Origin of the sequence: Streptomyces sp. NPDC008121 (assembly GCF_042957155.1) — a bacterium.
GTDB lineage: Bacteria > Actinomycetota > Actinomycetes > Streptomycetales > Streptomycetaceae > Streptomyces.
The window spans coordinates 372,401-427,869 of record NZ_JBIBHT010000001.1 but is presented as its reverse complement, the minus strand read 5'-3'; the positions used below and the strand labels follow the sequence as shown (position 1 = coordinate 427,869).

Here is a 55,469-nt window from a genome sequence, read left to right as displayed (position 1 = left end):
CCTCTCCGTCGGCTCGGTCAGCGGCCTGTGTGCCGCGCTGTTCGCCGTCCTCAACGTCCTCAACGGCATGAACGAGTGGCTGGCGCTCCTCGTCGCCGTGGCGGGCGGAGCCGCCGTCGGCCTGATCCAGGGCTTCTTCTTCGCGAAGGTCGGTGTACCCGCGTTCGTCGTCACTCTGGCGGGCAACCTCGCCTGGAACGGGCTGATGCTGCAGGTGCTCGGCACCAGCGGCACCGTCAACATCCCCGCCGAGAGCATCGTCACCCGGCTCTACTCGACCATCTTCCACAGCCCGGCCGCCGCCTACATCACCGCGGCCGTGGGCGTCGGCCTCTTCCTGGCCGCCTCCCTGCTGGACGCCAACCGCCGCAGGGCTGCCCAGGTGCCGTTCCGGCCGGTCGCGGAGATCGCGCTGCGTACGGTCGTCCTCGCGGCGATCGCCTTCGCCACCGCTTACATCCTCAACCAGTACCAGGGTCTCCCGCTCGCCCTGCTGATCTTCCTGATCCTGCTGGTGGTGCTCGACTTCGTGCTGCGCCGTACGACCTACGGGCGGCGCGTCTTCGCCGTGGGCGGCAACATCGAGGGCGCGCGACGGGCCGGCATCAGCGTCGCGTTCGTGCGGATGAGCGTCTTCTCGATCTCCGGCGCAATGGCGGCGGTCGGGGGCCTCTTCCTCGCCGGGCAGATCCAGTCCGCGAGCCAGACCTCCGGCGGCGGCAACCTGCTGATGAACGTCATCGCCGCGGCCGTCATCGGCGGCACCAGTCTCTTCGGCGGCCGCGGTTCGGTCTGGTCCGCGTTGCTCGGAGCTCTGGTGATCGGCTCCATCCAGTCCGGGATGAACATCATGGGCGTCAGCAACGCCGTCCAGTTCATGATCACCGGATCGGTGCTGCTGGCCGCCGTGGTCGTCGACTCGCTCTCCCGGCGGAGCCAGAAGGCCGCGGGCCGCGCCTGAGGTCGCCCGCCCGAGATCCGCCTTCTCACCTAGGTCCTTCGACCGCCCCGCTCGCCGGGGCGGTCCCTCATGTGCCCGTAAGGGCGTACGGGCCCGTCCTCGCCCCCGCCTTCGGCCTCCTCATGCCGCGCCGTCCGACCGGAACCTGACGCTCCGTCGCATCGGTCGCAGACGCGTGCCCCGTGACAGGAACCAACGCGGCGCGTTGGCACTCATGCTCCATGAGTCCCGTGAACGGCGCGCCGTGCTCGCTCCGCCCGGGACCCGACGGCACACCCGACCCGTGTGCCGGAGCCATGAGCCGAGGAAGAAGCCGAGGAAGTCACGTGCCCCTGTCGCCGCGCCGACGTCTTGCCCTGAGCGCCACCCTGATCGCCGCGATCGTCGGCGGTCTCGCCCCCGCCACAGCCGCCTCCGCGGCACCGGCGGCCCCCACCACCCCTGCCGCCCCTGCCGTCCCCGCGACTCCCGCTCCCGACATGGACGGCGTGTCCGCGGCCCTGACCGCCGCCATGGCCAACGGCGCCCCCGGCGCGATGGCCCGCTTCACCGGTCCCGACGGCGTCCGCACGCGGACGGCCGGGGTCCGCGACCGCGTCTCCGGCGCGCCGATGGACACCCGGGCGCGCTTCCGGATCGGCAGCGTCAGCAAGACCTTCTCCAGCGTCGTCCTGCTCCAACTGGTCGACGAGGGCAGACTGGAGCTCGACGCGCCGGTCAACCGCTACCTCCCCGGACTGCTGCCCGACGACCGCATCACCGTCCGTCACCTGCTGACCCACCGCAGCGGCCTGGCCGACTACACCGACGCGATGTTCGCCAAGACCGTGCCCGGCTTCGAAGCCGTACGCAACCGCGTCTTCACGTACCAGGAGCTGGTCGACCTCTCGCTCGCCGAGCCCCGCACGACCGAACCGGGCGTGTCGTACAAGTACTCCAACGCCAACTTCGTCGTCGTCGGCATGCTCATCGAGGACGCCACGGGCACCTCGGTCGCCAAGCAGTACGATCGCCGTATCATCAAGCCGCTGAAGCTGCGCCACACCTCCTACGTCCACCCCGAGACGCGCATCAAGGGTCCGCACGTCCGCGGTTACCTCCACCCCGACGAGGAGGGCGGGCCGCTCGTCGACTCCACGGAACAGACGGTCTCCTGGGCCCAGTCGGCCGGCGCCGTCATCTCCGACCCGGCGGACCTGAACACCTTCACGACCGCGCTGATGCGGGGCAGGCTGCTCTCGCCCCGGATGCTGGACGCGATGACCACGGTCACCCCGACCGACGCCACCAACGCCCGCTTCTACGGACTCGGCCTGCGCCGCTACGACCTGTCCTGCGGCACCCAGGTGTACGGCCACACCGGCACCGTGCAGGGCTTTTACACCTACGCCTTCGCCACCCGCGACGGCCGGCGCGCGCTCTCCGCGATGGCGAACACGTCGAACCGGGGCTCGGCCAACACGGCGCTCGGCGGAACGCTGGAGGCCGCCTTCTGCGGCAAGAAGGCCCCGGCGGCGACGTCGAAGGCGCGGCGCTCTCTCTCCTCGCTCCCGGCTGAGGCCGACCTCTTCGAACGCCGCTGACCCCGGCCTCGGCCCGAGCCCGCGACGGCCGGCAGGCGGGTCGGCGGGCCGGATGCCATGGGGGCGGTGACACCCCCCAGACATTCGGCCCTGTCTGATCGAATGACCGGGCCGGGACGGGGTAGAACGGGTGCCGGGCGCCCTCTCTTCGGGGAGGGCCCCCGCTATTCGACCCGGCCGGGACCCCCGGCAAGATCTGAAGGAACGCAGTATGGCCAGCGGCACCGTGAAGTGGTTCAACGCCGAGAAGGGCTTCGGTTTCATCGCCCAGGACGGCGGAGGACCGGACGTCTTCGCCCACTACTCCAACATCTCCGGCAACGGCTACCGGGAGCTCGTCGAGGGCGAGACGGTCACCTTCGACATCACCCAGGGCCAGAAGGGCCCGCAGGCCGAGAACATCGTCCGCGGCTGACCCGCGACCGACCCGCGGAAATGCTCAGCGCCCCGCCGGTGCCACCGAGTACGCCGGTGTCACCGACGCGGGGTGGAGCAGCTAGGTAGCTCGCTGGGCTCATAACCCAGAGGTCGCGCGGTTCGAATCCCGCCCCCGCTACGAGCAGACAGGGGCCCGGCACCAGCCGGGCCCCTGTCGCATTCCTCCACGTTGTGCCGCCGCCGTACCGATGCCCCTTCGACATCCGCCCGGTACGCGGCTCGTCCCTTCCCGCACCGGCACACAGGTCAAGGCGCCGCCAGCGTCAGGAACCGGCGCGCCCGCGGCGCCGATGCAGTGCGTAGCCGAGGCCCGCCGCGGACATGACGGCGAGACCGAGGCCGACAGCGGTCTCGGCATCGGTAGGGCCGTAGGTTCCGCCCACACCGCCCTGAGCGCCCCGTGAGGGCATCACCGTCGGCCGGGCAGATGTCGGAAGGGGCACCGGTACGGCAGCGGTACTCCTGCGTGGAAGCACTTCGCAGGCGATCCCGTCGTCGGTGCCCCGGTCCTCGTCGAGCCGGTGCGGATCGCTCGGGTCCCGATTGAACTCGGCTTGGGCATCCTCCTGAAACGCGAAGTCCCTGCAATCCAGGTCCTGGGCGTGCGCGATCCCTGCCGTCGGGACGAGCGTCCCGACGGCCAAGGCGATGCCGGCGACAGCGGAGCGTCGGTTCATCCTGGCCTCCTCGCGATCGGTCGACCGTCGATTCGACGCTACGAGCGCCGCTATCCCACGGCGCGCCGGGTTAGGCCGAACTGTGTCGTACGGGCCCACTGGCCACGGCCTGAACGCCTGGGAGGTGGCGCCGGTTCTAGGCGGGCGCCTGGGCCTCTCGACACCTGCTCGTCCTCCCGTGCCACGGGCTTGACCGGGCGGTGCGGAGGCTCTCCCACCCGCTTCCGAGAGGCGCGGATCGGGTGGTCCTCCGAAGGTGCACCGTCAGGAGCCCTCGGGGGTGCGGCCGTTGGCCTCGCGCAGGCGGTCGGTGTGGCGGGTGATGGTGTCCACGCGGGCGGCGAGGTCAGGGTGGGCCGCTTCGAGGTGGCGGTGGGTGTCGATCAGGGGGCGGACCAAGGCGGCCGCGTCGTCGTCGCCGAGGGCTTCGGAGAGACGGGCGACCGGCGCGTCCGAGGCGGCCGGGAGGTCGCCGAGCGTCGTGATCTGGCCGGCGAGACGCCGCAGATCGGCGGCGTTGCCCCGTGCCCAGGCGGTCACCGACCGGTCCGCGGCGCGGCGGTCGCGGGTCGCCTGGACGCGCTGCTCGCCCGTCGTCCCCTCCGCGCCGGGGCGCACCCGGAGATAGCGGCGCTCGGCCGCCTGGCGGCTGGCGACACCGAGGGGGTGAGCCAGTTCGGCCCAGCTGGCGCCCGCCTCGCGGGCCGCCTCGATCAGGGTCGGCTCCCAGCCGGCGAGCCGTTCCCGCAGCTCGCGCAGGAGCAGGAGGGCGGCCAGTGCCTCCTCGGCGGAGCTGCCCTGGCCCGCCTCCGGGGTCTCCGCCGGCCCCGCGGCCCCGGTCGAGCGGACGGCCTCGTCGATCGCGGAGAGGGCGGCCGAGGCGGCGAGGAAGGACGGGTCGGCGGGGCCGGCCCGTCGAGGCCGGTCGGCTGCGGTCATGGGATCAGACTCCTTCGTCCGGTGTCACCCTTTCGATGACATCGTAGTTGTCATCGTTCCGATGACATGTTACAACGGTGTCAGGTGAAGCGCATTGGCAGTTTCTGCCCGAACCAACTGGAGGTGTTTCGCGATGTTGATGCGCACCGACCCGTTCCGCGAGCTCGACCGGCTCACCCAGCAGCTTCTGGGCGCGACCGGCACCTGGTCCAAGCCCTCGCCCATGCCGATGGACGCGTATCGCGAAGGGGACGAGTACGTCATCGCCCTGGACCTGCCCGGGGTGTCGAGCGACGCGATCGACGTCGACGTCGAACGGAACATGCTGACCGTGAAGGCCGAGCGCCGGCCGGTCACGCGCGCCGACGACGTGCAGATGGAGCTCTCCGAGCGGCCCCTCGGTGTCTTCTCCCGCCAGCTGATGCTGGCCGACACCCTGGACACGGAGCGGATCACCGCCGACTACGAGGCGGGCGTGCTGACCCTGCGGATCCCGATCGCCGAGCGCGCCAAGACGCGCAGGATCACCGTCGGCGCCGGAACCGACCGCAAGCAGATCAGCAGCTGAACTGCCCCCCTCGCGCGGAGGACGGACGACCGCGATTCCTCCCCTTCGCGGGCCGTCCCCCGGCCCGCTCCCGTCCTCCGCGCGCCCCGGGCCGGGCAAGCCACCGCCCGGCCCCGCACACGCGTCCACCACGATGAGAAAGGCACCCCTCCTTCCATGCTGACCCTGTCGGAACAGACCCCGCAGCGCCCGGCCGCGCCTGCCATGACGTTCGACCGGATGCTGGAACGCGTGCGCTACGAAGGCGCCTACCCCACCCGGGAGCGGGCCGAGGAGACCGTGCGCGCGGTCCTGGCCGCCCTCGGTCGGCAGATCACGGGCGACGAACGCGTCGACCTCGCGGCCCGCCTGCCCCTGGAGGCCGCCCGCGCCTTCACCTGCCAGATCCCCACGACCGACCCCCTCACCGGCTGGGGCTTCGTCAAGGACCTCGCCGAGCGCGTCGGCGGCACGCCCGCCACCGCACGATGGGACACCGGCGCCGTCCTCAACGTGGTCGCCGACCTCGCCGGCCGTGACCTCCTCGACCGCGTCCTCGCCCAGCTCCCGCCGGGGTACGGCCTGCTCTTCGGCCGCGCCGAACTGACCCAGGCCGCCTGAGCCGCCCGCGGCCTCCTGTACCGGCCCCCCGCGTCACGCCATGGGCAGCGCCAGGACCGCGACGGGCGCGGAGGTCGGCCGGGGCGAACCGCCCGCGGGCTCCAGCGTGAGGCCGACGGCCGTGGCGCGGTCCACCACGCCGGTGAGCAGCGTGGCCGAGGCAGCGGACCCCGAGGGCAGCAGGCCCGCCGGACGCATCACCCCCCGGTCGTCGAACCAGAGCTGGTACACCTTCCCGTCCGGAGGCTCCGGCAGGTCCGCGGCGGCGAACACGGCACGGTTCGCCGACGGCGCGTACACCACCGTCCCCACCGCGCCGCCCCGCAGGCGCGCCGTGGTGACCCGCGCGTCCGGCGCCGCCAGGACGGCGGCCACGCCCGCCGTCTCCGCCCGGGCCTGGTGCGCCGCCCGCCGGGCGTCCTCGGCCCGCTCGTACTGCAGGGCCGCCACACCCCCGAGGGCGACCGCCCCGACGAGGGACGCGGCGAGGGCCCAGCCCGGCAGTCGCCGCAGGCCGCGCAGGGCCCAGGCGGTACGGGCGGAGGGCTCCGTCGCGGGCGGGAACTGACGCACGGTGGTGATCCGGCGCAACACGTCCGCGCGCAGCTCCGGGCCGACCGGCTCGGCGACGGCGAGCCCCAGCCGCGCGGCCGTCTCGGACAGCTCGCGGACCTCGTGGGCGCAGGACGCGCAATGCGCCAGGTGCCGCTCGACGGCCTCGCGCTCCTCGTCCGTGTCGAGCGCGTCGAGGACATAGGCCCCGGTCATCGTGTGGAGGTCGGCGGCGTTCACGCGGCGACCCCCAGGCAGTCGCGCAGCCGGATCAGCCCGTCCCGCATCCGCGTCTTGACGGTGCCGAGCGGCAGCCCCATCAGCTCCGCGACCTCGCGATAGGTCAGACCCCGGTAGTAGGCGAGGGTCACCGACTGACGTTGGCGTTCGGTGAGACCGCGCAGGCAGCGCCGTACGCGCTCCCGGTCGAGCCGGTTCTCCACCTCCTCGGCCACCTCGTCGTAGGCCGGGGTGTGCTCGAGGAGCGCGACCCTCCGGGCGCGGTCCGTGGCCGCCTGTTCGGACCGCACCCGGTCGACCGCCCGCCGGTGCGCCAGGGTGAGCGCCCAGTTCAGCACCGACCCCCGGTCGGGCCGGTAGCGGGCCGCCGTGCGCCAGACGTCGACCATGACCTCCTGCGTGACCTCCTCCGACTGGGCGGGATCGCGCAGCACCGCACGCACCACACCGAGGACGGGCCCGGAGACGGCGTCGAAGACACCGGCGAACGCCTCCTGGTCCCCGCGGGCGACGCGCGCCATGAGCTCTCGCAGGTCCGCGCGCGGCGGCCCCGGCTCCGGACGGGGAGCGGGGCCGCCGCCCACGCGCGCGTTCTCTCTCACCGGGCGATCCTCCTTCACGTACGCGGGTACCGGGGCTCATTCGCCGCCGCCGCCCTCGCGGATTGGTCCGGTACCGGTTCCGCTCCGGCACGGGCCGCCCCCCGGCTCCGTACCGGCCACGCGTTCGGCCTAGAGAAGCGGCTCGCCGCGTCCGTCGGCGCCCCGAGCGGAGAACAATCGACGTAGTGCCCGCGCGACACGGGCGACATCCGTCGCGACAGTGTCCTCCCCGGCCGGAACGGAGCCCCCCTCGTATGGCGACGCACCCCACCACCGCACCCGACGGCCTGCGATGCCTGGTCACCGGAGCCGGCGGCTACATCGGCGGCCGCCTCGTTCCCGAACTGCTCGACGCCGGCCACCAGGTCCGCTGTCTCGCCCGTACGCCCGCCAACCTCCGCGACCACCCCTGGGCCGGCCGGGCGGAGGTGGTACGCGGTGACGTCACCGACGCCGAGAGCCTGCGCCCCGCCCTGCGGGACGTGGACGTGGCCTACTACCTGGTGCACTCCATGAGCTCCGGACGGGACTTCGAGGCGACCGACCGCCGCGCGGCGCACACCTTCGCCCAGGAGGCCCGCGCCGCCGGCGTCCGCCGCATCGTCTACCTCGGCGGCCTCACCCCGCGGGACATCCCCGACCCGGAGCTCTCGCCCCACCTGCGGTCGCGGGCCGAGGTGGGCCGGATCCTCCTGGAGTCGGGCGTGCCCACCACCGTGCTGCGCGCCGCCGTCGTCATCGGCTCCGGTTCGGCCTCCTTCGAGATGCTCCGCTACCTCACCGAACGGCTCCCCGTGATGGTGACACCCAGCTGGGTGGCGAGCCGCGTCCAGCCCATCGCCGTCCGCGACGTCCTGCGCTACCTCGTCGGCAGCGCCCGCATGCCGGACGACGTCAACCGCGCCTTCGACATCGGCGGCCCCGACATCCTCACGTACCGCGAGATGATGTTCCGCTACGCGCAGGTCGCGGGCCTGCGGCAGCGGCTCATCCTGCCCGTCCCCATGCTCACCCCCGGCCTGTCCAGCCAGTGGATCGGGCTCGTCACCCCCGTCCCCGCCGCCCTCGCCCGCCCGCTCGCGGAATCGCTGCGGTACGAGGTCGTCTGCGCCGAACACGACATCACCGCCCACGTCCCCGACCCGCCCGGGACCCCGATCTCCTTCGACCGCGCGCTCTCCCTCGCCCTCCAGCGCGTCCGGGACGCCCAGGTCACCACCCGCTGGTCCTCCGCCTCCCTCCCCGGCGCGCCCAGCGACCCGCTGCCCACCGACCCCGACTGGGCGGGCGGCAGCCTGTACACCGACGAACGCGAACGGACGGTCGCGGCGGACCCGCAGTCGCTCTGGCGGGTCATCGAGGGTGTGGGCGGCGAGAACGGCTGGTACTCCTTCCCGCTCGCCTGGGCGGTACGCGGCTGGTTCGACCGGCTCCTCGGCGGTGTCGGCCTGCGCCGCGGCCGCCGGGACGCCGAACGGCTCAGGGTCGGCGACGCGCTCGACTTCTGGCGGGTCGAGGAGATCGAGCGGGGCAGCCTGCTCCGGCTGCGGGCGGAGATGCGGCTCCCCGGCCTCGCCTGGCTGGAGATGTACGCCGAGCAGGACGACGCCGGCCGCACCCGCTACCGCCAGCGGGCCCTCTTCCACCCCCGCGGACTGGCCGGCCAGCTCTACTGGTGGAGCGTGGCACCCTTCCACGCCGTCGTCTTCGGCGGAATGGCCCGCAGCATCACCCGTACGGCGGAGAAGGGCGGCCCCGGAACGCGCGCGGCGAAGGATCCCGCCGCCACCCCGGAGCCCGCGACCACGCCCGGGACCGCCTCCGGGCCCTCGTCCGCGCGACGGCCGTCGGGAGGGACCTCGTGAACGTCTCCGTCGTCGTCTTCACCTCCGACCTCCGGCTCCACGACCACCCCCCGCTGCGGGCCGCCCTGGACAGGTCGGACGAGATCGTCCCGCTGTTCGTCCGCGACCCGGCCGTGGACCGGGCCGGCTTCGCCGCGCCCAACCGGCTCGCCTTCCTCGCCGACTGCCTGGCCGACCTCGACGCCGGTCTGCGGGAGCGGGGCGGTCGCCTCGTGGTGCGCTCCGGCGACACCGTGGACCAGGTCCTCGCCGTGGCCCGGGAGGCCGACGCGGACGAGGTCCACCTGGCGGCCGGGTGCAGCGGCTTCGCCCACCACCGGGAGGAGCGGCTGCGGCGGGCCCTGGAGGCCGACGGACGCCGTCTGCGCGTCCACGCGGGGGTGATCACGGCGCTGCCGCCCGGTGCGGTGACCCCGCTCGGCTCGGAGCACTTCGCCGTTTTCACCCCGTACTACCGCCGCTGGGCGGCGGAACGGCTGCGCACCCCGCTCACGGCCCCCCGCTCGGTCCGCGTGCCGGACGCGGTGCGCTCCGACGGGCTGCCCGAGCGCTCCGCCGTGCCGTCCGTCTCCGAGGGGCTGGTCACCGGCGGCGAGCGGGAGGGCCGCCGACGGATGACGGCCTGGCTCGCTCGTCACTCCGACGCGTACGAAGCACGCCACGACGACCTCGCGGGGGACGCGACCTCGCGCCTCTCGCCCTACCTGCACTTCGGCGCCGTGTCGGCGACGGAGGCGCTGCACCGGGCCCGCGCGAGGGGAGGAGCGGGCGCCGAGGCGTTCGTACGACAGCTGTGCTGGCGCGACTTCCACTATCAGGTGCTGTCCGCGCGGCCGGAGGTCGCCACCGAGGACTACCGGACCCGGCACGACCGCTGGCGGCGCGGCGCGGACGCCGAGGAGGACCTGCGGGCGTGGCGCGAGGGCCGGACCGGCTATCCGGTGGTGGACGCCGCCATGCGGCAGCTCGCCCACGAGGGCTGGATGCACAACCGGGCCCGACTGCTCGCCGCGTCCTTCCTGACGAAGACGCTCTACGTCGACTGGCGGGCGGGAGCGCGGCACTTCCTCGACCTCCTCGTCGACGGCGACCTCGCCAACAACCAGCTGAACTGGCAGTGGGCCGCGGGCACCGGCACGGACACCCGGCCCAACCGGATCCTCAACCCGGTCCTGCAGGCCAGGAGGTACGACCCCGCGGGGGCCTACGTCCGCCGGTGGGTGCCCGAACTCGCCGATCTGGAGACCCGGTTCGTCCACGAACCGTGGAAGCTCCCGCATCCGGAACGATCGGCCCTCGACTACCCCGAACCCCTGGTGAGCCTCGGCGACGCGCTCGCCCGCTTCCGCCACGCGCGGGACCTGGACTGACCGCCCCCGCGGGCCCCGCGCTCACGCGCCGACCGCCGATGCGGATCCGGACCCATCCGTCACGCCGTCGGCTCCGAAACACCTCCGACAACAGAGCCGCGGCAGCGGAGGGGACGAGCACGAGCCCCCGCGCACCGCGGCCGGAGCGCATCGCCACGTCCGGCCGGGGTGGTCGTGCCGCTCCCTCACCGCGCCACCACCCAGAGGGGTTCGACCCATGCACGCTCTCCGTCTCCGCCGTACCGCCGTCGCCGTCGCCGCGGCGGCTCTCCTCCCCTTCTCCCTGGCCGCCTGCACCGACTCCGGCACGGACACCGCGTCCGAGGCGGGCCCCGAGGCCTCGTCCGCGGCGCCCGGAACGCCCTCCATCGAAGCCGGCACGGCCGCCGCCGGGCCCTTCGGTCCGGCGTGCGCCTCGGTTCCCGCGGACGGCGCGGGTTCGTTCGACGGCATGGCCAAGGACCCGGTGGCCACCGCCGCCTCCCACAACCCGGCCCTGTCCACCCTGGTCTCCGCGGTCAAGCAGGCAGGCCTGGTCGACACCCTGAACAACGCCCAGGACATCACCGTGTTCGCACCCACGAACGACGCCTTCGCCAAGATCCCCAAGGCCGACCTCGACAAGGTCCTCGCCGACAAGGACATGCTGACGAAGATCCTCACTTACCACGTCGTCGGACGGAAGCTGACCCCCCAGCAGCTCGAGAACGGCTCCTTCGAGACCCTTCAGACGGGCACGCTCACCACCAAGGGCTCCGGCGAGGACTACACCGTCAACGACACCTCCCAGGTCGTCTGCGGCAACGTCCCCACCGCGAACGCCACCGTCTACATCGTCGACACGGTCCTCATGCCCAAGTAACCGGGCGGGCAGGGCGGCTCCCCGTCAATATCCGGCCGCTCCTTCCCTATTTGAAGGATTCGCCAGGGAATCGCGCACCCGGTCGTGGAGGAGTGAAGAGGAAAACCGCAGCATGGGGTGATCCTTTTCCTTCTCCACGATCCCGAGGTGTGTTCATGCGTTCTTCTTCCGGTGCCGTAGATTTTCCGCCTATCTACTGTCCACTCGAATCGGCCGTCCATCCCCGGGTCCGGGCGATCGAGGAACAGGCCGAGCGGTGGGTCCGCGACAGCGGCATGTGCGCCACGGACCAGGAGGCGGACTGGGTCGTGGCGTCCCACAGCACCGATTTCTTCGCGCGCTTCGCGCCCGTCTGTGACGACGAGCGGCTGCTCGCCACCTCGCTGTGGGTCTACTTCGGCTTCGGCTTCGACGACGCGCGCTGCGACAACGGGCCGTTGAGCTCCCGCCCGGCCGAGTTCAACGCCCTCGCCGGCCGGGTGCAGCGGGCGGCCGAGGCGCCGTCGGCCCCGGCCGGCGGGGAGCGGTTCATCAAGCCGCTGCAGCACATCATCGGCCTCTTCCGGTCGTTCGGGACGGCGGGCCAGGTGCGCCGCTTCCTCGACGCCCACCGGGCGTGGCTCTCCGGCGTCTGCTGGCAGATCGGGAACCAGGCGTCCGGCAGAATGCCGGAACTCGACGAGTACATCGCGATGCGCCTGCTCGCGTCGGGCGGCGAACCCACCTTCGCCATGCTGGAGTTGGCCACCGGAATGGAGATTCCGGACACGGAACTGCACGCCCCCGCCGTCCGCGCCCTCACCGAGATGGCGATCCTCGTCGCGGCGCTCGACAACGACCGGCACTCACTGCGCAAGGAGATGAGCCGCGGCCACACCGACCAGAACATCTACAGCGTCCTGACCCACCACCGGATGCTGCCCCTGGCCGAGGCGGTCGAGCAGGGGACGGGCATCCGCGACCGTGTCCTCACCCGCTTCATGGCGCTGCACGACCGGCTCCGGCCCCGTGCCGGCGCCGAGTTGGCGAGCTACCTCCAGGGCCTGCGGCACGGCATCCGGGGCAACGCCGAGTGGGGCCTGCACGTGCCCCGCTACGTCAGCCTGGGACGCGTCCCCGACCCGATGGAGGAGACCCCGCTGGAGTGGGCGCAGGGGCCTTCGGACGCCATCGCCGCTCCGGTGGAAGGCGCGCCCTCGATCGCCTGGTGGTGGGACGCCGACCTCGCCTGACGGAAATGCGAAAAGCCGGGTGCGGTTCTTCATAGGGTCATTCCGGGGAGCCCCCTTCGAGGGAATGCGAGCGGTTTTCGCCGGGAGTGGTCATGCGCCATTGGTACGGTTATGGCGATCGGTGTTTCCCCTGAAGTCAGAGGAGTTGCAATGTCGTTTCTTCGTCGCGCTGCGGCAGTTTCCGTACTGTCCGTCGCGGTCGCCGTGGCCGGTGTCGCGCCTTCCGCGTTCGCCGCGAGCGCCGCTCCGGTCGCGGCCCCCTTCGACGGCCCGTTCGGCGGCGGACACGGAGAGCGGCCGCTGACCTTCGGCCCGTTCGAGATTCCGCGCAACGGCCAGATCGGATTCGTCTGGGGCACGTCGAACCGCTGACCGTCCGACGCGAAAAGCCCTGGGGATGCGGTGACACCGTATCCCCAGGGCTTTTCCGCTTTTCCCTTCCGCCGGTTCCTGCCGGGCGGACGCCCTACCTTTTGAGCGTGGCCGCGCTGGCGACCAGGACACCGATGACGCACAGCAGAATGAGAAAGGCGTCACGGACGAAAAGGCCCGTCACCCCTTCGTGCGTGGCGGCCTCCGTGGCCGCCTGCACGGCGTACGTCATCGGCATGACCTGGGCCATGGCGTCCAGGACGCCGTGCATCTCCTCCCGGGGGACGAAGAGACCGCAGACGAGGAACTGGGGGAGGACGCCCGCCGGCAGGAACTGGACGGCCTGGAACTCGTTGCGCGCGAAGGCGCTCACGAGGAGGCCCAGCGCCAGGCCGAGCAGGGCCCCCAGCATGGCGATGATCATGAGGAGATAGGCAGGGCCCTTGATGTCCAGACCGAGCGGGCCGACCGAGAGCAGCGTCGACAGGACGGCCTGCAGCAAGGCCAGGAACGCGAAGGCCAGGCTGTAGCCGAAGACGATGTCCAGCCGCTGGACCGGCAGGGTCAGCAGCCGCTCGGCGGTCCCGGTGGTGCGCTCGCGCAGGGTGGAGACGGACGCGACGAGGTACATCACGATGACGGGGAAGATGCCGAAGACCTGCGGGCCGATCCGCTCGAACGACGCCTCGGCGTCGTGGAACATCAGCTTGAGCAGGACCATGAGCATGCACGGGATGGCCAGCATGAGGGCGGCGCTGCCCCGGTCCCGGGAGATCTGCTGGAGGACCCGCTGCGCCGTGGCGGTGGTGATGCTCGAAGTGAAGGGCAGCTGCCGTCCGAGGGGGCGCGGGCCCGGGGTGACGTCCCCGACGCCCCTCACCTTCGGTGCTCCGCCGCGAAGAAGGGCAGGTCCGGGTCGGGCAGGGTGTCGTCGGCCAGCAGCGGCCCGGGCACCCGCTCCGTCCCGTACGCCGGATCCTCCTCCAGGGTCCGGGACGACTGCACCAGGTGCATGAAGGCCTCCTCCACGCTGCCGCAGCCGGTGTGCAGGAGCAGGTCGTCACGGCTCGCCGACGCCAGCAGCCGGCCGTCGCGCATCAGCAGCAGCCGGTCACAGCGGTCGGCCTCGTCCATGACGTGGCTGGACACGAGCAAGGTGGTGCCCTCCTTGGCGAGGCGTTTGAAGACCAGCCACAGCTCCCGCCGCACCATGGGGTCCAGTCCGACGGTGGGCTCGTCCATCACGAGCAGGTCCGGGGTGCCCAGCAGGGCGACGGCGAGCGAGACCCGGGAGTACTGACCGCCCGAGAGCCGGGCGACCGGCTTGTCGGCGTACTCGGCCAGGTCGACCTCCTTGACCACCCGGACGACGGCGTTCTCCCGCCGCCAGCCCCGCAGCCCCAGCGCGGCCGAGAAGTACCGCAGGTTCTCCAGCACCGTCAGGTCCTGGTACACCGACGGGGCCTGGGTGACGTACCCCACCCGCGAGCTCAGGGCGCGCGACCCGGCGGGCAGCCCCAGCACCTGCGCGTGACCGGCCGTCGCGGGCTGGATTCCCACGACGGAACGCAGAAGCGTCGTCTTTCCGCACCCGCTGGGTCCCAGAAGCCCCACGATCGAACCGCGGGGAACGGTGAAACTGATGTCCTCCAACAGTGTGTGGCTGCCGCGAGCGACGTGCAGACCGTACACACTCACCGCCGGCGGACCGGAATTGCGCCGACTCCTCATGTGACTATCGCTCTGCTTCAAGGAACCACTGTCTTCGGCTCGTTACACCACTTCAGCGGCCGCGCTTTTCACGGCTACCGGAAGGGAAACCTGCGAAAGGCGCCGTAGGTTACGGAAAGTCGGCGTCCCGGACGGCCCGATTTTCCGCCCGGCGTGAAAAGCGCCGGAGGACACCGGGAAAATCCGGAACACCGGGCGGGTGACCCCTCAATGGTCGCGGTGCGTCAGCGTCATCGCGACCTGGTGGAGGCGCTGGTACGCCTCCGGTTCCGGCCGGGCGCGGGAGAGCGCCCGGAAGGCCTCGGTGAGCTGACGCCTCGCCTCCAGCTCGGTCCGCTCCCGACCCCCGGCCTCCTCGATCAGCCGGGCGGCGAGCGCGATGTCCGACTCGCCCAGCGGCTCGGTCCCGGCATAGAGCGCGGCCAGCCGCTCCGCGGCCTCCCCGCCGGCCGACAGCGCCGCCACCACCGGCAGGGACTTCTTCCGCGCCGCGAGATCCGCCCCCACGGGCTTCCCGCTGCGCTCGCTCACGCCCCAGATGCCCAACAGGTCGTCCGCACACTGGAACGCGACCCCCAGCCGACGCCCGAAGTCCCGCAGTCCGGCGACCCGTTCCGGGCCCGCCCCGGCCAGCACCCCGCCCAGCGCGCAGGCCGCGCCCATCAGGGCGCCGGTCTTGCCCTCCGCCATGACCAGGTACTCCCGAGCCACCACCGTCACGGCCTTCTCGAAGGCCACGTCCTCGCTCTGGCCGCGCATCAGATCCGCCAACGCCTCCACCACCTCCTTCGACGCGGCACCGCCCCGGGGCGCCGGCACGTCGGAGAGCGTGCGCAACGCGCACACCAGCAGCGCGTCACCGGCGAGGACCGCGGCCGGCGTGCCGTAGACCGCCCACGCGGCGGGGCGGTGCCGGCGCAGCGCGTCCCCGTCGATCACGTCGTCGTGCAACAAGGAGAAGTCGTGGACCAGTTCCACCGCGACGGCGCCCGGCACCGCGCACTCGGCGGAACCGCCCACCGCCTGCGCCGCCAGGAAGGCCAGCGCCGGACGCACCGCCTTGCCGCCCTCGTCCGCGACCTCCGTCGGGCGGCTGCCGTCGGCCTCGTGCCAGCCACGGTGGTAGCCGACGATCAGCCGCTCCGGCGGCGGGAGTTCGGCGACGGCGGCGCGCAGGGCCGGGGAGACCAGATCGCGCGCCCAGCGCATCGGAGAGGAAGGAGAGACGGTCGTTTCCCATTTCAGAGTCGTCAGACTCGACATGACACCTCCACGGCGCGCGTGAGGTGCGGACGTTCGTGAACCATGACCTCAGCCAAGTGCACCCGGACATGCAGAAACGTTCCGGACGTCCCCGGCCAAACGAAGATCACCTCCGTGGCCTAAGCGCGGGTCACGGGGGTGCGCGGGGTACGCGAAGGGCCGGCGGCCCCCGAAGGGACCGCCGGCCCGAAGTGCCCGCGAGCATTGGTGCGTCGAGCGCCGGAGCCACGAGGTCCGCCGGGCCCTGCGCGGTTCCGGCGCCGCCGGTGCGGCGGGGCCGGGCTTGTCGCGTTAGAAGACGCTCACGCCGTACGCGCCGAGGGCCTCGGTCACCGGCTGGAAGAACGTGGTCCCGCCGCTGGAGCAGTTGCCGCTGCCGCCGGAGGTGAGCCCGAGGGCGGTGCTGCCGGAGAACAGGGCGCCGCCGCTGTCGCCGGGCTCGGCGCAGACGTTGGTCTGGATCATGCCGTAGACGATGTCGCCGTTGCCGTAGTTGACGGTGGCGTTGAGGCCCGTGACCGTACCGCTCCGCAGGCCGGTGGTGCTGCCGCTGCGCTGCACGGACTGGCCCACGTAGGCGTTGCCCGCGCCGGTGATGTCGCGGTAGCTGCCGTTGTAGAGGTAGACCCGGCCGTCCGCCGCCGAGGCGTTGGAGTGCCGGATGATGCCGTAGTCGTTGGTCGGGAAGCTGGAGCCCGTCCGGGTGCCGAGGACGGTGGTGTTGGCCGAGTTGGTGTACCAGGTGCTGCCGATGTTGGTGCAGTGGCCGGCCGTCAGGGCGTAGTACGTCGAGCCGCTGCGGACGTTGAAGCCGAGCGAGCAGCGCCCGCCGCCCGCGTAGATGGCCTGGCCGCCGGCGATCAGCTTGTTCAGGGTGCCCGGCGTGCGCTTGATCTCCAGGGAGCCGGCGCGCTCGCCGGCCGCCTGCCGGAGCTTCGCGATCTCCGCGGCGGAGACGGTGGAGTCGGCGGTGAGGACGACCTTCCCGGTCGCCTGGTCGGTGTACCAGGCGGTGCCGGGCACGTCGGCCCCGCGCACGGCGGCGCCGACGGCGGTGAGTTCGGCGGTGGTGGCCCGGGTCTCCCCGGTCGTCGCCGCGGATGAGCTGGGCATGGCAAGCGCTGATGCGGCCAGGAGCGCGGAGGTCACGGCGATCAGCCGTGCGCCCTTCGCGACGCCGCCGAGGGGGGACAGGCGCTTGAGGTTCACTGCATCCTCCGGTGGGGGAGTGGGGGGCCCGCTGGGTGGGCGGGACCGTAGGGCGGGATCGGTGGCCCGGTGACGGAGGTGACCGCCATGGACCTGTCAATCTCGACGAGAGGAATCCTCGAATCCGGGTGGTCTCCGGGGCAAGGATGCGATTCGGCCGATCTACGCGCGTTCACGTGGTCCAGGAATCACGGAGCGCCATGGCGGCACGACGGGGCGGCCGTCCGGTCGGGCCGGGCGGGGGTGTGCAAACGCTTGCGGACGTTTTCTGACGCCTTCTCAGGAGGGTGCCTGGCGGTCCGCGTCGACGGCTCTCCTCCCGCACCAGGAAGCGGAGCGCGAGCTACCGTTTCGCCAGCTCAGCCGTCCCGCCGTTCCCTCCTCCCGGCCGGCGTCCCCGCCCCGCGCACGGCCGCGCCGGAGTCCCTGCCCGGCGCTCGGTGGGGGTAGCAGGCGCACAGATCGGCCGGCGCCCGGTGCCGGGGGCGGGAGCGGCAGCGGTCCGCCCCGGCCGGGAGGGAGGCGGACGCAGGGGCCAGTGGTACAGGTACCGCGGCCACCCCCATGTCGCGATCGTGCCGTTCGCCCGTACGGCCCGGCGCGGCCCGGTGTCCGGTTCCCGCCACCGGACCGCGTCATGGGCGACGCGTCCGGCGCCAGCGGAGGGGGCGTACCCGTGCCCTACGTGCTGCTGACCCCGCTGCGGGCCAGCGCGAACACGCCGAACACGATCAGGGCGACCCCCATGAGCTGGGGCACCAGCCACCAGCCCGCCCGGACGTGCTCCTCGTACAGCAGGATCCCCAGCATCAGGCTGATGGTCGCGTCCCCGAGGGTCAGCGCGGGCTGGGAGGCGACCAGCGGTCCGCCCTGCATGGCGTGTTCGAGGAGGAGGAGCGCGGCGATGCCGGTCACGCAGAAGGCGTAGGTCTGCCAGGTCGTCAGGAAGGCGGAGATGCCGCCCTCGTCGAGGATGTGCATCGACGCCTTCATCAGGGCCGCGGTCAGGGCGTAGCAGATCGCCGTCGCCGCCCCGAGGCAGCCGGCGCGGGCCCGCCCGGGGGGCCTGCGCAGACCGGCGGCGGCCAGCACCACCACCGCGGCGGCGCAGACCGCGAGCGCCGGCACCCACCGGTCGAGCTCCACATGCGTGCGGTTCCCGGAGGGCGAGGCGGCCACGAGCATCACCGCCAGCCCCCCGACGACCCCCGCCACCGCGAACCACAGTGCCTTGGGAAGCCGCTCCCGGGTCATCAGCGAGGCGATGAGCAGGGCGAGCGGCAGCTCCAGGACGAACAGCGGCTGTACGAGGGTCAGCGGCCCGGTCGCCAGCGCGGCGGCCTGGCCGATGCCGGCGGCGATCACCGCGAGGATGCCCGCCAGCCAGACCGGGCGCCGCAGCAGATCGAGGATCAGCCCGAACCGGAACCCCTCGGACTGCGGGACCTGAAGCGCGGCGCGGCGCTGCAGCACCGTGGCGAGCGCGTTGCTGAACGCCGCGAAGACCGACAACACGATCGGCAGGATGACACCCATCCCCCGATCGTCACCGCCACCGGCGGGCGGCCCGGTGGCGACACCGGTGTTCGACGGGGGTTCCTGCGGCATTCGCCCGTCCGGACGCAGCCGAGGTGTGGGCGGGGGAATGTGGGGGCGGGGGCGTGGCCCGGCGGCCTCTCGGTGGTACGTCGTCCGTCATGCAGCCAGGCACACCCTCGCCGGTGGTCCCCTTCCTCCGCACCGCCGCCGCCTACGCGTGGCGCGTGCTCGTCGTCGGGGCGCTCGTGTACGGCCTGTTCGCCGTGCTCGGGCGCTTCCACGAGATCGGCGTGGCCCTCTTCCTCGGCCTGGTGATCACCGCCATGCTGCTCCCGGTCGTCCGGCTGCTCGACCGCCGGCTGCCGCGCGCGCTGGCGGTCGCCGTCACCCTCATCGGCAGCATCGTGGTCGTCCTCGGTGTCCTCGCGCTGGTCGGCGAGGCCGTCGCGGGGGAGCGGACGACGCTTGTGCGCGAGTTCCGGGACGGCGTCGGCCGGATCGAGCACTGGCTGGAGCAGCCGCCCTTCCGGCTGAACCCGAACGCGCTGTCGGACGTACAGGCCCGGATCGAGCAGTTCCTGTCGAGCCACCGCTCGACGCTGGTCAGCAAGGCGCTGAGCGGGGCGACCCGACTGGTGGAGGTCTTCACGGCGCTGGCCCTCGCGCTGTTCAGTTCGGTGTTCTTCCTCCATTCGGGGGGCCGGCAGTGGGCGTGGTTCCAGGGACAGTTGCCCCGGTCCGTCCGCGCCAGGACCGACACCGGGGGCCGTGCCGCCTGGCGGACCTTCACCGGGTACACGCACGGCATCGTCCTCGTCGCCGCGACGAACGCCGTTCTCGTCGGCATCGCGCTCTGGCTCCTCGGGGTGCCGCTGGCCGTTCCGCTGGCGCTGCTCGAGTTCATGGCGGCCTTCGTCCCGCTGATCGGCTCGCCCGTCGCCCTCGCGATCGCCGCCGTCGTGGCCCTGGCCTCGAAGGGTCCGCTGGTGGCGGGCATCGTGATCGCGCTGATCGTCGTCATCGGGCAGATCGAGGGACACCTGCTGCACCCGCTCGTGATGAGCTGGGCCGTGCGGCTGCACCCGCTGGTGGTGGCGATCTCGGTGATCGCCGGCTCGATCGCCGCCGGCATCGTGGGGGCCGTGGTGGCGGTACCGCTCGTGTCGGTGGTCTGGTCGGTCTACACGGCGCTGCGTCCCGACGCCGGCGGCGGAGGAGCCGGCGCGGCGGGCAAGGACGGGCCGGGAGGGCCGGGCGGACGGGGCGGTACGCGCGGCAAGGGCGGCTCGGGAGGCACCGGCGGCGCGGGCGACAGGAACGGGGCCGGCGGTTCGGGCGGCGCCGAGGGGAGGGGCGGTTCGGGCGGCACCGGCCGTACGGGCGGTTCGGACGGGCGGCCTGACGGTACGACGGGTACGGACCTCGCCGAGGTCACCGCCGAGAGCTCGCAGCGGTGACCTCGGCGTCCGTCCGTGCCTTCGGGGCCCGGACGCCCGCCGTCACGAGGAGGGCGAGGGGGACGTCGACTTGTCCGGGGCCACCGGCGTCGGCAGGTTGTACACGTTGTCCGGAGAGACGATCTCGGTGATCGCCTTCCCGAAGAGCGTGCTGGGTTCCGCCCCGTCGTGGCCGATGTCGGTGTTCAGCATGACGACCAGGGTCGCCTGCACGTCGGGCAGGTAGATCGTCAGGGACTCGTAGCCCGGCAGCGAGCCGTTGTGCCCGATCCAGCCCTGCACGTTGAAGATGCCCAGTCCGTAGGCGGCGCCCGGGATGGTCGTGGGCAGGGTCTTCAGCCGTTCCGCCTGGGTGGCGGGCGTCAGCAGCGTGCCGGTCGCGACGACCTTCGCCCAGGTCCGGAGGTCGCGGAGCTGGGAGATCATCGCTCCGGCGGCCCAGCCCCAGGAGGGGTTCCAGTTCGCGGAGTCCTCGACCTTCCCGGACGCCGTCTGGTCGGTGTAGCCCTGGGCGTGCGGTTCGGGGAACGCGGCGTCGGTCGGGAAGACGGTGTGCCGCAGACCGGCCGGCCCGATGACGTTCTTCTGGAGGAACTCGTTCAGGGGGAGCCCGCCGACCTTCTCCACGACCAGGCCCAGCAGGATCAGATTGGTGTTGGAGTACTCGAACTGCGTGCCCGGGGCGAAGTTCACCGGGTGCTTGAAGGAGTAGTCGAGCAACTGCTGGGGTGTGAAGGGGCGGTCCGGGTCGGACGTCAGGGCCTTGAAGAAGGCGTCGTCCATGGAGTAGTTGAACAACCCGCTGCGCATGCCCGCCAGTTGCCGCAGGGTGATCCTGTCCCCGTTGGGAACGCCCTTGATGTAGTCGCCGATCGGGTCGTCCAGGCCCAGCTTGCCCTGGTCGACGAGTTCCAGCAGCGCGGTCACGGTGAAGGTCTTCGTCTCGCTGCCGATCCGCAGGTAGAGGTCGGGGCGCATCGGCTCGCCGCTGGACTTGTCGGCGACGCCGAAGGCCCGTTCGTAGTTCCCCTTGCCGGGCGCCGAGACGCTGACGAGGACTCCGGGCACGTCCGCCTCGCGCATGACCTGCTTGATCGCGTCGTCCAGTCGCTGGGCGACCGCCGGGGACAGTTCGGCGAACTCGGTGTCGGAGGGCGACGGCGGGGGAGAGGGCGCCGTGAGGGCGGTCGGGGAGGCCGCCGGCGCGGTGCCGCCGTAGGCGGCTCCGGCGGAGACCGGGACCGCCAAGGTCCCGGCCAGGGTCAGACCTACACAGAGCTTGCGCCAGTGGGCTGGTGAATACCTCATGGCAGATCCTCCCTGTCAGCCGAGGACGGAACCTTCTTCAGGCTAGGCCGGGCACCCCACCCCCGCACGGCGGGAGCGCGGAGCCCGGCCGCCGCCTCAGCTACGGAACACCGTTGCCAGGTGGGCGGCGAGCGCGTCCTCGGCCGGGAGGGGAAGCCGCGCCCCGAGGTATCCGTCGGGCCGCACCAGGAAGACGGTCGGGGCCCGGACGCCATAGCGGTCGGCGAACTCGCCCCGGGCGTCCCGGTACACGGGGAGCCCGGCCTCGGCGGCGGGCGCACCGTCCCCGGCGAGCAGGGCGCACGCCTCGACCCGGCCGCCCGTCGACTCCCTTGCTGTGTCGGCGAGTCGGCGCAGGCCGGCGACGGCCTCGCCGTCGCCGTAGAGCAGCAGGACGTGGCCGCGGTCGCGCAGCAGGTCGTACAGCCGCAGCGGGTAGGTGGCGATCCGGCCGGCGAGGCCGCCGCAGTCCGGCGCGCGGTCCCCGGCGCGCGGCCCCGCCGTCTTGTCCTCCCGCCCCGCCCCGCCGTCCTGCCCGTGCTCGGGGGCGCCGGTGGTCCGCGGCGCGGCCGCCGCTCCGTCCACGATCGGGCTGCCCCGGTAACCGACGAGGAGTTGGGCCTCGCGGAGCAACAGCGTCGCGGGGTCCTCCGGGTCCGCTTGCACGCCCTCGGCGGCGTGCCGGACGGTCCGCCCGACGACCTCCTCGCCCACCGGCCGGCGCTCGGCGTCGTAGCTGGCGAGCAGACGCGGGTGGGCGGCGGCGTCGAGGGCGAGGGCGAGCTTCCAGGCCAGGTTGTAGGCGTCCTGGATACCGGTGTTCATGCCCTGCGCCCCGGTGGGCGGATGGATGTGTGCGGCGTCCCCCGCGACGAAGACGCGCCCCTCGCCGTACCGGTCCACCAGCCGGTGGCTGATCCGGAACACCGACGACCAGCGCAGTCCGTACGCGGTGACGGGCTGGGGTGACAGCCGGTCGAGGACCGGCTGGATGTCGGAGAGGGCGGGCCCTTGGGCGCCGTCGAGGCCGTGCGCCACGCCGTCGGGGTCACCGGCGGTGCCGTGCGCGCGCCGGGCGGCGGAGAGTTCGGCCGGCACCGTCATCGACATGCGGTACCGTCCCGGGCCGGGCAGCGGGATGCACACGAGGGTGTCGTCGACCGTTCCGTCCTCGGCGCGGTGCAGGGAGCGCACGCCGTATCCCTCCGGCAGCTCCCAGTCGACCTGGAGGTCGCCCAGCATGTACTCCTCCGGGAACGCGCCTCCCTCGAAGGAGAGCCCCAGCCCCTTGCGTACCGTGCTGTGGGCGCCGTCGCAGCCGATCAGGTACCGGCAGCGGATCTCCTCCCCGCCCGTTCCCGCCGGGTCCGGCACCGGGTCCGGCACGGACTCCAGGCGGGCCGTCACGCCGGTCTCGTCCTGTCGGAACGACACCAGCGCGACACCGCGCTCGATCCGGGTCCCGAAGCGGGCCAGGTGCTCTTCGAGGACGCGCTCCGTCTCGTACTGCGGCAGCGCGGCGAAGCCGTACGGCACCTCGGGCGGCAGGGTGAGCTCGAACCGGCCCGCCTCCGAGCCGTTGACGTAGACGAGCTGGCCGCGCATCGGGACGGCGGCGTCCAGCGCCTCGCGCACCATGCCCATCCGGTCCCAGATCTCCAGTGTCCGGGGCTGGACGCCGACGGCTTTCGCGTACGGGAGCCGCGCGGGCAACCGGTCGACGATACGGACGGTGGCGCCCTGCCGGCGCAGCTCGGCCGCGGCGGTGAGCCCGACCGGCCCGGCGCCGACGACCAGGACGTCGGGGGAGTGGTCCCTGCTGTCGCGCATCACCGGCGCCTCCTGAGGTGCGGCCCCCGCCTCCTTGTCTCATGGTCGGCCGGGGCGCGTGGGGCCGCACCTCCGGACGGGCCCGGGCGCGAGGACGCCGGGCGGGGCGTACGGGGGTCCGTATGCCCTGCCCGGCGTCGTTCGTCGTGCGGGAAGTTACGGTGCGACGGTGATCTGCTGGGCCGGGTCGGTGGTGTCGGTGACCTTGTAGACGGCGTTGAAGGTGGACGACGTCGCGCTGGTCGGGCAGCCGAACCCGCCGGTGACCTTGACCGGGACCGAGGCGTTGGTGAAGGTCAGGGAGGGCGGGGCGCCGTTGGCCCAGGAGCCGGGGACGCTCGCCGCGGCGGTGGGCGCGGTGACGACCGTACACGTGGCCAGGCCGGTCGTCTTGACCACGAGGCCGCCCGAGGGGACGGTCATGGTGGCCGTGATCGGCGTCCCGTGCTGCATGGACACCTGCCAGGCACCGCTGGTGGTGACGGTCGGGGTCACGCCCGGCATGCTGGACGTGCAGGAGCTGTAGGTCGGAGCGGAGATCGGTGAGGAGACCGCGCCGGCCGGGTTGTGGTTGCCCGGGGCGGCCGGGACGGTGCCGGTGGAGACGGAGACCGAGCAGGTCACCGTGACCGAGCCCGCCTTGAGGGTGGCCTTGCCGCTGAGGGTGGCCTTGAAGGCGTGGCCGGCCGGGGTGACGGTGGTGGAGCCGGCCGCCGCCGTGGGTAACGGCGCGGCGGTCGCGGCGGCGGCGCCGAGGGTCAGCGCGCCGGCGGCGGCGAGTCCGAGGGCGAGGGGGACGAGGGTGTGCGTACGGCTCATGGCTGTGCTCCTTGGGGATCGGAGTGTGGAGCGGGGACGGAGGGCTTGCCGGGCGTGGGGGAGCGCGGCTGCCAGGCGAACATGAGGCCCCCGCCGAGGATGCCGAGCAGGGTCCCGACGAGGAATCCGCCGAGGTTCGACAGCACCAGTGCGGCGGTGGCGATGAGGACGGTGACGATCCCGGCGAGGGTGCGGTAGTGCGGGGAGAACCAGACGGAGAGGCCGAGGACGATCATCACGAGGCCCATGAGGACCGACGGGATGCCCGCGACGCCCTGGGTGAGCATGACCTTCATCGGGGCGAGCGGCAGGACGCAGATCTCGGCCCCGGCGAGGGCGGTGACGAGCCCGCCCCAGAACGGTCGGCTGCGGCGCCACCGCCGGAACCGCGTCCGCCCTCGGGTCAGAAGCATTCCTTCTTGCCCTTGCTGACGTGCATGTTCAGCCCGGAGAGCTTGAAGGTCCCGGCGTTGGTGGCCCAGGCGGTCTGCCTCAGCTTGGTGATGGTGACGGTGTCGGCCTGCTGGGCGAACAGGTCCTGCATGCCCTGGGCGTCCTCCGGACCCTTGTCGAGGGTGGAGGCGTCGCGGCCGATCTCGATGTTGGTGAAGGACGCGTTGCCGGAGAGCTGGGTGGCGTCGACGAAGAGGTTCGTCGCCTCGACGGGGTCCTTCTGACCTGCGGTCAGGTAGAGCGAGATGTCGCCGATGACCGGGAGCGTGGTGACCACCGACTGGCAGAGGCTGTTGAGTTCGGCCTCCTTGATGGCGGTGACCGCCACCGGGATGAGCTCGTTGCGGGCGTTGACGTCGACGCTGCCGTACTGCGCGAAACCCGTGCCGTTCAGACTCTCGGCGGAGACCTTGAACTGCTGGCCCGAGACGGCGAAGGAGGCGGCGAGAGCCCCCTGGGCGAGGGCGATGCCGAGGCCGGCGGTGACGGCGACGGCGGGGACGGTCAGGACGGCGAAGCGTCGCCATCTCACCCGGCCGTCCTCCATGTCGGGTAAGTCGTTCGAATCGTGTCCCATGACGGATCCCCTTGGCTGTGTGGGGTGCGGCAGGTGGGTGTGAGGTGAGACGGCCCGACCGGTGCGATCCGGCTCCGCACATGCGTTACTCGCCGGTATGACCGTGGAGACGAATGTAAGAGTGCCAATGGCGGTTGGCAAGGTTGTGGGGGAGCGCCCTTTCGGACAAGTCCTACTGCTGCGTACGCAGCAGAGCGGCGACTTCCGCTTCCACCCGCCGGGCCATCGCACGGGCGAACTCCGTGGCCACGACCTCCCCCGCCACCGGGCGCAGCGCCGCGGCGGCCTCCGCGATGCGATCCAACTGCCCGGCCGAAATCCGCTCCAGGCTCTCGGCACCGATCACATGCCGCCGGAACAGCGCGACGAACCGGTCCGCCACCGCCGCGGCCTGCGTCTGCACGAAGTCGCCCGCGTCCAGGATCTCCGCCAGCGGCAGCCCCCGGCGCACCAGCGTGAGCGTCGCCTCCAGCAGCCGCCGGCTCGGGAACGTGACCGTGTCCCCCTCCACCCGTACGTACTCCAGCGCCGCGGCCCGTCGGGTGTCCTGCGCGGTCGCCGTCGAGCCGAACATCTCCCGCAGCTCCGCCAGCGTCATCGTGACCGGCTCCTCCTGCACCCAGTCGCGAGTCATCTCCCGCTCGAAACCGAGGAGTTGGGCGATGCCACCGCCCTGCTCCCAGGCGTCCAGGAGCTCGGCGATGCCGTTCACGGTGTAGCCGCGGCCCAGCAGATCGTCGATCAGCCGCAGCCGGGTCAGGTGCTCGTCGGAGTACCAGGCGATCCTGCCCTCCCTGCGGGGCGGGGGCAGCAGGCCGCGTTCCTGGTAGTAGCGCAGATTGCGCACCTTCACCCCGGCCGCCCTGGCCACTTCCTCCCGGCGATACCGCGCCCCGCCCGCCACTGCCGTGTCACCCGCCGCCTCGCTGCTCACGGCCCCGAGCCTAATGCCGCGAGGGGTTCGTTTCAGCCATGCCGCAAGACCCGCGGCTCCCTCCGGCGGCTCGGCTCCGACGCCCCTCCCCGCGCACCGGCGGGCGGCCGAGTTCCGGACGCCGCCCGCGTCGGCGAAGATGGGGGCGTCACTGTTCCGCCCACACGAGGAGCGACGGCAGATGCCCACATCCGGGGCCGGCTCGAGACCACCGACGATCGCCGACGTCGCCAGCGCCGCCGGAGTGTCGCGCACCACGGTCTCCCACGCGCTGAACGGCCTCGGAAAGGTCGACCCCCGGACCCGCGAGCGCATCAAGCGGGTGGCCGGCGAGCTCGGTTACCGGCCCAACCTCCGCGCCCAGCGCCTGCGGCGCGGACAGGCCAAGGCCATCGCCCTCGCCTCCTCCATGCCGTTCGCCGTGGCGGCCGGACCCTCCCGGCTCGGCTTCTACATGGAGATCGCCGCCGCGGCCGCCGAGAGCGCCCTGCTGCACGAGTACGCCCTCGTCCTCGTCCCGCCCGTACGGTCCGGATCCGGACTGAACTCCGTCGACATCGACGGCGCCATCGTCGTCGAACCGGACGTGAACGACGCCGCGGCGGCCCACCTCACCGAACGCGGCCTGCCGTACGTCGCCCTCGGCCGGCCGGTCTCCCCCGACGAGCAGGCGCCGTACATCGACCTGCACGGCCGGCTCGTCGCCGAGCTGCTCCTCACCCACCTGCGCGATCAGGGCGCCACCCGCCCCGCCCTGATCATCGGAGCCGGCGAACGCCACTCGTCGGTCGACGCGCGCGCCGCGTACGAGCGGCTCGCCGAGGAGCACGGCTGGGAGCCGATCGTGGCGACCGCACCCGAGGCCGGCGGCGAACAGGCCGGCTACGACCGCTGCGCCGAGCTGCTGGCCCGGCACCCCGGGATCGACGCCGTGTGCGCCCTCGTGGACGCCTTCGCCGTCGGCGCGGTACGGGCGATCCGGGACAGCGGCCGGGCCGTGCCCGACGACGTCATGGTCGCCACGCGGTACGACGGGCTGCGCGCCCGGACCTGCGAGCCGCCGCTCACGGCCGTCGACCTCCATCTGGACCGGGCGGCCTCCGACGCGGTGGAGCTGCTCCTCGGCCGACTGCGCGGCGAGGTGACCACCGGCGCGGTGGTCTCCTCGCCCGAGCCCCGGGTGATCCCGCGCGCCTCGTCCCTGCGGGTCACAGCCCGAGCATGAGGACCACCCCGGAGACCAGCGCGAACCCGAGCACGAACAGGCGCATCCGGGAGGCGTCCAGCCGGTGGTGCACCAGTCGGCTCGACCACGCCCCGAGGGCGATCGCGGGGACCAGCGCCGCCGCCCAGCCCAGGTCCCCCGCCTGACCCTCGCCCGTCGCGAACAGCAGTGCCAGGGAGGCGACTTCGCCGACCAGGAAGCAGGCGGCGACCGTGGAGCGCAGCTCCGCGGGCGGCCGGTGCTGGTAGACCAGAGCGAGCGGCGGACCGCCGACGCCGGTGGCCGTCTCCGTCAGCCCGGTCACCGCGCCCGCGCCGAGGTAGGCGGCCCGCCCGGGCGTGAACGCGGGCGCCGCGAGGCTCACCACCGCCGCCAGGACGGTGGCGCCGCCCACGAAGAGGCCGAGGCTGCGGTCCGGGATCAGCCAGAGCAGCGCCAGACCGGCCGGGGTGGCGGCGAGCCGCGCCGTGGTGATCCAGCCGGCCCCGCGCAGATCGAGCGAGGCCCGTTCGCGCCAGGCCACGTACACGTTGAGCGGGATCATCGACGCGAGGACGAACACGGGGAGCAGGCCGGGATCGAGGATCCCGGCCACGGGCGCGACGATCAGCGCGAAGCCGAGCCCGCTGGTGCCCTGCACGAACGCGGCGACGGCCACGGTGAGGGCGAGGACGGCCAGGGTTTCGGTGCTCACGGCGCGGTGCTCCCTCCGCGGGCCCCGGCGACCGCGCCGGGCGCCCCGGGCGGGACACGGGGCGCCGGCACCCCGCCGCGGTCCGCCGCGCGGGCGCGCGCCACGGTGGACGCGCGGGCCGCCGTGGAGGTGGGGTGGACGCGGGTGACCGGGGCCCGGTCCACCGCGGCGCGGGCCAGTTCGGCCGCCCGGCGGACCAGCGCGGGGCCGTCCCAGGTGGTGGGCAGGCCGCGCCACAGCCGCAACCGGCCCCCGACGAACACCGCCGTGATCTGGTCCCGGTTGCCCCGCCGTACCAGCTCCCAGGGCACGTCCCAGGAGAGGGCCAGTTCGGGGGTGGTGACATCGACGAGGAGGAAGTCGGCCGCCAGACCCTCGGCGACGGTGCCGGTCCTGGAGCCGAGGCCCACGGCGTCGGCGCTGCCGCGCGTGGCGTGCTCCAGCCAGGTCCAGCCGGCTCCGCACGAGGAGTCGCCGGTGGCGAGACCGTACGCGATCCGCTGGGCGAACTCGGCGGCCTCGGCGAGTCGGAAACCGTCGCCCCGGGTCCCGTCGGTGCCGAGGCCGAAGCGGATGCCGCGCTCGGCCATCGTCAGGGCGGGCGCCACGGCGTTGCCCTTCCAGGCGCTGGCGACCGGGTTGTAGCTGACGGCCGTCCCGGTGTCGGCGAGCAGCGTCAGCTCGCGAGGGGTGAGCAGGGTGGCGTGGGCGGCGAGCAGCTGGGGGCCGAGCGCGCCGAGGTGGTGCAGGTACTCCAGCGGGCGCAAGCCGTGCCGGACCAGGGAGCGTTCCACACCGGCCAGATGTTCGTTGACGTGGATCTGCAGGGTGGCGCCCGCCTCGGCGGCGAGCCGCGCGACACCGCTCAGGGTCGCCGGGGTCGCCGCCTCGGGGATGGAGACGGCGAGGGACGGATGGACGAGCGGGTCGCCGGCGTAGCGGGCGAGGTGCTTCTCCGCGTCGGCGAGGGCCGAACGCCCCTTGGCCGCCGTGGCGTCGGAGCCGTCGGCAGGGGGAGAGGCGCCCGGGCCGTCGGCGTCGTTGGCGACCAGACCCAGGACGCAGCGGATCCCGGCGTCACGGGCGGCCGACGCGACCACCTCGATGTCCACGGCGGCCCGCGTCCCCGCGTCGGCGACGGTGGTGAATCCGCCCCGCAGCGCTTCCAAGGCCGCCAACTTGGCTGCCGTGTAAGCCGATTCCTCGTCCAGTGCCCCCTCCAGCGGGACCCAGACGCGGCGAAAGATCTCCGACGGCTCCCCGAAGGCGAGTGCCGAGCCGAAGCTCTGCGTGAGGTGGTGGTGGGCGTCGACGAAGCCGGGCATGAGCACATGGCCGTGCAACCGCGCCTCCGCGAGGTGCGGATGGGCGCGCCGGACCTGCGCCGCGGGGCCGACGGCGCGGAACGAGCCGTCGGCGACGACGACCGCGAAGTCCTCGGCGGGGCCTTCGGGCAGCAGGACGGCGTCCGGTACGAGCAGGAGCGGGCCGGGTCCGTCGAGGGGCTCCCGGGTGAGCTGGTTCATCGGTCACTTTCCGTACGGTGGGCGGTCAGGCGGGCGGCGATGCCCGGCCTGACGTGGTGGAAGAGGATGTTGAGGACGGCGGCGACGCACGCGCCGACGGCGACGCCGCTCTCCAGGAGGATGCGGAGGTTCGGCGAGAAGCCCGCGTACACGCCCGGGATGAGGATGGGCAGCAGGCCGAGCGCCAGGGCGACCGCGCAGACGAAGGTGTGGGTGTGGCTGTCGAGGTCGGAGCGGCCGAGCATCTGCACGCCGAGCACGGTGATGACCGCGAAGACGACCATGGCGGTGCCGCCGATGACCGCCGACGGGATGACGCTGATCGCGCGGATCACGGGGGCCAGGAAGCCGATGGCGATGAGGACCACGCCGGCCGCGGCGGTGACGTAACGGCTGCGGACGCCGGTGACACGGACGATCCCGATGTTCTCGCCGCTCGTCACCATCAGCGGCAGGCCGACGAAGCCGCCGGCGAGGGAGGTGAGCGCGTCGCCGCGGATGGTCTTGGGGACGGCGGTGCGCCGGTCGATGTCCTTGCCGACGGCCTCGGCGTTGATGACGGTCTGGCCGGTGGCCTCCGCCATGGAGGCGAGGCTGTAGAGCATCAGCGGCAGCGCCGCGAGGAGGTTGAACTGGGGCGAGCCGAACGGCATCAGCTGCGGCAGGCTGACCAGGCCGCCCTCGGCGGCGCGACTCAGGTCCATGTGCCCGAGTAGCGCGGCCAGGGCCGTGCCGGCCAGGAGCCCCAGCATGACCGCGAGTTGACGCAGGATGCCGGTGAACAGCAGGTAGAAGGCGACGGTGAAACCGATCGTCGCCATGCCGAGCATGAGGTTGGTCGGATCGGCGAAGCCCGGCGTGCCGGGGCGGCCGGTGACCAGGACGGCGCCGACCTTCACCAGGTTGATCCCGACGATGACGATCATCGTGCCGATGACGAGGGCCGGGAAGAACGCGAGCAGCCGGGAGAAGAGGGGCAGGACCACGAAGATGAAGAGGGCGGTGAGGATCACCGCGCCGGAGGCCGTGCGCAGCCCGTGCTGCTCGGCGATGGCGAGGAAGAGGATCAGGGGGGCGCCGCCCGGCAGCATCACGAAGGGCAGTCGGGGCCCGAACTTCCACGGTCCCAGCGACTGGACCAGGGATCCGGCGCCGGAGAGCACGAAGGCCGCGGAGAGCAGGTCGACCGTCAGGCCGGCGTCGAGCCGGAGGGTGGCGCTCATCAGGAAGATCGCCGATATCGGCGTGGCGGCCATGACGAGGACGTGCTGGATGCCGAAGAGGAGGATCCGGCCCCAGGGGCGGGATTCGTCGACGGGGTGGACGGGGGCGGGGTCGAGGGGCTCCGGCGCCGGAGGCTGCTCCGTACCGGGAAGGGTCTGGCGGGGACTGGACACGTTCGAGCTCCGATCGGCGTTCGACACGTTCTGGTTCAGCCGCGATCCGGCCCTGGACGGGGAGCCAAATCGATTTGGCCAAATCGATTTGGCCGTCAGTATGGGAGGCCCGGTGGCGGCCGTCAAGGGCCGGGCCGTCGACCGGCTCGGACGGGGGCGAGGGTCCGCCCCGGAGGCCGACGGGCGGGGGCGCGGGTCGGGGCGCGGGAGCGGGGGCGCCCCTCGAGGGGCAGGCGAGGGGCGCCGGGCGGGTCGCTCTGCACAGGTGCGGCGCCCGGGTGGGGCCACGGTCACCGGAGCCGTACCCCCGGCCCGGCGCCCGGTCGGCGAGGCAGAATCGCGGCATGCAGATCACCGCGCGGGCGCTCAACCGCGCCACCCTCCACCGGCAGTTGCTCCTCGAGCGCGCGCCGCTCGACGTCGCCGACGCCGTCCGGCGCGTGGTCGCCCTGCAGGCGCAGGAGCCCGCCTCGCCGTACCTGGCGCTGTGGAACCGGATCCACGCCTTCGACCCCGCCGAGCTGGACGCGGCCCTGGCCGGCTACGAGGTGGTCAAGTCGACCCTGATGCGGGTCACCCTGCACGCCGTGCACGCGGCGGACCATCCCGTCTTCTGGGCGGCCATGGAGCCGAGGCTGCGCGCCTCCCGGCTCGGCGACCCGCGTTTCACCGCCTCCGGGCTCACGCCCGACGACGTCGCCGGCCTCGTCCCCGACCTGCTGGCGTACGCCGCCGAACCGCGCTCCGGGGCCGAGATCGAGGGGTGGCTGGAGACGCGCCTGGGCGCGCGCGTGGAACGGCAGGCCTGGCGGATGCTGCGGCAGTACGCGCCGCTGTGGCACGCGCCGGTCGGCGGACCCTGGTCGTTCGGCACCCGCCAGTCGTTCACCGCCGCCCGGGTCCGGCCGCCGGCGGCCGCGGATCCCGGCCGGGCCGCCGAAGCGCTGGCGACCCTGATCCGCCGCTATGTGGAGGGCTTCGGACCCGCCTCGGTCGCGGACATGGCGCAGTTCGCGCTGGTCCAGCGCACCCGGGTCAGGGCGGCGGTGGCGGCGCTCGGCGACGGACTGGAGCGCCTTGAGGGCCCGGACGGGGAGGTGCTGTACGACGTGCCCGGCGCGCCGCGACCGCCCGAGGACACCCCGGCGCCGCCCCGGCTGCTGCCCATGTGGGACAGCGTCCTGCTCGCCCACGCCGGCCGCAGCCGCCTCGTCCCGGCGGACCACCGGGCGGCCGTGATCCGGATGAACGGCGACGTGCTGCCCACCCTGCTGGTCGACGGGCGGGTCGCCGGTGTCTGGCGCCGCATCGACGGGGGCGTCGAGGCGTCGCCGTTCCATCCCCTCGCGGACGGTGTCTGGGACGCGCTGGAGGAGGAGGCCGCGGCGCTCGTGGCCTTCCTCGCGGACCGCGACCCCCTGGTGTACCGGCGCTACGACCACTGGTGGGCCAAGGGCCTGCCGGTGGCGGAGACGCGGCTGCTCGGCGGCTGAGCGGGCCGCCGCCGCCGGCCCGGCCGAGGCGTCTCCGGAGGCCGGCGTGGCACGCGCCTCCGGCGCGGCTGACGGACCCTCAGTCGCCACTCACCGCACCGGCAACGAAATCCGCACTTTCGGCGCCCCTTGACCATCGATTCGTAAGTTACCGAAGGGTTTTGCTTCAAGAAGCGCGGCCGCAGGGCTTGCGCTGGACCGGGCGCGTCCGTCAGGATCTGTCTCCGGCCCGGGCCTTCGCCCCGGCCCCTTGACGCCTCCCTGTCTGGACGCCTGGCCGCGCACCGGTAACCCCGTGCCGCCAGACGGTGCACCGCCCGATCCGCGCGGCCGCCCGTACGCCCCTTTCGAGGCCCCCCTCCGCGACCACGGCGACCCGCCGACACCCCGCCGCGGCCCGGCGCGCCCCACACGCCCCGGTGCCGCGCCCCCTCTCATTCACCTACCTCAAGGCAAGGCAGAGATGGCACCACCGGCCTCACGCCGACGACCCCACACCACCGTGCACCCCGTGGACGAGGTCCTTCCGCTTCCCACCCTCGCGCTCTACGGCTTCCAGCACGTCCTGGCGTTCTACGCAGGCGCGGTGCTCGTACCGGTGATCCTCGGCAGCAGCCTCGGACTCTCCCGGCAGGAACTCGTCTACCTCATCAACGCCGACCTGGTCACCGCGGGCATCGCCACCATCATCCAGGCGTGGGGATTCTGGCGGATCGGAGCGCGGCTGCCGCTCGTCCAGGGCGCGACCTTCACGGCCGTCTCGCCCATGATCGCCATCGGTCAGGGCGCGGGCGGCGGCACCGCCGGGCTGCTCGTCGTGTACGGCGCCGTGATCACCGCAGGACTCGCGGCCTTCCTCCTCGCTCCGTTCGCCGGACGGCTGACCGCGTACTTCCCGCCGATCGTCACCGGCACCCTCCTCACGGTCATCGGCATCGTCCTCATCCCGGTGGCCCTCCAGGACGTCGGCGGCGGGTCGGCGCTGCTCGGCGGCCCGCACTTCGGGGCCCCCGCCCACCTCGCGTACGCGGGCGGGACCCTCCTCTTCATCCTGCTCGTCGTCCGTTTCGGCGGCCCGTTCCTGCGCAGCGTCGCCGTCCTCCTCGGCCTGGTGGGCGGCACCGCCGTCGCCTGGCTGCTCGGCGACGCCGACCTCGGGGCCGTCGACCAGGCCGACTGGCTCGGCGTCAGCACCCCCTTCCACTACGGCATGCCGCACTTCTCCGTCTTCCCGATGCTGGCGATGGTCGTCGTCATGCTCATCACGATGGTGGAGACCACGGGAGACGTGTACGCCATGGGCGAGATCACCGGACGGGAGGTCGACGGCGAGACGGTCAGCCGCGCGCTGCGCGCCGACGGCGTCGCCACCGTGCTCGGCGGAGTGTTCAACTCCTTCCCGTACGTGGCGTTCGCCGAGAACATCGGGCTCGTCAGGATCTCCCGCGTCACCAGCCGCTTCGTCGTGGTCGCGGCGGGCGTCTTCATGATCCTCCTCGGTCTGGTGCCGAAGGCCGGCGCCGTCGTGGCGTCCGTGCCGCACCCCGTGCTGGGCGCCGCGGCCGTCGCGATGTTCGGCATGGTCGCCTCCGTCGGCATCCAGATCCTCGCCAAGGTCGACCTGCGGGAGGAGCGCAACGCCCTCATCCTGGCCGTCAGCCTCGCCGCCGCGATGCTGCCGACCGCCATCGCGCCGTTCTTCGAGCGCATGCCGACCGGGCTGCGGGCCGTCCTCGGCAGCGGCATCACCCTCGGCACGCTGACGGCCGTCCTGCTCAACCTGTTCTTCCACGTCTTCGAGAGCCGCCGCGCCAAGGAGGACATCGACTGGGAGGCTCTCGCCGAGGACGACGAACAGCCCCGGTACGGCACCGCTCCGACGCCGTACGGCGAGGCCTCGGGAGGCTACGGCGAGAGTCGGGGAGGGTACGGCGAGGCCCCGGGCGGCTACGGCGAGGGCCGGGGAGGGTACGACCCGGGCGGGTACGGCCGGGGCGGGTACGCCCGGGGTGGATACGACTCGGGCGGGTACGGCCACGGGCGCGCCCCGTACGACGACGGGACGGGGTCGCAGAGCGCATCGGCCCGCTGACCCGCCCCCCGCTCCGGCAGGATCGCCGCCTCCGGAGCCGCCCCCCGAGGTGATCCGCCCGTGTCCCACCCCCCGTTCTCACCCGCCCAAGCCAGAGCCGCCCGGCTCCGCATCGGCCTGACCCCCGAACAGGTCGTCGCCGCCATGGCGCAGCTGGGGGTGCGCCGCCCGGCGGAGGCCGTCACGGCCTGGGAATCGGGGACGGCGCCGCCTTCGGAGACCGAGCTGTTCGCGCTGGCCGACGCCGTGTGGTGTCCCGTACCGACCCTCATGGCCGTGCGCCCGCGGTCCCTGCGCGAGCACCGCCTGGCCCGGCGGTTCAGCGCCGAGCGGCTGGCCCTGCGGATCGGCATGGCCGCCTCCGCGTACCTCCGCGCCGAGACCGACCACCACTGGAGCGGGACCGACGTCCAGACGGTGCTGCTCGCCGACGCCCTCGACCTCGAACCGGACGAACTGCTCCGCGTCATCGGCCGGGCCGGCGCACTCGACGGCCTGCTCCGGCAGGCCGTCGAAGGGCGGTGGAAACAGCACACCACCGCCCTCGCCCGGCTCGTCGACGCCCCCGAGCGCAGTGTCGCGGAGGCGCTGCGCACCCTGCACCAGGAGTACGCCCGCTTCGGCGAGCGCTACCGGGGCCACCTCGTCGCCCGCAGCGACGACGCCCGGCTGAAGGAGATCGCCGGCGAGCGCGCCGGCTGGCTGCACGCCCTCCCGGACCGCTTCCTCCGCCTCGTCGGCCCCCACCCCGGCCCGCCCGCCGCCTGAGCGGACCGGTTTCCGCGGCCCGCCCGGCACCGCCACGGCAGACGCCCCGCACCGTACGAGAAGCCCGCGACCGTACGACAAGCCCGCCACCGTACGGCAAGCCCGCCACCGTACGAGAAATCCGCGCCACCCTCCGTACACCCGGCCCGTCCGGGCCCCGGGCGGCGGGGCTCCGCCGTCGGGACGACGCCCGTACGGCCCCCCGATCGCCCCGGGAGAGTGGTTCCCGCCGGAGGCGGCCGCGCGTGCGAACGTCCTCCGGCTGCGTGAGGATCGATAGTGCGGGTACCAGGAGGCAGCCGCGCCGGTCGGCCGTGCGCCGAGGCGGCGCCGCTGCCACGCGCAACCTTTCGAAGGAGCCGGCCGTGACTGACGTATCAAGCATGGGATCCCCGCCCGACGACGACCGCCCGGTCCTCACCGACCGCCAAGGTCATCCGATCTACGACAACCAGAACCAACGCACGGTCGGCGCCCGGGGCCCGGCCACCCTGGAGAACTACCACTTCCTGGACAAGATCAGCCACTTCGACCGCGAGCGCATCCCCGAGCGCGTGGTCCACGCCCGCGGCGTCACCACGTACGGCTACTTCGAGGCGTACGGCGCCTGGGGCGACGAGCCGATCAACCGCTTCACCCGGGCCAAGCTGTTCCAGGAGCGCGGCAAGCGCACGGACGTGGCGGTCCGCTTCTCGACCGTCATCGGCGGACGCGACTCCTCCGAGGCCGCCCGCGACCCCCGGGGCTTCGCGGTGAAGTTCTACACCGAGGACGGCAACTGGGACCTGGTCGGCAACAACCTCGGGGTCTTCTTCATCCGGGACGCCGTGAAGTTCCCCGACGTGATCCACGCCCTCAAGCCGGACCCCGTCTCGCACGAGCAGAAGCCCTCCCGGATCTTCGACTTCATGTCGCAGACCCCCGAGTCCATGCACATGCTGATGAACCTCTTCAGCCCCCGCGGCATCCCGGCCGACTACCGGCACATGCAGGGCTTCGGCGTGAACACCTACAAGTGGGTCAACGACGAGGGCAGGACCGTCCTGGTCAAGTACCACTGGATGCCCAAGCAGGGCGTCCGCAGCATGACCGAGGAGGACGCGGCCAACGTCCAGGCGGAGAACCTCGGCCACGCCACGAAGGACCTGTACGAGGCGATCCGCCGCGGCGACCACCCCGAGTGGGAGCTGCTGGTCCAGATGATGGACGACCACGACCACCCCGAGCTGGACTTCGACCCGCTCGACGACACCAAGACCTGGCCCGAGCAGGACTTCCCGCCCCGCCCGGTCGGCCGGATGGTCCTCGACCGCACGGTGGACAACTACTTCGCCGAGAACGACCAGATCGCCTTCGGCACCGGTGTCCTCGTCGACGGTCTGGACTTCTCCGACGACAAGATGCTGGTCGGCCGTACGTTTTCGTACAGCGACACCCAGCGCTACCGCGTCGGGCCGAACTACCTCCAGCTCCCCGTCAACCAGGCCAAGAACGCCGACGTCCGCACCAACCAGCGCGACGGCTTCATGGCGTACGCGGTCGACGGCCGGGGCGAGAACCCGGAGGTCAACTACGAGCCGTCGATCACCGGCGGCCTGCGGGAGGCGCAGTACCCGACGCACGACGACCAGGGGCCCGAGATCCAGGGCCGGCTCACGCGCAAGCGCATCCCGCGGACCAACGACTACCTGCAGGCGGGCCAGCGCTTCCGGCTGCTGGAGGAGTGGGAGCGCGACGACCTGGTCGGCAACTTCGTCACGCTGATCTCCCAGTGCGACCGGGCCGTGCAGGAGCGCATGGTCTGGCACTTCCTGCTGGTGGAGAACGAGCTGGGCCTGCGCGTCGGCGAAGGCCTCGGCATCGCACCGTCCGACGTCTCCCACCTGGAGCCGCTGGCAAGTCAGACCCTGACGGACGACGACCGCAAGCGCCTGGAGAACCTCGGCGACAACCCGCCGCGTGACGTCGAGGGCCTCACCATGACGCACTGCGTCCCGAACGAACGGCACGTCGTCACCCGCTGAACACACGGCAAGGGGTGCCCGGCCGCGCACACCGCAGGCGGTGTCCGGCCGGGCATCCCGGCCGCGCGCGTCCGGCGCGCACCCGCACGGGCCCCGACCGCGAGCAGGCGGCCGGGGCCCGCGCACGTCCGGTCACGGGGCTGCGGCGCCGGAACGCGGGTAGCCGCCAGGCATGGAACCAGCACCGCGCCGCTCCCTGACCGCGACTGTGCTCGACGCGCCCGACGCCCGCGAGCTGGCGGCCTTCTACGCCGCGCTGCTCGGCTGGCCGGTGAAGGACGACGAGCCGGACTGGGTCACGCTGGCCCCGCCCGGGGGAGGCGCCGGGCTCTCGTTCCAGACCGAGCCGGAGTTCGTCCCGCCGCGCTGGCCGTCGACCCGCACCGAGCAGCAGATGATGTCCCATCTCGACATCGAGGCGGACGACCTTCCGGCCGCCGTCGGGCACGCCCTCGCCCTGGGCGCGACGCGGGCCGCGTTCCAGCCGCAGGACGACGTGTGCGTCCTGACGGACCCGGCGGGCCATCCGTTCTGCCTCTGGACCCGCGGCGACCGGTCCGGGCATTCCTGACCGGATACGACCGGGCCGCCGCCGCCCAGGAAGCCCGGGTGGGCCCGTACGGGGAGAGCCTGCGCCGAAGGCGGCGAGCGAGGCCCCTGCGCTCACCGGTCCCCGCCGACCGCCGGCCGGGCGTCGGCGGCGGTGAGCGCGCGCAGCCGGGCGCGGAGCACGGCCAAGTGGACCCGGAGCCGCTGCCACGGGGTGGGCGGCAGGGCGCGGGCGGCTCCGCGCGCGTAGTACCGCTCGACGTAGAACTGGCCCGCGCTGAGCACCGTCGTCACGGCGACGTACCAGACGGTGGCCACCAGCAGCAGGGGGATGACCTGATACGTCTGGTTGTAGACGAGCTGCACGCTGTAGAGCAAGTCGTGTACGGCGAGCACGCTGACGATGCTGGTGCCCTTCAACGTGCCGATCAGCATGTTCCCGGCGGTCGGCACGATGGAGCGCATCGCCTGGGGGACGACGATCCGGCGCAGGGTGCGCCGCCTGCCGAGCCCGAGCGCCTGGGCGGCCTCGGTCTGGCCGGAGTCCACGGAGAGGATGCCGCCGCGCACCACCTCGGCGGCGTAGGCGGCCTCGTGCAGGGTCAGTCCGATGACGGCGGTGAGGGTGGGGCCGAGCAAATTGACCGTCTGGACGGAGACGAACTGCGGTCCGTACGGGATGCCGAGGCCGAGGGTGGGGTAGAGGGCGCCGATGTTGAACCAGAACAGCAGCTGCACCAGCAGCGGGGTGGACCGGAAGATCCAGACGTAGCCCCAGCTCAGGGTACGCAGCACCGGATTGCCGGACAGCCGCATCACCGCCAGCGGGGTGCCCAGGAGGAACCCGAGGACCATCACGACGCCGGTCAGCCACAGCGTCAGCAGCAGCCCGTCGAGGACGGCGCCCGTGGTGAAGTACCGCCCCACCACCTCCCATTGGAAGGCCTGGTTGCGGACGACGGAGTCCACCAGCAGGGCGAAGACGAGCAGGGCGGCGGCCGCGGTGAGCCGGCGGCCGACGCGCCGGCGCGGCACGATCCGCGGCAGGTCCTCGACGGCGGTGCGGGGAGCGGGCGGCTCGCCGGGGTTCGGGCCGAGGGGCGGACTGTCGTCCTGCGGTGGTCCGGCGGGCGGGACGGCCGCGGGGTCGGCGGGCGTGACGGGGGAAGGCGAGACCATGGGAGGCACTCCAGGGGCGAGGGACATGCGGCGTGGACGGCATCGGCGACCCACCCGGTGGCACGCGTACGCGGGCGCCGTGCGGCTCGGTGCGGGCGCGGCGACGGCAGGCGTTCGGCGCGGCCGGAGCCTCGGCGTCATCACGGGGCCGCGTCCCTCAACGCGGCCGGAGCGGCAGCCGCCCCGGAAGGGGGCTCCGCTCCGCCGCCGATCGTATGCGCCGACCGTGAGCCCGTGTCAACCACCCTTGTGTGAAAGGACTTTAACGGCCCGTCCGGCATCCGGGCGGTGGTTGACGGAATCCCGTGGGACATGGTCAATTGTCCGCATGAACGCTGAGCGGCGACTGGTCACGCGCGACCACATCGACTTCGGTCGGGTGTGGTCCGCGGCGTGTTGCGCCTGACTCGGCAGCGGGCTGTCCGATCGGCCCTTCCCTCCCTCGGTGACCCCGTCGCGGGCCGAGCTCTCCCTGCGTAATCCCGTCGTACACCGGCTCTGACCGGCATACGTACGGTTCTACGACCCCGGACGCGCGCTGCCGCCGCCCCTGTCCGCCCGAGGCCCCGTCCTCGGCGTCATCACACCCGCCACGCCCCTGTTCTCCCCCTGCCCCGACACGCCGTCACATCGACACCTCGACACGCCGTCACATCGACGCGTCGACAGCGACGGCCGTACCGAGGGTCGCCCCGCCCTGCCCGCGCGGGGCCGCCCCGGCGCCCACACCCACCGCAGACCCGAGGAAAGGCCATCCCGTCATGCCCGTCCAGCCCTCCGCCATCACCGCCACCGACGCCGGATCCGATCCGCACGCCCGGAGTGCGCGCACCCGCGGCAGACGCCGGCTTCGGCCGCGCCTGGCTGCCGTCGTACTGCCGTCTTTGCTGACCCTGACCGCCTGCGGCTCCGGCGGGGCGACGCCGACGGGCGCGGTGGCGTCCTCCGCGCCGGGCGACGACCCGGTCGCCGCCGTACGGAAGGTGGATGCCGCCGCCGCCCTGCTGCCCGCCGACGTCCGGACGAAGGGCACCCTGCGGGTCGGCAGCAGCGTCGGCTTCCCGCCCGGCGCCTACTACCCGAACGGCTCCGACAAGCCGCCCGCCGGTCAGGACATCGACCTCGCCGACGCCGTCGCCAAGGTCCTCGGCATCCGCCTGGAGCGCCAGATCGCCTCGTTCGAGACGATCCTGCCCGCCCTCGGCAGCGGGAAGTACGACCTCGGCACCGGAAACTTCGGCGTCACCGCCGCGCGGCTGAAGACCATCGACTTCGTCACCTACGTCAACGACGGCCAGGGCTTCGCGGTCCGCAAGGGCAACACCGCCCTCGGGACGAAGGTCACCGACCTCACCCAGCTGTGCGGGCTCACCATCGGAACCGGGGCCGGCACCACCTTCGAGACCACGCTCGCCGAGCAGAAGGGTGTCTGCGCCAAGGCCGGCAAGAAGCCGTACGACGTGAAGGTGTACTCCGAGAACGGCGCCACCGTCACCGCCCTGCAGCAGGGCCGGATCGACGTGGTGATGTCCACCATCAACGGCCTCCGCCACCAGGCGGCCCAGCCCGCCTCGCAGACCGCGTTCCTCGGCGAGTTCCACCGGCTCGACGTCGGCTTCGCGTTCAAGAAGGGCTCCCCGCTCACCCCCGCCTTCCAGGCCGCCGTCAACCAGCTGATCGAGGACGGCACCTACGCCCGGATCCTCGACAAGTGGGGCACCGGCCCCTCCGCGATCGAGACCTCGCGCGTCAACCCTCCCGAGCACAAGCGACCGTGAACCCGGTCGACCCCCGCACCCGGTCGACCCCCGCATCCGGTCGACCCCCGCACCCGGCCGGCGCCCTCCAGGCGCCGGCCTCCGCGCTTCGCCCTCTTCGCGCGTCGTCCCGAAGGCCGTCGCGGCGCCCCGCCTCCCCGCGCCGCGGGCCAGGACCGCGCCCCGCTTCCCCGCCCCGACCCACCCCGCCCCGATCCACTCCGCTCCGGAGGTCCCACGTGAGATTCCAGGTCCTGACCATCGTCGGCCACGCCGCGCATCCGCTGACCGGCGCCCTCGGGTCCGCCGCCGACCGGCTCGCCGACGTCGTCGACACCGGCGTCGTGGCCGAGGAGCTCGGCTTCGACGCGTACGCCGTCGGAGAGCGCCATGCCGGCGCCTTCCTCTCCTCCAGTCCCACGGTCCTGCTCGGCGCCCTGGCCGCCCGTACCACCCGCATCAGGCTGCTCACGGGAGTCACCGTCGTGGCCGTCCTGGACCCCGTCCGGGTCGCCGAGGACTACGCCACCCTCGACCAGCTCTCCCGCGGCCGGATCGAGCTCGTCATCGGCAAGGGAGCCGAGAAGGGCCACTTCGACCTCTTCGGGCTCGACGAAAAGCTCCAGTGGGAGTACCAGGCCGAGAAGTACCGGCTGCTGCGCCGGCTGTGGCGCGAGGAGAACGTCAGCTGGCACGGCCGGTTCCGCGCGCCGCTGAAGGACGTCACGACCGTTCCCCGCCCCTACGGCGGCCGGCCGCCGCGCGTCTGGCACGGCTCGGCCACCAGCCTCGACTCGCCCGAACTCGCCGCCGAGCACGGCGATCCGCTCTTCAGCGCCAACGCCATCCAGCCCCGCCGGGCGTACGCCCGCCTCATCGACCACTACCGGGAGCGGTTCGAGGCGCACGGGCACGATCCGCGCACCGCCTACGTCGGCGCCGGTTCGGGCGGGCTCTTCATCGCGGACACGACCCAGGAGGCCGTCGCCCGCTTCAAGGACTACTACGAAGCGCGGGTCCGGCAGACGTACGATCCGAGGCTCGAGGGCAGGCCCGGATACAACACGCCGTTCCGCACCGTCGAGGAGGCCGTCGCCGACGGCCCGCACCTCATCGGCAGCCCGCAGCAGATCATCGACAAGATCCTCGGCTTCCACCAGGCCTACCGCCACGACCTGCAGTCGGTCACCGTCGACGGCTCGGGGCTGGCCCTGCCGGAACAGATCGAGCAACTGCGCCGCTTCGCCGACGAGATCGCCCCGGTCGTACGCAAAGAGGCCCCGACCACCCTGTGGCAGGAGCCCTGAGGCGCGGCGCACACCGTCGCCGGGCGGGGCGCGGAGCCCCGCCCGGCGACGGTGTTCTCTCAGGCCGCGGCGGGCGTGTAGTGGGAGGCGTCGTCGCCCTCCAGGACCCGGCTGCGCTCGCCGTCGACGCCGACGGGGACATCACCGGCGACCGTCACCCGGTGCAGCAGACGGGGCAGGTCGCCGTAGTCGTCCGGGGCGTAGTGCTGGGTGATGCGGTTGTCGAAGAGGACGACGTCGCCGGGCGCCCACACCACCCGCACGATGTTCTCCGGGCGGGTGACGTACGACTGGAAGATGCGCAGCAGGTCGCGGGAGTCCGACGGGCCGAGACCGACGATGCTCTGCGCGAAGCCGCCGATGAAGAGACCGCGCTCCCCGGTCTCGGGGTGGACACGCACGACCGGATGGGCGGTGCGGTACTTCCGGGACACGAACCGCTTGCGGTGCTCGGCCGCCTTCTCGCTCTTCGGCGCGGCGTAGTCGTAATCGTTGGTGTGCACCGCCCACAGCCGGTCCGCCAGCTCGCGCAGCGGCTCGGGCAGATCGCGGTACGCGGCACCCGAGTCGGCGATCAGGGTGTTGCCGCCGTAGGGCGGGACCACGATGCCCCGCAGCGTGGACGCCTTCGGGGGCGTACGGACGAAGGTGACGTCGGTGTGCCACCGGTTGGCGCGGACGCCCTCCTCGCCGTCGACGGGCAGGATTCCCGGCTGGCCGTCGACGGACGGCACGGTCGGGTGCGCGCTGGTCAGCTCGCCGAAGAGGGCGGCGAAGCGGAGCTGGCCGGCGTCGTCCAGGTTCTGGCCCCGGAAGACGAGCGCCTTGTGCGCGAGGAGTGCCGAGTCGATCTCGGCCACGACGGCGGGCGCGAGCTCGCCGGAGAGGTCCACGCCGAGGATCTCGGCGCCGATCCGGCCGCCGATCCTCCGTATGTCGAACGCGGTGCTGCTGGTGGTCATGGGTGCGGTGTCCTTTCACGGGGGCTGCGGTGGTGGGTGCGACGCAGCGGCATTGGGGTGGCGGGGTGTGGGGGAGTGGGGGGTGGGGTCGGGTGTGCTACGCGCCGGCGGCCAGCCGGTTGGCGGGCCGCGGCAGCCCGTAGTGGTCGCGGAGGGTGCGGCCGGTGTACTCCGTACGGAACAGGCCCCGACGCTGGAGGATCGGGACGACCTGGTCGACGAAGTCGTCGAGCCCGCCCGGGAGGTGCGGCGGCATGATGTTGAAGCCGTCTGCCGCGCCTTCGGTGAACCACTCCTGCAGCTGGTCGGCGATCTGCTCGGGTGTCCCCGCGAAGACCCGGTGGCCGCGACCGCCGCCGAGCCGGGCGATGAGTGCGCGCAGTGACAGGCCGTCGCGCCGGGCCAGTTCGGCGACGAGCGTGAAGCGGCTCTTGTTGCCGTTGATGTCCCGCTCCTCGGGCAGGTCGGGCAACGGACCGTCCAGGGGCAGTCCGGTCAGGTCCGTGCCGAGCATCCCCGACAGCTGGGCGAGCCCGTACTCCGGCACCTGGAGGTCGGTCAGCTCCCGCTCCAGGGCGCGGGCCTCCGCCTCGGTGGATCCGATGACGGGGCAGATGCCGGGGAGGATCTTCAGCGCACTCTCGTCGCGGCCGTAGCGGGCCAGCCGGCTCTTGAGGTCCTTGTAGAAGGTCTGTCCGTCGGCGAGGGTCTGCTGCGCGGTGAACACGGCCTCGGCGTACCGGGCGGCGAACTCCTTGCCGTCCTCGGACGACCCGGCCTGCACGAGCAGCGGGTGGCCCTGCGGGGAGCGCGGCACGTTCAGCGGACCCCGGACACCGAAGTACGGGCCGCGGTGGTCGATCTCCCGCACCTTGTCGGTGTCGGCGTAGAGGCCGCGCTCGCGGTCGAGCAGGATCGCGTCGTCCTCCCAGCTGTCCCACAGCTTGGTGGCCACCTCGACGAACTCCCGGGCCCGTTCGTAGCGCTTGCCGTGCTCGAGGTGTTCCTCCTGCCCGAAGTTGCGGGCCTCGTTCACCGTCCCGGAGGTGACGATGTTCCAGCCCGCACGGCCCCCGCTGATGTGGTCGAGGGAGGCGAACTTGCGGGCGGTGTGGAACGGTTCGTTGAAGGTGGTGGAGACGGTGGCGATCAGGCCGACGCGCTCGGTCACCGCGGCCAGCGCGGACAGCAGGGTCAGCGGCTCGAAGCCGCCGAGCGCGTTGTGGCGCACGTTGCCCCACAGCGCCAGGCCGTCCGCGAAGAAGATCGAGTCGAGTCTGCCGCGCTCGGCGGTCCGGGCGAGCTGCTGGAAGTAGGCGAGGTCGGTGACCCGCTCCGGCTGGGTCAGCGGGTGCCGCCAGGCGGCGTCGTGGTGGCCGGCGTTCATCAGGAAGGCGTTGAGGTGCAGCCGGCGGGGCGGGGGTGTGGCGGGCATGGTGATCCTAGGCGTGAGAGGGGAGGGCGCGCGGCCCTTACGGGGAGGGCGCGCGGCCCTTATGGGGCGGGGTGGCGGGGCGGGCCGTCAGGCGGGCAGGCGCCAGGAGCTGAGCCGTCGCTCCACGGCCACGAGGAGCTGGTTGAAGGCCACGCCGATGGCCGAGATGGTGATGATCCCCGCGTACATCTGCGGGATCGCGAAGTTGTACTGCGACGCGTTGATCAGATAGCCGAGCCCGGCTTTGGCGCCGATCATCTCGGCCGCGACCAGCACCAGGATGGACACCGCTCCGGCCAGCCGGATGCCGGTGAAGACGACGGGCACCGAGGCGGGCAGGATCACCTTCTGGAACAGGCGCGGCGCCGACAGGTCCATCGACTTCGCCAGCCGCAGGAGCGTCGGATCGACATGGCGTACGGCGCTGATGGTGTTGAGCAGGATCGGCCAGGTGCAGGCGTAGACGACGATGGAGATCTTGGACGTCTCGCCGATCCCGAGCAGCAGGACGAAGACCGGGAGCAGGGCGAGCGCGGCGGTGTTGCGGAAGAGTTCCAGCAGCGGGCCGAGGACGTTCGCGACGGGCTTGTACCAGCCGATCAGCAGGCCGAGCGGGACGGCCACGGCCACGGCGATGCCGAAGCCGCTGAACGACCGCGTCAGACTGGCCCCGGCGTTCTCCGCGAGCTGACCGTCGGCGGCGAGCTGCCACCAGGCCGTGGCGATCTCGCTGAACGGCGGCAGGAAGGTGCGGTCGACCAGATCGAGGCGGGGCGCGGTCTCCCAGAGCAGGAGGAGCCCGAGGACCGCCACCGACTTGACGGCGGCGGTCCGCAGGAGGCGGACCGCGCGGCGTCCGGTGGCCCGTGCGGCGGCGGCCCCGCCGTGCGGCGCGCGGGGGGCTCCCGCCGCCGCGGCCTTCCGCGGCGTGGAGACCGCGTCCGCCACCGCCTCGGCCACCACTTCGGCCGTCCCGGTGGCCACGGTCGGGCCGGTGGTCTCGGCGGTGTCGGTCGGGCCGGTTGTCCCGGCGGCCACGGTTGTCCCGGCGGCCACGGTCGGGCCGGCTGTCCCGGTGGCCGCGGTCGGGACGGTGGTATCGGTCGGGGTCACGGACTGCTCGGTGGGGGTGCGCGTACCGGTCGCGGGGCTCATACGGTGACACCTTCCTTCTCTTCCTGCTGGGCCTTGGCCACCTCGTCGTGCAGCAGGGACCAGATCTCGTGCCGGTGGCGTGCGAACTCGGGGCTGGAGCGCAGGTCGTCCGTCGCGGTGCGGGAGGTGAACTCGATCGGCACCACCTGCTTGATGCGGCCGGGCCGGGACGTCATGACCGCCACCCGGCCGCCCAGGTAGACGGCCTCCTCGATGCCGTGCGTGATGAAGACGATCGTCTTGCCGGTGCGCTCCCAGATGCGGAGCAGTTCGTCCTGGAGGGACTCCCGCGTCTGGGCGTCGAGCGCGGCGAACGGCTCGTCCATCAGCAGGACGTCGGGGTCGTACGCGAGACTGCGGGCGATCGCCACCCGCTGCCGCATCCCGCCCGACAGCTCGTGCGGGTGCCGCGACTCGAACCCGGAGAGGCCGACCAGATCGAGAAACTCCCGGGCCCGGCGGGCGCGTTCGCGCCGGGGGACCCCGGTCGCCTCCAGGCCGAACTCGACGTTCCCCTGCGCGGTGCGCCAGGGCAGCAGCGCGTACTGCTGGAAGACGATGCCGCGGTCGAGGCCGGGCCCGGTCACCGGTTCCCCGTCCAGGAGGACCCGGCCGCCGTCGGGGCGGGTGAGACCGGCGAGCAGGTCGAGGAGCGTCGACTTGCCGCAGCCGCTGGGGCCGACGACCACGACGAACTCGCCGGCCGCGATCTCCAGGTCCACGCCGTCGAGCGCGGCCAGTTCCCTGCTCCCGTCCTTGAGCGGGAAGGTCTTGCGTACGTTCTCGAAAGCGATCTTCGGCGGGGCGGCGATGGGCTGTGTCACGGGGGATCAGCTCCTTCCCTGAGCGGCCGAGGCCGAGGCCGAGGTGGCGGCGGACGGCCGCCGGGCGTCGGCGGCGGCGTTGAACTCGTTGGTGTACAGATCCGCGAGCTTCACGCGGCCCCGGTCGATGTCCCCGCGCTCGGCCAGCCAGTCGATCCACAGCTGGAGTTCCTTGCCGGTGATCAGCCCCGCCTTCTCGGCGACACCGAAGGACTGCCAGTACTTCAGGGGCGTGCTGTCCTCGTTGCGGCCGCGCTTCTCGACGATCTCCGTCATCCGGGCGACGACCTCGGCCCGGGGGGTGGTCCGGGACCACTCGATGGCCTTGCCCACTCCGGTGACGAACGTCCTGGCGGTGTCCGGATTCCGCTCCAGGAAGCGGTCCGTCATCACGAACGTGCCGGCGCTGAACGCCCCCAGCAGCTGGAAGTCCGTGAACAGCGGCCGTATGCCGCCCGTGGCCAGCGCCTTGTCACGCAGGATGCCGCCGAGCACGGCCACGTCGATCTGCTTCTGGCGCAGCGACTGCTCGGTGTTGACCGGGGGCACGACCAGCGGTTCGACCTTGCCCGCCTCCGCCGCGGACAGGCCGGCCCGTCGTAGGTAGATGTCGAGCATCGCCTCGGCGTGGGCGCCGAGGGTGTTCATCCCGACCTTCTTGCCCGGCAGGTCACGCGCCGAGCGGAGGGGACTGTCGGCGAGGACGTAGTAGCCGTTGTACGCGTGCTTGTCGGCGCCGTAGTAGCTGATGACGGCCTTGACGGGGCTGTTGTTCGCGGCGAGCTTGACCACGGCGCCGTTGAACGCGCCACCGAAGTCGGTCTGGCCGGTGGCCGCGGACTGGATGTCCTGCGGACCGCTGATGGTGTTGCCGACCCACTCCAGCTTCACGTCCTCCAGATAGCCGAGGTCCGCGGCCAGTTCCGGCAAGGTGACCGTGCCCGCCCACCCCTGATAACGGAGCGTCCTGGTCTGCCCCGTGGTGGAGGAACCGCCGCCCAGGGCCGTGCCGCAGCCGACGGCGGCGGCGGACAGGCCGAGCAGGGTGAGGAATTGTCGTCGGGTCGATGCGGTCGGGGCCATGGAAGGTCCTGTTCGGGATCGGAGGTGCTGAACGAAGGAATCGGCCGGGGCGCGAAAAAGGGCAGGGGAAAGCGCCCGAGGTGTGCCGGTGCGGGGAAAGACGAAAAATGGCAGTAAGGGGCCGACGGAATTCGGGGAATTCAACCGTCGGAATGTCCTGTCACACGGGAGTCCGCGGGGCGCGGTGCGCGCCGTCGTTCACGAGGCGCGCACGGGTGGGACGCCTGACGCGACGCGGACTGTTCCGGGCGGGACATGGGACATGACGGAGTGCGGACGTGCGGTCCCGCGAGCGTTCACATGCCCGGTCGGGCCGGGGCATGGGAGGAGAGGAAAGGGGCCGCGGGGTCTATCGACAGGCGGCACAGATGGCGCTGGCCTGGCGTCGCAGATCGACGTGCAGGCGCGCTACGAAATCCTCGGACTGGCTCACAAGCAGGATCCTGGCAGCAGGCCGGTTCCCCGTCAATGTACGCATTGTTACGTCTCACATTGCGCATTCCCGTCGCGGACGTGCGGAGAGGCGAGGGGTGCTGCTTCGGCGTGATGCCGAGTGGTTCGGCGGGCGGTCGAGCGCCTGGTACGGAGCCGTTCCGGGGCCCTCGCGTAGAGTGGGCGCGGGCCGTGACTGGCGCTTGAGGTGGATCACCACCGGGGAGCGGCTCCGTGGACACCGCGCACCCGCGCGGAACCGCGCTGCCGTGCGCCTGGGCGATCGACCGTGTTCTCGACGACGCCCAGGAGTGGCTTGTGTCCCGTGTCAGCGCTACCCCCAGCAGCACCGCCGCCCTCATGGACGGCACCGCGCTCGCCCGCCGTACGGTCGAGGAGACCGCCGTCCGCGCCGCCGAGATCACTCGCCGCACCGGCGTCACGCCCTGCCTCGCGACCGTCCTCGTCGGCGAGGACCCGGCCTCCGTCACCTACGTACGGATGAAGCAGAACCGCTGCGCGAAGGCCGGAATCCGCTCCCGCCACGTGGAGTTGCCCGCCTCCACCACGACGGCGGAACTGGTCGCCGCGATCACCGCGCTCTCCGAGGACCCCGAGGTCCACGGCATCCTCCTGCAGCACCCCGTCGGCCCGCACATCGACGAGCGCGCCGCCTTCGAGGCGATATCCCCCGCGAAGGACGTCGACGGCGTCACCATGGCCTCGTTCGCGGCGATGGGCTTCGGACTGCCCGGCTTCGTCTCCTGCACGCCCGGCGGGATCATGCGGCTGCTCGACGCGTACGAGGTCGCTCTGAGCGGCAAGCGCGCCGTCGTCGTCGGCCGTTCCGCGATCCTGGGCAAGCCCGCGGGCCTGCTCCTGCTCGGCCGCGACGCCACCGTGACGTACTGCCACTCCCGTACCACCGACCTCCCCTCCGTCGTCCGCGAGGCGGACGTCCTGGTCGCCGCGGTCGGGAAGCCGAACTTCCTCAAGGGCGAGGACATCAAGCCCGGCGCGGTCGTCATCGACGCCGGCTACAACCCGGGCAACGTCGGCGACGTCGACTTCGCGTCCGCCGCCGAACGGGCCGCCCTGATCACCCCGGTCCCGGGCGGAGTGGGCCCCATGACGATCGCGGTCCTGCTCGCCCAGACGGTCGAGGCCGCCGAACGCCAGCTGGGCCTCTAGGGCGTGTCCGGAAAGTCCCGCCGGGCCCGCGACGCCGGCGGCGGGGGCGGTTCCGGCACCGTCACGCGCGAGCCCGGGCCGCGAACGCCGAGGCGCTGACGCCCTGCGGCCCGCGCTGGTGGGGGATGCGTTCGCTAGCACAGAGACGACGACGGGAACAGTCGTGGCGCGGGGAGTGATTGTCACGGTTCTGTACGAGACCTGCTGCAACTTGCCCGCAGAGTAGGCGCGCCGGCCGTTCTCGGGTGACCCTGGTCCGTATGGCCCCGTTCTCCGCCGACCCCTCGTCGCCCCTGCGGAACCTCTTCCTGCCGGTCCTGCTCGTCCTCGCGGTCGCCCTGGCGGCGGCCGCGTTGCTCGTGAGCCGTGACGCGGGTGGCCGAACGCCGCCGGGGGACGCGAAGGCCGGCCGGGCCGACGCGGCCGGCCGGACCGATCGGACGACGCAGGCCGGCGCGCAGGAGCCCGCCCCGCTGGGCGGGATCGCCACGCGCCGGCCCTCGCCCACCGCCCCCGCCTCGCCCTCCGCTTCCCCCGCCGCCCCCTCGGCCACGGCTTCCGCCACCGCACCGTCGTCGGCCTCGGCCCCTTCCGGGGTGGCGCCCTCCGCCTCGACGGCGACCAGGCGTCCCGAGCGCCGCCCCGACCCCGCGCCGTCCGCCCTGCCCTACGACCGGCTCCGGGCGGGTGAGTGCTTCGACTTCGACCGGTCCGCGCCCGGCACGGTCACCCGGCGCGCCTGCCACCGCCCCCACGACGCCCAGCTCGTCACCGTGCTGAGGCTGACCGGCGACCTCCTCTCGGACCGGGACGTACGGGAATCGGCGGCACGGCTCTGCCGGGAGCCGCTGCGCCGCAAGGCGGCCGACCAGCCGCTCGGCACCCGGTGGACCACCTTCGTCCAGTACCCGTACCGCACCAGCTATCTCCTCGGCTCCGACACGGTGGCCTGCAGCCTCGCCGCCCACGGCGCACGCGACACCCCGGAGCGGGACCGCAAGCTCACGGCCCCGCTCCTCTGACCAGCTGATGCGAGGAGGCGACCAGAGGGTCGATCACCCTGCCGACGACACTCAGGCACCATTTAAATACCGGTATAGTTTTACCGGTATAGTTATTGGTTCCATGGAGAGAAGCGGCACATGATCGAGATTCTGAACCCCGCCCAGCTGGCCCGGGCGCGAGACGCGGGCGCTCTGGTCGCAGACATCCTGCACACACTGAAGGGCCGGAGCACGGTCGGCGCGAACCTCCTGGACATCGACCGGTGGGCCAAGACCATGATCGTCGATGCGGGGGCTTCGTCCTGCTACGTCGACTACGCGCCGTCCTTCGGGCGCGGCCCGTTCGGCCACTACATCTGCACGGCCGTCAACGATGCGGTGCTCCACGGACGCCCCTACGACTACACGCTCGCCGACGGTGACCTGCTGACACTCGACCTTGCCGTCTCCCGGCGGGGAGTCGCAGCCGATGCCGCCATCAGCTTCGTCGTAGGCGACGCGCAGCCCTCGGAGAGCATCGCGATGATCAAGGCGACCGAACGCGCACTGGCCGCGGGGATCGCCGCCGCCGGCCCCGAAGCCCGCATCGGCGACATCTCGCACGCCATCGGCACCGTCCTCGGGCAGGCCGGATACAAGATCAACACCGAGTTCGGAGGGCACGGCATCGGATCGACGATGCACCAGGACCCGCACGTCGCGAACACCGGGCGATCCGGCCGCGGCTACAAACTCCGCCCCGGACTGCTGCTGGCGCTGGAGCCGTGGGTCATGGCCGACACCGCCGAACTGGTCGTCGACGCCGATGGCTGGACGCTCCGAAGCGCGACGGGCTGTCGAGCGGCACACAGCGAGCACACGATCGCCATCACCGAGGACGGGGCCGAAATCCTCACGCTGCCGACGCTGCCGACGCCGGCGCAAGCGCAGGGCTGAAGCCCCCGGGGCTCCGGCCGGCCACCCCGCCCCTGGCCCGCCGCTACCCCGCCGCTCGCCGCCCGGCTTCCGGAGGTCCGGGGCATGATCGGCCCATGATCGGCGTCGCATGGCCCGGGGGCCTCTTTGATCACTGCCGCTGTGGCGGGCAGGTCAGTGGCCCACGTCCGCGGCCGGGCCGGAAGGGCCCGGAACACTTGCTCGGCTGACTGGAGGAGCTGTCAGGGCGCGAGGTCCTCGTTGGCGGCCAGGATGTCCTCGATGAGGTCAGCAGCGCGTGAGGTGCCGCCCTCGGCCCGGGCGGCGGCCTGCAACTGCGCGGATCGGTCCAGGCGTTCCGGATCTGTGACCAGGTCGTTCAGGGCCGCGCGGAGGGTCTCGGCGGTGGCGTCGGCGGTGTCCACCCGGCGGGCGACGCCGAGTTCCACGAGTCGGTCGGCGTTCATGAACTGCTCGGCCCCCTGCGGCACGGCGATCATGGGAACGCCGGCGAGGAGCCCTTCGCCGCAGCCGCCCATGCCGGCATGGGTGACGAAGGCGTCGGCCCTTTCCAGGACCGCCCGCTGCGGGACCCAGGAGTGCACCTCGACGTTGGGCGGGATGGTGCCGAGTTCCTCGGGGTCGGTGTACGTGCCGATCTGGAGTACGACGTGCCAGCCGGGCAGGTCGCCGAAGGCGGCGATGCACTGGCGGTAGAACGCGGGCCGGCGCGTGTACGCCGAACCGAGCGAGATCAGCAGGACGTTGTCCGCGGCCGTCGGGCGGGTCCAGCCGTCCGTGTCCGCTCGGGTGTCGAAGCAGGGGCCGACGAAGGTCACCGTGTCGGCGTCGACTCGGTCGGCGTGCGGCTGCATCGCTCGCGGGATCAGGGCGAGGGCACGGGCGGGTGGGCCCGAGAACGTGTCCACGTCCGTGGTGCTCGCCCCGCACCCGGCGAGCCACCGCGCGAACCTGTCCCGGTACGCGTCGGCGCCCGGCAGCTTCCGCAGCTGCGCCGCGACTTCCTCCTGGTAGCCGTCCCAGCTGACGAACGTCGGGGACAGCTGCACGAGGGTACGGCCCTGCGCCTCGGCGAGGGCGCGCGCGGCATAGGCACCGATGTCGTACAGATACAGGTCGGCCGGATCGTCGTCGTAGGCGGCTCGTAGTTGGGGGAGCGCTTGGACGGCGTTGTCCAGGAAGAGGCTTGCCGCGGCGATGGGATCGGCAGGCCAGTCGTTGTCCGCGACGGGCAGCGTGGAGGTGCAGGGCACCAGCTCCGCGCCGGCGGACTCGATCCGGTCGGCCACGAACGGGTCGTTGGCGTAGGTGACCCGGTGCCCGCGGGCCACCAGCTCGCGGATGAGTGCGAGGCTGGGCAAAACATGACTGACGATGGGGATGCCGACCATCGCGATGTGGGCGGGGCGAGAAGACACGGGCGATCACTCGTTTCTGGCACGGGACCCGTGCCGGGCGGTGTGGCGAGGACGCGGTGTCAGGCCTGATCGATTTCCGCGGCGGCCTCCTCCATCTCGGCGACGGTGCCGGACATGATCGTCCGTACGTGCCTGGTGATGTGCCGCAACGGCCAGTCCCACCACGCCACGGCGAGGAGCCGGGCGATGTGCGCGGCGTCGTAGCGGGTACGGATGAGCCGGGCCGGGTTGCCGCCGACGATGCCGTAGTCGGGGACGTCGCCGGTGACCACCGCTCCGGCGGCGACGATGGCGCCGTGACCGATGCGTACACCGGGCATGACCGTGGCGCCGTGGCCGAACCACACGTCGTTGCCGACGACCGTGTCCCCACGGCTGGACAGACCGGTGATCAGGTCGAAGTGCTCCGCCCAGGAGCCCCCCATGGTGGGGAACGGGAAGGTGGAAGGGCCGTCCATGCGGTGGTTGGCGCCGTTCATGATGAAACGGGTGCCCGTCCCCAGCGCGCAGTACTTGCCGATCACAAGCCGCTCGGGACCGTAGTGGTACAGGACGTTGCGCGTCTCGAACGCGGTCGGATCATCGGGATCGTCGTAGTAGGTGAAGTCACCGACCTCGATCAGCGGCGACTGCACCAACGGCTTGAGCAGAACCACGCGCGGGTGCTCGGGCATCGGGTGGAGCACGGTGGGGTCGGCAGGGACGGGCGGCATCGTGGAGGCGGTTCCTCTCCCGGAAACGTAGAGCGACGACTGTCGCGTTAAGATGCTGGCACAGCCCTGCCGTCTTGATCAACCGGATACTGACTGCCGATGACAGACTCACTGGAAACGACGCCGGACCGCCGTCCGGGTGGTCGCAGCGCCCGCGTCCGCGCCCAGGTCCTTGATGCGGTGCGCGCCGAACTCGCCGAAGGCGGTCACGAAGGACTCACGGTGGAGGGTGTCGCGGCGCGGGCCGGAGTGCACAGAGCCACGGTCTACCGGCGCTGGCGCGATGTCGGCGGCCTGCTCGTCGACGTCATCGGCGCCGCCGGCGAGATCGACTGGCAGCCGCCGGACACCGGCTCCCTGCACGGCGATCTGACGGCCCTCAACCACGAGATCCAGGAGTCCCTGGTCCTACAGCCGTCGTTCGCCATCGCCCTCATGGCCGCCTCGTTCCACTCCGAACAAGCTGCGCGGGCCCAGACGCAGCTGTGGACGGACCGCTACGCCCAGTGCGAGATCCTCGTCGAGCGCGCCATCGAGCGAGGCGAACTCCCCGCAGGGCACACGGACGCGCGGAGCCTGCTGATCGCCGCTACGGCGCCGCTCTACCACCAACTGGTGCTCCTGCGTGCCGATCCCGACCCACAACTCCCGGAACGGGCCGCGGAAGCGGCAGTCCTGGCGGCTGCCGGAGGTGCCTTCTCCCGTCGGGGAGAGAGCGTGTGATCGACGGGCGGGCGATCCGACGCGGCCGTCCCTGTCCGCGTTCACCTGCTGTCTTGAACGTCACCTTCACCCGACGAGGCGCGGGGACCGCGCCTGCGGGGTAGGACCGAGCGGGGGCGGCCGGCATCACCGACCAGGACGGCACCGGTGTCGACACCAGCGCTTTAGGTCACCCGCTGGCGGTCACCGCGGACGCCGCGCCGAGCTTCGCGTTCGCGTCCGGGAGGTGGCCCGGGACGACGACGGCCGTGCGCGGGGCCCTGTGAGGAATGCCACGGGCCGGACCTTAAGCCGCGAGCTGCTGCTCGGTGTCCATCGCCTTGGTCCAGGCTCTGACGAGAGCCTGGTAGATCCGCTGCTCATCGGAGGTGAGCGACCGCTGCTCCCCGTGCGCGCGGGCCCACAGGCCGCGAATCGCGTTGTTGAGGGCAGTCGGTCCGGGGCGCTCTCTGTGCGTGGGTCTCTGGGGCATGCATCCAGGGTAGGCGGGAGGTCTGACAGACACGGACGTCTGAACCGTGGGATCCGCCACGTCCCCATCGTCATACCCGGGCGTGACCGGACACCACCGCAGAGTGAGCGATCAGGCGCGGGGGTGAAGCCTGGCCGTCCGTGTCGTAGGTACGCGGCAACGCGGGCGACCGCCCGCTCGTCCCGTTGCGCCACGCTTCGCGGCGGGGCAGCCGCGTGCACACCCGATGCGCAGACGGGTCGCGCATCCGACCGCGCCGCCCCACGTCAGGGGCCCAGGTGTCCGACGGTACGGGTGAGCGAGTCGTAGTACCGGGCGGAGGCCCACTCCCCGGTCACGGCACACGGCGGCGTGCCGGCGGTGGGGGAGAGCAGCTCCTCGGCAGACACGGCCCACACGGCGTCGCGCCCGCGCCCGAGCGTGATGTGGGGGACCCAGCGAGCCGGGTCCAGGAGAGGGTTGGGCCTTCCGCTGTCCGGCGCGTCGCGCAGGACCCGCCACACCGTCTCGTGCAGAGCCAGCAGGGCGTCGTCGGGCCGGACGGCCCAAGCCAGGACCTGCACGCGGCCGGAGAAACGAACCAGTCCATCGAGGCACAGCGGAACGGGCAGGGCCCCTGCCAGTACGTGCAGCAGCCGGGCGCGCGCCCCCGGCGGCAGGTGATCGGCCGCGCCCAGGGTCAAGTGGGGCCGGTTCGTCTCATGCCGGTGGCCCGCTTGGCTGGGCAGCCCCCTGTCCGCAAGGTGCTGCCATACGGCCCGTACGACCCGCTCGGTCTCCCTGTCCGGCAGCAGTTCCACGCTGAACACGCCGGCAGCCTACGGCCGCGCAGGTCATGCGCGAGGGTCTCGTGACCGTGTCCCGAGGCGATCCCTCCTGACGGTGCCCGGCAGGGGAGGGTCGCGGCTGCTCCAGGCGGCCCTTTCGTCTGCACCGAGGGGTACGAACTATGGGCAAGACAGGGTGGATTGGTCTCCATGACGAGCCCTGCAGTGCGCCCGGCCAGACCGCGCAGCGCTTGACGCAGAGATCCAAGGTTCGACAGTGCCCACGTGCACGGGGGCGGTGTAGCGTCGCGATCATGAAACCGTCCAGCGGCAGCATCACTGACCAGGCGCCGGCTGATCCG

Annotated in this window: 51 protein-coding genes, 1 tRNA gene and 2 pseudogenes (2 of these 54 running past the window's edge); 25 read left to right on the top strand and 29 right to left on the bottom strand. The window is 72.6% G+C overall.

What is annotated here, in order from left to right; genetic code table 11:
* The 4 genes from ACFZBD_RS01930 to ACFZBD_RS01915 form a co-directional block, all read left to right on the top strand.
* Positions 1–961, top strand: the 3' portion of a protein-coding gene (locus ACFZBD_RS01930; RefSeq protein ID WP_391133704.1) for a sugar ABC transporter permease. Its footprint begins 317 nt before the window's first position; the window shows 961 of its 1,278 coding nt (coding positions 318–1,278); its start codon lies off the left edge, out of view; it ends in the stop codon at positions 959–961.
* A gap of 326 nt (positions 962–1,287) precedes the next feature.
* Complete coding sequence (locus ACFZBD_RS01925; protein ID WP_391133701.1) at positions 1,288–2,544, top strand: serine hydrolase; 1,257 nt, start codon at positions 1,288–1,290, stop codon at positions 2,542–2,544.
* A gap of 211 nt (positions 2,545–2,755) precedes the next feature.
* Positions 2,756–2,959 carry a cold shock domain-containing protein gene (locus tag ACFZBD_RS01920; RefSeq protein ID WP_391133698.1) on the top strand — a complete coding sequence of 68 codons (204 nt, stop codon included), beginning with the start codon at positions 2,756–2,758 and terminating at the stop codon, positions 2,957–2,959.
* Positions 2,960–3,025: 66 nt separating this feature from the next.
* A tRNA-Met gene (locus ACFZBD_RS01915) sits at positions 3,026–3,100 on the top strand.
* 145 nt (positions 3,101–3,245) lie between these two features.
* Here ACFZBD_RS01915 and ACFZBD_RS01910 read toward each other — a convergent pair.
* Positions 3,246–3,659 (bottom strand): excalibur calcium-binding protein, encoded by a 414-nt coding sequence (locus ACFZBD_RS01910; RefSeq protein WP_391133696.1) that lies wholly within the window; start codon positions 3,657–3,659, stop codon positions 3,246–3,248.
* 264 nt (positions 3,660–3,923) lie between these two features.
* Positions 3,924–4,598 carry a type III effector protein gene (locus ACFZBD_RS01905; protein ID WP_391133693.1) on the bottom strand — a complete coding sequence of 225 codons (675 nt, stop codon included), beginning with the start codon at positions 4,596–4,598 and terminating at the stop codon, positions 3,924–3,926.
* Positions 4,599–4,731: 133 nt separating this feature from the next.
* Here ACFZBD_RS01905 and ACFZBD_RS01900 point away from each other — a divergent pair, with 133 nt between their 5' ends.
* The gene (locus ACFZBD_RS01900) at positions 4,732–5,166 is read left to right on the top strand and encodes an Hsp20 family protein (RefSeq protein WP_391133690.1); all 435 of its coding nucleotides are present in this window, start codon (positions 4,732–4,734) and stop codon (positions 5,164–5,166) included.
* A 156-nt stretch (positions 5,167–5,322) separates the two neighbouring features.
* Positions 5,323–5,766, top strand: a complete 444-nt coding sequence (locus ACFZBD_RS01895) for a DUF2267 domain-containing protein (RefSeq protein WP_391133687.1) — start codon at positions 5,323–5,325, stop codon at positions 5,764–5,766.
* 33 nt (positions 5,767–5,799) lie between these two features.
* Here ACFZBD_RS01895 and ACFZBD_RS01890 read toward each other — a convergent pair whose 3' ends face one another.
* A complete protein-coding gene (locus ACFZBD_RS01890; RefSeq protein WP_391133683.1) occupies positions 5,800–6,558 on the bottom strand; it encodes an anti-sigma factor domain-containing protein in 759 nt (252 codons plus the stop codon).
* The gene (gene sigK / locus ACFZBD_RS01885; protein WP_391133680.1) at positions 6,555–7,160 is read right to left on the bottom strand and encodes an ECF RNA polymerase sigma factor SigK; all 606 of its coding nucleotides are present in this window, start codon (positions 7,158–7,160) and stop codon (positions 6,555–6,557) included. The genes ACFZBD_RS01890 and sigK overlap by 4 nt, the downstream gene beginning before the upstream one ends.
* Before the next feature lie 254 nt (positions 7,161–7,414).
* Here sigK and ACFZBD_RS01880 point away from each other — a divergent pair, with 254 nt between their 5' ends.
* The 5 genes from ACFZBD_RS01880 to ACFZBD_RS01860 all read left to right on the top strand — a co-directional run bounded on the left by ACFZBD_RS01880 (position 7,415) and on the right by ACFZBD_RS01860 (position 12,861).
* Positions 7,415–9,025: a DUF2867 domain-containing protein gene (locus ACFZBD_RS01880; protein WP_391133677.1), complete on the top strand. Its 1,611-nt coding sequence runs from the start codon at positions 7,415–7,417 to the stop codon at positions 9,023–9,025.
* Positions 9,022–10,395, top strand: a complete 1,374-nt coding sequence (locus ACFZBD_RS01875) for an FAD-binding domain-containing protein (protein WP_391133674.1) — start codon at positions 9,022–9,024, stop codon at positions 10,393–10,395. The genes ACFZBD_RS01880 and ACFZBD_RS01875 overlap by 4 nt, the downstream gene beginning before the upstream one ends.
* Before the next feature lie 217 nt (positions 10,396–10,612).
* Positions 10,613–11,257 carry a fasciclin domain-containing protein gene (locus ACFZBD_RS01870; RefSeq protein ID WP_391133672.1) on the top strand — a complete coding sequence of 215 codons (645 nt, stop codon included), beginning with the start codon at positions 10,613–10,615 and terminating at the stop codon, positions 11,255–11,257.
* A gap of 155 nt (positions 11,258–11,412) precedes the next feature.
* A complete protein-coding gene (locus ACFZBD_RS01865) occupies positions 11,413–12,489 on the top strand; it encodes a hypothetical protein (RefSeq protein WP_391133669.1) in 1,077 nt (358 codons plus the stop codon).
* A gap of 150 nt (positions 12,490–12,639) precedes the next feature.
* Positions 12,640–12,861: a hypothetical protein gene (locus ACFZBD_RS01860; RefSeq protein WP_391133666.1), complete on the top strand. Its 222-nt coding sequence runs from the start codon at positions 12,640–12,642 to the stop codon at positions 12,859–12,861.
* 94 nt (positions 12,862–12,955) lie between these two features.
* On the opposite strand, the gene ACFZBD_RS01855 is transcribed toward ACFZBD_RS01860, so the two are convergent.
* The 5 genes from ACFZBD_RS01855 to ACFZBD_RS01835 all read right to left on the bottom strand — a co-directional run bounded on the left by ACFZBD_RS01855 (position 12,956) and on the right by ACFZBD_RS01835 (position 18,600).
* Positions 12,956–13,741 (bottom strand): ABC transporter permease, encoded by a 786-nt coding sequence (locus ACFZBD_RS01855; RefSeq protein WP_391133663.1) that lies wholly within the window; start codon positions 13,739–13,741, stop codon positions 12,956–12,958.
* Positions 13,738–14,592, bottom strand: coding sequence for an ATP-binding cassette domain-containing protein (locus tag ACFZBD_RS01850; RefSeq protein ID WP_391135872.1), 855 nt, complete (start codon positions 14,590–14,592; stop codon positions 13,738–13,740). The genes ACFZBD_RS01855 and ACFZBD_RS01850 overlap by 4 nt, the downstream gene beginning before the upstream one ends.
* A 207-nt stretch (positions 14,593–14,799) precedes the next feature.
* A complete protein-coding gene (locus tag ACFZBD_RS01845; RefSeq protein WP_391133660.1) occupies positions 14,800–15,855 on the bottom strand; it encodes a polyprenyl synthetase family protein in 1,056 nt (351 codons plus the stop codon).
* A 291-nt stretch (positions 15,856–16,146) separates the two neighbouring features.
* A complete protein-coding gene (locus tag ACFZBD_RS01840) occupies positions 16,147–17,064 on the bottom strand; it encodes an alpha-lytic protease prodomain-containing protein (protein ID WP_391133657.1) in 918 nt (305 codons plus the stop codon).
* Between the two features lie 681 nt (positions 17,065–17,745).
* The gene (locus tag ACFZBD_RS01835; RefSeq protein WP_391133654.1) at positions 17,746–18,600 is read right to left on the bottom strand and encodes a DMT family transporter; all 855 of its coding nucleotides are present in this window, start codon (positions 18,598–18,600) and stop codon (positions 17,746–17,748) included.
* A gap of 161 nt (positions 18,601–18,761) precedes the next feature.
* Between ACFZBD_RS01835 and ACFZBD_RS01830 the strand changes: the two are divergent.
* Positions 18,762–19,820 (top strand): annotated as a pseudogene (locus ACFZBD_RS01830) (AI-2E family transporter); the annotation flags it as partial.
* 282 nt (positions 19,821–20,102) lie between these two features.
* Here ACFZBD_RS01830 and ACFZBD_RS01825 read toward each other — a convergent pair.
* The 6 genes from ACFZBD_RS01825 to ACFZBD_RS01800 form a co-directional block, all read right to left on the bottom strand.
* The gene (locus ACFZBD_RS01825; RefSeq protein WP_391133651.1) at positions 20,103–21,368 is read right to left on the bottom strand and encodes a serine hydrolase; all 1,266 of its coding nucleotides are present in this window, start codon (positions 21,366–21,368) and stop codon (positions 20,103–20,105) included.
* Positions 21,369–21,464: 96 nt separating this feature from the next.
* Entirely contained in the window at positions 21,465–23,198 is a 1,734-nt protein-coding gene (locus tag ACFZBD_RS01820; protein WP_391133649.1) for an FAD-dependent monooxygenase, read from the bottom strand.
* A 156-nt stretch (positions 23,199–23,354) separates the two neighbouring features.
* Positions 23,355–24,017, bottom strand: a complete 663-nt coding sequence (locus tag ACFZBD_RS01815) for a hypothetical protein (RefSeq protein WP_391133646.1) — start codon at positions 24,015–24,017, stop codon at positions 23,355–23,357.
* Positions 24,014–24,430, bottom strand: coding sequence for a DUF6114 domain-containing protein (locus ACFZBD_RS01810; protein WP_391133643.1), 417 nt, complete (start codon positions 24,428–24,430; stop codon positions 24,014–24,016). The genes ACFZBD_RS01815 and ACFZBD_RS01810 overlap by 4 nt, the downstream gene beginning before the upstream one ends.
* Positions 24,421–25,047, bottom strand: a complete 627-nt coding sequence (locus ACFZBD_RS01805) for a DUF6230 family protein (RefSeq protein WP_391133640.1) — start codon at positions 25,045–25,047, stop codon at positions 24,421–24,423. The genes ACFZBD_RS01810 and ACFZBD_RS01805 overlap by 10 nt, the downstream gene beginning before the upstream one ends.
* A gap of 172 nt (positions 25,048–25,219) precedes the next feature.
* Positions 25,220–25,981, bottom strand: coding sequence for a MerR family transcriptional regulator (locus ACFZBD_RS01800; protein WP_391133637.1), 762 nt, complete (start codon positions 25,979–25,981; stop codon positions 25,220–25,222).
* 181 nt (positions 25,982–26,162) lie between these two features.
* Here ACFZBD_RS01800 and ACFZBD_RS01795 point away from each other — a divergent pair, with 181 nt between their 5' ends.
* A complete protein-coding gene (locus ACFZBD_RS01795) occupies positions 26,163–27,206 on the top strand; it encodes a substrate-binding domain-containing protein (protein WP_391133634.1) in 1,044 nt (347 codons plus the stop codon).
* On the opposite strand, the gene ACFZBD_RS01790 is transcribed toward ACFZBD_RS01795, so the two are convergent.
* Genes ACFZBD_RS01790 through ACFZBD_RS01780 form a run of 3 tightly spaced genes read right to left on the bottom strand, consistent with a single transcriptional unit; the run spans position 27,190 to position 30,823 of the window.
* Positions 27,190–27,900, bottom strand: a complete 711-nt coding sequence (locus ACFZBD_RS01790; protein WP_391133631.1) for a TSUP family transporter — start codon at positions 27,898–27,900, stop codon at positions 27,190–27,192. The two genes, ACFZBD_RS01795 and ACFZBD_RS01790, sit on opposite strands and share 17 nt — an antisense overlap.
* The gene (locus ACFZBD_RS01785; protein ID WP_391133628.1) at positions 27,897–29,426 is read right to left on the bottom strand and encodes an amidohydrolase family protein; all 1,530 of its coding nucleotides are present in this window, start codon (positions 29,424–29,426) and stop codon (positions 27,897–27,899) included. The genes ACFZBD_RS01790 and ACFZBD_RS01785 overlap by 4 nt, the downstream gene beginning before the upstream one ends.
* Positions 29,423–30,823, bottom strand: a complete 1,401-nt coding sequence (locus tag ACFZBD_RS01780; protein WP_391133625.1) for a solute carrier family 23 protein — start codon at positions 30,821–30,823, stop codon at positions 29,423–29,425. The genes ACFZBD_RS01785 and ACFZBD_RS01780 overlap by 4 nt, the downstream gene beginning before the upstream one ends.
* A 344-nt stretch (positions 30,824–31,167) precedes the next feature.
* On the opposite strand from ACFZBD_RS01780, the gene ACFZBD_RS01775 reads away from it, so the two are divergent.
* The 5 genes from ACFZBD_RS01775 to ACFZBD_RS01755 all read left to right on the top strand — a co-directional run bounded on the left by ACFZBD_RS01775 (position 31,168) and on the right by ACFZBD_RS01755 (position 37,771).
* On the top strand, positions 31,168–32,316 hold the full coding sequence (locus tag ACFZBD_RS01775; protein WP_391133622.1) for a DNA glycosylase AlkZ-like family protein: 1,149 nt from the start codon (positions 31,168–31,170) through the stop codon (positions 32,314–32,316).
* Between the two features lie 463 nt (positions 32,317–32,779).
* Positions 32,780–34,408 (top strand): solute carrier family 23 protein, encoded by a 1,629-nt coding sequence (locus tag ACFZBD_RS01770; RefSeq protein ID WP_391133619.1) that lies wholly within the window; start codon positions 32,780–32,782, stop codon positions 34,406–34,408.
* Between the two features lie 60 nt (positions 34,409–34,468).
* On the top strand, positions 34,469–35,176 hold the full coding sequence (locus ACFZBD_RS01765) for a transcriptional regulator (protein WP_391133616.1): 708 nt from the start codon (positions 34,469–34,471) through the stop codon (positions 35,174–35,176).
* Between the two features lie 365 nt (positions 35,177–35,541).
* Positions 35,542–37,200 (top strand): catalase, encoded by a 1,659-nt coding sequence (locus tag ACFZBD_RS01760; protein ID WP_391133613.1) that lies wholly within the window; start codon positions 35,542–35,544, stop codon positions 37,198–37,200.
* Positions 37,201–37,372: 172 nt separating this feature from the next.
* A complete protein-coding gene (locus ACFZBD_RS01755) occupies positions 37,373–37,771 on the top strand; it encodes a VOC family protein (protein ID WP_391133610.1) in 399 nt (132 codons plus the stop codon).
* Positions 37,772–37,863: 92 nt separating this feature from the next.
* On the opposite strand, the gene ACFZBD_RS01750 is transcribed toward ACFZBD_RS01755, so the two are convergent.
* Complete coding sequence (locus ACFZBD_RS01750) at positions 37,864–38,928, bottom strand: ABC transporter permease subunit (RefSeq protein WP_391133607.1); 1,065 nt, start codon at positions 38,926–38,928, stop codon at positions 37,864–37,866.
* Between the two features lie 761 nt (positions 38,929–39,689).
* Here ACFZBD_RS01750 and ACFZBD_RS01745 point away from each other — a divergent pair.
* Entirely contained in the window at positions 39,690–40,706 is a 1,017-nt protein-coding gene (locus tag ACFZBD_RS01745; RefSeq protein WP_391133604.1) for a transporter substrate-binding domain-containing protein, read from the top strand.
* Between the two features lie 218 nt (positions 40,707–40,924).
* Positions 40,925–41,992: an LLM class flavin-dependent oxidoreductase gene (locus ACFZBD_RS01740; RefSeq protein ID WP_391133601.1), complete on the top strand. Its 1,068-nt coding sequence runs from the start codon at positions 40,925–40,927 to the stop codon at positions 41,990–41,992.
* A gap of 59 nt (positions 41,993–42,051) precedes the next feature.
* Here ACFZBD_RS01740 and ACFZBD_RS01735 read toward each other — a convergent pair whose 3' ends face one another.
* The 6 genes from ACFZBD_RS01735 to ACFZBD_RS01710 form a co-directional block, all read right to left on the bottom strand.
* Positions 42,052–42,954 carry a TauD/TfdA family dioxygenase gene (locus tag ACFZBD_RS01735; protein ID WP_391133598.1) on the bottom strand — a complete coding sequence of 301 codons (903 nt, stop codon included), beginning with the start codon at positions 42,952–42,954 and terminating at the stop codon, positions 42,052–42,054.
* Between the two features lie 97 nt (positions 42,955–43,051).
* Entirely contained in the window at positions 43,052–44,389 is a 1,338-nt protein-coding gene (locus tag ACFZBD_RS01730; protein ID WP_391133595.1) for an NtaA/DmoA family FMN-dependent monooxygenase, read from the bottom strand.
* 87 nt (positions 44,390–44,476) lie between these two features.
* Positions 44,477–45,544 carry an ABC transporter permease subunit gene (locus ACFZBD_RS01725; protein WP_391133592.1) on the bottom strand — a complete coding sequence of 356 codons (1,068 nt, stop codon included), beginning with the start codon at positions 45,542–45,544 and terminating at the stop codon, positions 44,477–44,479.
* Positions 45,541–46,368 (bottom strand): ATP-binding cassette domain-containing protein, encoded by an 828-nt coding sequence (locus tag ACFZBD_RS01720; RefSeq protein WP_391133589.1) that lies wholly within the window; start codon positions 46,366–46,368, stop codon positions 45,541–45,543. Before ACFZBD_RS01720 ends, ACFZBD_RS01725 begins: the two co-directional genes overlap by 4 nt.
* Before the next feature lie 6 nt (positions 46,369–46,374).
* Complete coding sequence (locus tag ACFZBD_RS01715; protein ID WP_391133586.1) at positions 46,375–47,451, bottom strand: ABC transporter substrate-binding protein; 1,077 nt, start codon at positions 47,449–47,451, stop codon at positions 46,375–46,377.
* A gap of 349 nt (positions 47,452–47,800) precedes the next feature.
* The gene (locus tag ACFZBD_RS01710) at positions 47,801–47,929 is read right to left on the bottom strand and encodes a putative leader peptide (protein WP_391133583.1); all 129 of its coding nucleotides are present in this window, start codon (positions 47,927–47,929) and stop codon (positions 47,801–47,803) included.
* Positions 47,930–48,243: 314 nt separating this feature from the next.
* Between ACFZBD_RS01710 and ACFZBD_RS01705 the strand changes: the two genes are divergently transcribed.
* The 3 genes from ACFZBD_RS01705 to map all read left to right on the top strand — a co-directional run bounded on the left by ACFZBD_RS01705 (position 48,244) and on the right by map (position 51,014).
* A complete protein-coding gene (locus ACFZBD_RS01705) occupies positions 48,244–49,074 on the top strand; it encodes a tetrahydrofolate dehydrogenase/cyclohydrolase catalytic domain-containing protein (protein ID WP_391135869.1) in 831 nt (276 codons plus the stop codon).
* Positions 49,075–49,334: 260 nt separating this feature from the next.
* Positions 49,335–50,096 (top strand): hypothetical protein, encoded by a 762-nt coding sequence (locus ACFZBD_RS01700; protein ID WP_391133580.1) that lies wholly within the window; start codon positions 49,335–49,337, stop codon positions 50,094–50,096.
* Positions 50,097–50,216: 120 nt separating this feature from the next.
* Positions 50,217–51,014: a type I methionyl aminopeptidase gene (gene map, locus ACFZBD_RS01695; protein WP_391133577.1), complete on the top strand. Its 798-nt coding sequence runs from the start codon at positions 50,217–50,219 to the stop codon at positions 51,012–51,014.
* A gap of 221 nt (positions 51,015–51,235) precedes the next feature.
* Here the strand turns inward: map and ACFZBD_RS01690 are convergent, their stop codons facing one another.
* Together ACFZBD_RS01690 and ACFZBD_RS01685 are read right to left on the bottom strand one after the other, a co-directional pair.
* Entirely contained in the window at positions 51,236–52,405 is a 1,170-nt protein-coding gene (locus tag ACFZBD_RS01690) for a macrolide family glycosyltransferase (RefSeq protein WP_391135866.1), read from the bottom strand.
* Positions 52,406–52,491: 86 nt separating this feature from the next.
* On the bottom strand, positions 52,492–53,145 hold the full coding sequence (locus ACFZBD_RS01685; RefSeq protein WP_391133574.1) for a CatB-related O-acetyltransferase: 654 nt from the start codon (positions 53,143–53,145) through the stop codon (positions 52,492–52,494).
* Between the two features lie 99 nt (positions 53,146–53,244).
* On the opposite strand from ACFZBD_RS01685, the gene ACFZBD_RS01680 reads away from it, so the two are divergent.
* Positions 53,245–53,868, top strand: coding sequence for a TetR/AcrR family transcriptional regulator C-terminal ligand-binding domain-containing protein (locus ACFZBD_RS01680; protein ID WP_391133570.1), 624 nt, complete (start codon positions 53,245–53,247; stop codon positions 53,866–53,868).
* Positions 53,869–54,154: 286 nt separating this feature from the next.
* On the opposite strand, the gene ACFZBD_RS01675 is transcribed toward ACFZBD_RS01680, so the two are convergent.
* Both ACFZBD_RS01675 and ACFZBD_RS01670 read right to left on the bottom strand, forming a co-directional pair.
* Positions 54,155–54,340, bottom strand: a complete 186-nt coding sequence (locus ACFZBD_RS01675) for a hypothetical protein (protein ID WP_391133567.1) — start codon at positions 54,338–54,340, stop codon at positions 54,155–54,157.
* Positions 54,341–54,606: 266 nt separating this feature from the next.
* Complete coding sequence (locus ACFZBD_RS01670; RefSeq protein ID WP_391133564.1) at positions 54,607–55,149, bottom strand: 2'-5' RNA ligase family protein; 543 nt, start codon at positions 55,147–55,149, stop codon at positions 54,607–54,609.
* Positions 55,150–55,421: 272 nt separating this feature from the next.
* Here ACFZBD_RS01670 and ACFZBD_RS01665 point away from each other — a divergent pair.
* Positions 55,422–55,469, top strand: a pseudogene (locus ACFZBD_RS01665) (MarR family winged helix-turn-helix transcriptional regulator); it runs 468 nt beyond the window's last position.

Excerpts from the sequence above, each read along its gene's own strand:
- ACFZBD_RS01715 (WP_391133586.1), bottom strand. The coding sequence starts at position 47,451 with ATGGCCCCGACCGCATCGACCCGACGACAATTCCTCACCCTGCTCGGC.
- ACFZBD_RS01770 (WP_391133619.1), top strand. The coding sequence starts at position 32,780 with ATGGCACCACCGGCCTCACGCCGACGACCCCACACCACCGTGCACCCC.
- ACFZBD_RS01865 (WP_391133669.1), top strand. The coding sequence starts at position 11,413 with ATGCGTTCTTCTTCCGGTGCCGTAGATTTTCCGCCTATCTACTGTCCA.
- ACFZBD_RS01680 (WP_391133570.1), top strand. The coding sequence starts at position 53,245 with ATGACAGACTCACTGGAAACGACGCCGGACCGCCGTCCGGGTGGTCGC.
- ACFZBD_RS01900 (WP_391133690.1), top strand. The coding sequence starts at position 4,732 with ATGTTGATGCGCACCGACCCGTTCCGCGAGCTCGACCGGCTCACCCAG.
- ACFZBD_RS01905 (WP_391133693.1), bottom strand. The coding sequence starts at position 4,598 with ATGACCGCAGCCGACCGGCCTCGACGGGCCGGCCCCGCCGACCCGTCC.
- ACFZBD_RS01820 (WP_391133649.1), bottom strand. The coding sequence starts at position 23,198 with ATGCGCGACAGCAGGGACCACTCCCCCGACGTCCTGGTCGTCGGCGCC.
- ACFZBD_RS01920 (WP_391133698.1), top strand. The coding sequence starts at position 2,756 with ATGGCCAGCGGCACCGTGAAGTGGTTCAACGCCGAGAAGGGCTTCGGT.
- ACFZBD_RS01690 (WP_391135866.1), bottom strand. The coding sequence starts at position 52,405 with ATGGTCGGCATCCCCATCGTCAGTCATGTTTTGCCCAGCCTCGCACTC.
- ACFZBD_RS01870 (WP_391133672.1), top strand. The coding sequence starts at position 10,613 with ATGCACGCTCTCCGTCTCCGCCGTACCGCCGTCGCCGTCGCCGCGGCG.
- map (WP_391133577.1), top strand. The coding sequence starts at position 50,217 with ATGATCGAGATTCTGAACCCCGCCCAGCTGGCCCGGGCGCGAGACGCG.
- ACFZBD_RS01775 (WP_391133622.1), top strand. The coding sequence starts at position 31,168 with ATGCAGATCACCGCGCGGGCGCTCAACCGCGCCACCCTCCACCGGCAG.
- ACFZBD_RS01805 (WP_391133640.1), bottom strand. The coding sequence starts at position 25,047 with ATGGGACACGATTCGAACGACTTACCCGACATGGAGGACGGCCGGGTG.
- ACFZBD_RS01705 (WP_391135869.1), top strand. The coding sequence starts at position 48,244 with ATGGACGGCACCGCGCTCGCCCGCCGTACGGTCGAGGAGACCGCCGTC.
- ACFZBD_RS01750 (WP_391133607.1), bottom strand. The coding sequence starts at position 38,928 with ATGGTCTCGCCTTCCCCCGTCACGCCCGCCGACCCCGCGGCCGTCCCG.
- ACFZBD_RS01785 (WP_391133628.1), bottom strand. The coding sequence starts at position 29,426 with ATGAACCAGCTCACCCGGGAGCCCCTCGACGGACCCGGCCCGCTCCTG.
- ACFZBD_RS01845 (WP_391133660.1), bottom strand. The coding sequence starts at position 15,855 with ATGTCGAGTCTGACGACTCTGAAATGGGAAACGACCGTCTCTCCTTCC.
- ACFZBD_RS01910 (WP_391133696.1), bottom strand. The coding sequence starts at position 3,659 with ATGAACCGACGCTCCGCTGTCGCCGGCATCGCCTTGGCCGTCGGGACG.
- ACFZBD_RS01895 (WP_391133687.1), top strand. The coding sequence starts at position 5,323 with ATGCTGACCCTGTCGGAACAGACCCCGCAGCGCCCGGCCGCGCCTGCC.
- ACFZBD_RS01835 (WP_391133654.1), bottom strand. The coding sequence starts at position 18,600 with ATGGGTGTCATCCTGCCGATCGTGTTGTCGGTCTTCGCGGCGTTCAGC.
- ACFZBD_RS01850 (WP_391135872.1), bottom strand. The coding sequence starts at position 14,592 with ATGAGGAGTCGGCGCAATTCCGGTCCGCCGGCGGTGAGTGTGTACGGT.
- ACFZBD_RS01730 (WP_391133595.1), bottom strand. The coding sequence starts at position 44,389 with ATGCCCGCCACACCCCCGCCCCGCCGGCTGCACCTCAACGCCTTCCTG.
- ACFZBD_RS01795 (WP_391133634.1), top strand. The coding sequence starts at position 26,163 with ATGCCCACATCCGGGGCCGGCTCGAGACCACCGACGATCGCCGACGTC.
- ACFZBD_RS01815 (WP_391133646.1), bottom strand. The coding sequence starts at position 24,017 with ATGAGCCGTACGCACACCCTCGTCCCCCTCGCCCTCGGACTCGCCGCC.
- ACFZBD_RS01700 (WP_391133580.1), top strand. The coding sequence starts at position 49,335 with ATGGCCCCGTTCTCCGCCGACCCCTCGTCGCCCCTGCGGAACCTCTTC.
- ACFZBD_RS01880 (WP_391133677.1), top strand. The coding sequence starts at position 7,415 with ATGGCGACGCACCCCACCACCGCACCCGACGGCCTGCGATGCCTGGTC.
- ACFZBD_RS01745 (WP_391133604.1), top strand. The coding sequence starts at position 39,690 with ATGCCCGTCCAGCCCTCCGCCATCACCGCCACCGACGCCGGATCCGAT.
- ACFZBD_RS01735 (WP_391133598.1), bottom strand. The coding sequence starts at position 42,954 with ATGACCACCAGCAGCACCGCGTTCGACATACGGAGGATCGGCGGCCGG.
- ACFZBD_RS01810 (WP_391133643.1), bottom strand. The coding sequence starts at position 24,430 with ATGCTTCTGACCCGAGGGCGGACGCGGTTCCGGCGGTGGCGCCGCAGC.
- ACFZBD_RS01825 (WP_391133651.1), bottom strand. The coding sequence starts at position 21,368 with ATGAGGTATTCACCAGCCCACTGGCGCAAGCTCTGTGTAGGTCTGACC.
- ACFZBD_RS01710 (WP_391133583.1), bottom strand. The coding sequence starts at position 47,929 with ATGCGTACATTGACGGGGAACCGGCCTGCTGCCAGGATCCTGCTTGTG.
- ACFZBD_RS01860 (WP_391133666.1), top strand. The coding sequence starts at position 12,640 with ATGTCGTTTCTTCGTCGCGCTGCGGCAGTTTCCGTACTGTCCGTCGCG.
- ACFZBD_RS01755 (WP_391133610.1), top strand. The coding sequence starts at position 37,373 with ATGGAACCAGCACCGCGCCGCTCCCTGACCGCGACTGTGCTCGACGCG.
- ACFZBD_RS01685 (WP_391133574.1), bottom strand. The coding sequence starts at position 53,145 with ATGCCGCCCGTCCCTGCCGACCCCACCGTGCTCCACCCGATGCCCGAG.
- ACFZBD_RS01725 (WP_391133592.1), bottom strand. The coding sequence starts at position 45,544 with ATGAGCCCCGCGACCGGTACGCGCACCCCCACCGAGCAGTCCGTGACC.
- ACFZBD_RS01675 (WP_391133567.1), bottom strand. The coding sequence starts at position 54,340 with ATGCCCCAGAGACCCACGCACAGAGAGCGCCCCGGACCGACTGCCCTC.